Below are 57490 nucleotides of genomic sequence, written 5' to 3' on the forward strand. Positions count from 1 at the left end.
TCAAACAAAGAGATAGAGCCCCATCCCGATTCCATCGGGATGGAACAGGCTCTAGTCGTCCTCAAACATCGCGCTTGGCGGAAAGTCTGTGCGGCTGTAGTCGACGACGATGAATTTGCCGCCCTGGTAGCGCTCGACCACCGGATTGTCCGTCACCTTGCCGCGTACACGCTCGGCCTGGTCGTCGGAACTGTCGAGCGGCGTCCAGCCAAGCTTCAGCCTGGCATCGTGCCGCCAGAAGCCGCGGCTGTTGTTGGACTGGCCCCAGATGACGGAGCAATCGACACGCTCCGCTTCGGCGCAACGTTCGATCAGGCGGATAAAGTCATCGTGCGATATCCATGTCGACAGGATTCGCTCGTCCGGCACCTCGGGCAACACCGAGCCGATGCGGATCAGCACGCTTTCCACCGCATGCTTGTCGAAGTAGAGCCGCGCCAGCATCTCGCCATAGGCTTTCGACAGGCCGTAATAGCCGTCGGGCCTGAGCAGGCAGTCCTGGTCGAGAATCTGCGTCCGCTCATAAAGCCCGACCGCGTGCACGGACGAAGGAAAAACCACCCGCGCCTTCTCTCTGCGTGCCGCCTCATAGATGTGGAAGGCGCCGCGGAAATTGGGGCCGAGCACCGTCTCGAAGGATTGCTCGGTGGAGATGCCGCCGAAATGCAGGATCAGGCCGCAACCCTCCGCCAGATCGTTCACCGCCTGCCGGTCCTCGAGATCGGCGATGGTGAAGCTTGCGTTTGGCGACAGCGGGATAGGCAACGGCACGACATCGGTGAGCCGCAAGGTCCAGCCCAGTGCCGCCAGCCTGGCTGAGAGCAGGCGCCCGATCGTGCCGGAGGCGCCGGTCAACAGCACCGGTTTGTCGGTCAGCATCACATCCTGTCCTTTCACCGAAACCGCCGATATGTTCGCGCGGAGCTGGCAAGGCGAATGAAGATTGGTGGCCGCGAACAAGCTGCAAATGTTATCATATCACCGTATAAATAATGGGTTGCCAAGGACAGCGGTTCGTTTATTGCTTGACGGTGATGAAACGTTCCTTTGGCCTTCCCCCGCAGATCAGCCGCACGGCGCAGGTTGCCGACTGGTTTGCGCGCGAAATACGCGCCGGCCATATGACGAGCGGCGAAAAACTGCCGACCGAGCAGGAACTGATCGCACAATTCGGTGTCAGCCGCACGGTGATCCGCGAGGCGATGGCTTCTCTTCGATCGGAGGGCCTTGTCGTCAGCCGCCAGGGCTCCGGCGTGTTCGTCGCCGATCATGAGGCTAACACCACGTTTCGCATCGTCTCCGACGAGCTTCGCTCGCTGACCGAAGTCCAGAACGTGCTGCAGCTTCGGCTTGCGGTGGAGCAGGAAGCCGCCGGCATCGCCGCCGAGAAGCGCAGCGACGACGACCTTGCCCGCATGCGCGATTGTCTTGACGCCATCGATGCGTCGATCGCGGCGGGCGAGAGCGCCATCGAACCTGACTTTGCCTTCCACCGGGCGATCGCCTCGGCCACCGGCAATCCCTATTTCGAACGCTTCATGCATTTTCTTGGACCGGTCCTCATTCCGCGCCAGTTAATGCGCCCGCGCGACGAAACGCCGGAGCAGCGGCGGCACTATCTGGAGCAGGTCCAGATGGAGCACCGCCGCATCTATCAGGCCATCGAGCGGCAGAATGTCGAGGCCGCCCGTTTCACCTTGCGCGAGCATCTGGAGGCTGGCCGCGAACGGTATCGCCGCATGGTCGATGGTCACGCCAGATCGTAGTGCGCCATCAACTCCGGTCTTCGATCCGCTCCCGCAAGTCATTCCGACCTACGCCAGCTCCGCGACCGGCATCTTGCAGGACTGCATGAGATCAGCGAGCTGCCTCTCTTCGTCCGCTGTCAGGTCGAGAAGCGGCGATCTCACCGGGCCGCAATCTATTCCCGCGATGCGTGCGCCGGCCTTGACGATCGATACGGCATAGCCGGCGCGACGGTTGCGGATGGCGAGATAGGGCAGGAAGAACGATCGGATGAGATTGCCGACTTCCGCAGTCTCGCCTGCACGCAAGGCGTTGAAGAACCGCAGCGCGATCTCGGGCGCGAAATTGTAGATCGCCGAGGAATAGGTCGTCATGCCGATCGCCGCGGCGGCGCTGGCATGGACCTCGGCTGTCGGCATGCCGCCGATGAAGATCAGGCGGTCATCCATGCGGTAGCGCAACGCGGTGAGAAGCTCGATGTCGCCGACGCCGTCCTTGAGGCCGATGAGGTTCGGGCAATCCTGTGCCAGGCGCTCGAGCGTCTCGGGCGTCAGTATGGCATTGTCCCTGTTATAGGCGATCACGCCGATGCCGACCGAACGGCAGATGGCCGTCAGGTGACGGCGCAAGCCTTCCTGCTCCGACTTGACCAGATAGGGCGGCAGCACCAGCAGCCCGTCGGCGCCGTTGGCCTCGGCGGCCTTGGCGAACTCCACCGCCATATGCGTGCCGTAACCGACACCGGCGAGCAGCGGCATGGTATCGGGCACTTCGTCCGAAGCCGCTCGCACGACGCGCTTGTATTCCTCCAGCGTCAGCGAAAAGAATTCGCCGGTGCCGCCGGCGGCAAAAAGCCCGCTCGCTCCGGCAGCGCCCTGGCTGGCGACATGGGCGCGATAGCCGGCTTCGTTGAAGCCGCCCTCATCATCGAAAAAGGTCAGCGGAAAGGACAGCAGCCCGCGGCCAAGGGATCTGGTCAGCTCGGTGGGTGAGAACGTCAAAACGAATACTCCGTGTATGGGCTTGGCGGATTGGCTCGCCCGGCAATGATTTCGATCGTGGTGTTTGGTAGCGGCAGGGTCATACGAGGCTCGACCGGACTTCGGCCGCGGCAGCGTCGATCGCCTTGCGGCCAAGGCCCGACTTGACGATGCGGATCAGTTCCTCTTCGCTGGTGTCGGCCGTCGACGCGTCCAGCGCGACCTCGCCCGAATGCAGGAAGTTGATGCGGTCGCAGACTTCAAAAATCTGGTTGTAATTGTGGACGATCAGGATCACCGAGACCTGACGCTGCTGGCGCAGGTTCTGGATCAGGCCCAGCACATGCGCGCTCTCGCGCACGCCGAGTGCCGCCAGCGGCTCGTCGAGCACCAGGATCTTCGGCGATGAGTAAATCGAGCGGGCGACGGCGATGCACTGGCGCTGCCCGCCCGACAGGAGGTCGACCGTGCTGTTGACGCTGGGAATCGTGATGCCGAGCGTATCGAGATAGAGCTGGGCCTGTTCGCGCATCTTCCTGTTGTCGAGCAGGTTCAGGCCCAGGAAGCGTTTGTGGTACTCGCGGCCGAGAAACATGTTGTGGAAGACGCTGAGGTCGCCGATCAGCGCCAGGTCCTGGTAGACGGTCTCGATGCCTTGGACGCGGGCATCGCGCGGCGAGGCGAAACGAACCTCCCTGCCTTGCGAGACGATTGTCCCGGTGTCGGGCTGGTGGAAGCCGGACAGGATCTTGATCAGCGTCGACTTGCCGGCGCCATTGTCGCCGACCAGGGCCAGAACCTCGCCCTGGCGCAGCTGGATCGAGACGTCGACGAGCGCGGTGACGGCGCCGAAACTCTTGGAGATGTTGGACATCTCCAGCACGACAGGGGCGTCCTTGCTGAGCGGTGGAATAGCTTGCGTGTTCATAGGCGCCTCCTTGTGCGCAGCCGGTCGACCTGGATGCTGAGGATCATGGCCGCGATAATGGCGGCGCCCAGATAAATGTCGGAGACGGTGGCCTGGGCGCCGATCATGACCAGGCCGTTGTTGAGCGAGGCGACGACGAAGGCGCCGATCAGCGCGCCGATGACGGTGCCGGAGCCGCCCAGCAGCGAGGTGCCGCCGATGACCGCGGCCGCGATTGCTTGCAAGGTGAGGAACGGGCTGCCAGCCTGCGGGTCGGCCGAGGTGAACTGGGCCGTGTTGATGATGCCGGCAAAGGCAGCGAAGCCGCCGGCGATCATGAAATTGTAGATCTTCATGCGGTCGGTGCGCACGCCGATCTCGCGCGCGCCGATGATGTTACTTCCAGTTGCGATGGTGTGCAGGCCGAAAGTGGTGCGGGAAAGCACCAGCGCCAGCACCAGCACCAGCACGACCGCCCACAGGAAGGGCGTGAAAGCCGACACGCCGTGCAACGACAGGAGCCCGTCCGATGGCTGGTAGAGGCTCTGGCCGAAGATGGCGTTGAAGGGTTGCTCAACCGGCGCCACGATCGGCTGGCTGTTGTAGATCGAGACGACGATGCCTTGCAGGAAGAACAGCATGCCGACCGTGGTGATCAGCGACGGCACGCGGAAACGCACCGTGATGATGCCGTTGATGGCGCCGACCAGCACGCCGATCAGAACGCCGATGACGGCGCCGACGGCCAGCGGCACGCCCCAGGTGACCGACAGCAGCGCCATGACATAGGGCGCGATCGAGAAGATGGCACTCAGCGACAGGTCGATCTCGCCGGTGATCATCAGCATGACCTCGGCGGCGGCAATGAGGCCAAGCCGGCCGGTGTCGCGCAGCACGACGCTCATGAATTGCGGCGACAGGAAGCCGCCATCGCTGCCGAGCTGGAAATAGATCACCAGAACGATGGCGACGACGGCGATGCTGGCCTCGCGATAGCGGGACAAAAGGATGAGCAGCCTTTCCGTCATCGTATGCGGAACCTTGACCCCAACGGCGCTCTTCCCGGCTTTTAAGGGTTCGATTGGCGGCACTCTTGTCTTCCTGATTTCGAATTCTGGGCGGAAAGGCGGATCGGCAAAAACCGCGACGACTGCCTGGCTGACAGCCTGCGGTGCCCTCGCTACGTCATCGGAAGAGGACGCGGCGAGGGCAGGAGTTCGCTTGGCTGAACAGCGTCAGGTCGGCTCGACGTCGCTGCGACCCTCGAAGCGGGACTTGCCGACATAGGCGTCGACATTGTCCTTGGTCACATAGGCCTGGCTGGTATCGCTGTTGGCCGGACCGACGAGACCGCCCGACAGCTTGTAGAGATACATCTGCTGGACCGGCAGGAAGCCCTGCAGATAGGCCTGCTGGTCGGTGGTGAAGTTGACGTCGCCCGACTTGATGAAGTCCAGCGTCTGCGGGAAGAGGTCGAAGCCGGCAACCGCTCCGCCGGCCTTCACCAGCCCGTATTTGTTGGACACGAAACCGCAGGCATAGGTGTCGGAACCGCCGGTGCCGAACATGCCCTTCACGTCCTTGTGGCTGAGATAGTAGCTCTCGACGCGCGAGATTTCCGTTGCCGGATCGGGCCCGGTGTTGACGACATCGTAGGTGACGCCGCTGCCGCTGTCCTTGATCGCCTGGATGTAGCCGTCGAGGCGCGGCTGCGTGTTGAGCGAGCCCGGCACGCCGATCGACAGCATGACATGGCCGCCCTTGGGGATCAGCTTCAACCACTTCAGCGCCGAGTTGTAGCCGGACTGATAGAGCGGCTGGCCGACATAGGAGAGCCGCTTGTTTGGGCTGCCGACCGGCACGTCGGCGTTGAAGGCGACGACCGGGATACCGGCCTGCGCAGCCATGTCGGTGGCGGCGTCGAAGGCCGTCGGATCCACCAGGCAGACCGCGATGCCGTCCGACTTCTGCGCAATCGCGGTCTGCATGGCGCTGACCATTTCCGAGACGACGTTCTTCTGCGACCCCGTCCACTGGTAGCTGCAGCCGAAGGCGGCGCAGGCGTCCTGGATGCCATAGATCGTCGGCGTGAAGAACTGGTCCAGCGTCACGTGGCAGACGAGGTGGAACTTGTAGGGCTTCTTTGGCAGGCCGGTCGATGAATCCGCCGCTTTCGCGGCACTGATGCCTCCGGCAAGACCTGCACCTGCCAGGCCGCTGGCAAGGCCGGCAGCACCCAGTCCGAGCTTTCCGGCCAGTGCGAAAGCACTGCGCCGGCTGATGGCGGCATTCACCATCTCCATCTGATTTTTCGTTTCGTCGTCCACTTGGTTCCTCCCTCTTCGTTTCGCGGGTTCGCGGGCTTGCCCATATTTGTCATCTGGTTACATTGTTATATGACAACTTTTGTGTCAATGCTTTTTCGATACCGGTTTCACGGCGGGCCTTTTTTGCGGTTCGAGTGGCGCGGAAGTCGGCCGCATGGCCGGCACGATGAACGACAGGATCACAGGAAGAGAAAATGGCTGAAATCGAATTCAGGGCTGTCAGCAAGAACGGCCTGAAGGTGACGACGATCGGGCTCGGCGGCACCGGGCTCGGCAACATGTACCGCGCCGTCGACACGGACGCCGCGGTAAACACGGTGCAGGCTGCCTATGACAATGGCATCCGCTATTTCGATACGGCACCCGTCTATGGCTTTGGCGTCAGCGAGACCCGGCTCGGGATGGCAGTCAAGTCGCTGCCGCGCGCCGACATCGTGATCTCGTCGAAGATCGGCTACGACCTCGTTCCGATCCCGCCTGAGGAGCTGAAGCCGGCGCTGTGGGACCAGCCCGGTTCGTTTCGTGCCGAGTTCGACTATTCACGCGATGCGGTGATGCGCTCGCTCGAAGGAACGCTGAAGCGCCTCGACACCGACTATGTCGACATGGTCTCGATCCATGATCCGGACGAGGCCATTCATTTCGGCCCCGGTGAGGATCCCTATGCCAGAAGCCGCTTCAGGGAAGCCATGGACGGCGCCTATCCGGCGCTCGACGATTTGCGCTCGCAAGGCGTCATCAAGGCGGTCGGCGTCGGCATAAACCAATGGCAGATGCTGTCCGACTTTGTGGTGGCGGGAGAGTTCGACTATTTCCTGCTCGCCGGCCGCTATACGTTGCTCGAGCAGGAGCCGCTGGCGACCTTGCTGCCGCTGTGCGAGCAGCGTGGAACCAGGATCATCATCGGCGGCCCCTACAATTCCGGCATCCTGGCAACGGGCGCCGTCAGGGGCGCGACATTCAACACCAGGCCGGCGCCGGAGCCGGTGCTTGAGCGCGTGCGCCGCATCGAGGCGGTCTGCGCCCGCTATCAGGTATCGCTGCCGGCGGCAGCGCTGCAGTTTCCTTTGGGCCATCCCTTGGTGTCGAGCGTCATCCCCGGCGCGCGGTCCGTCGAAGAGCTGAAGCAGAATCTGGGTTACCTGCGGGAGGATATTCCCCCGGGTCTGTGGGCCGATCTCAAACATGAGGGGCTCATCGAATCCCGTGCCCCCCTTCCTGGAGCGAGGCAAGCAACCACCGCGAGGCAGCCATGATCGACGGCTTCGCTGTTCAGCACTATGAGCATCTCAGCCAACGTTCCTTCGAGGATTCGTTGCTGCCGTCGAGGCTGAACTCGGCGGTATTGCAAGCGGCGCGATCCCGCGAGGGGTCGCCGCGGCGACGCGCCACGCCGACTTCGAGACCCGGAATATGAGGGTCGAGCGGATCGACCGTTCCTCGCGGCCCGCCCATATGCCAGAGGCCACCGCCGCGTTGATCGCCGAGCGCATCATGGCACTGCGGCGGCAACGTTGGACCGGCAAGCACATCGCCCATCAGGTCGGCGTCTCGCCCGCCACCGTTAGCCGCGTTCTCAAGCGTGCCGGACTGTCGCGACTTAGGGATATCGAACCGGCCGAGCCGATCCGACGCTACGAACGCGAGCATCCCGGCGAGATGATCCATATCGACATCAAGAAGCTCGGTCGTTTCGAGCGCATCGGTCATCGCATTACCGGCAAGCGCACCGGCAATGCCAACTCGCGAGGCAGCAGTTGGGAGTTCGTCCATGTCTGCATCGACGACGCCTCCCGCATCGCCTTCTCGCAGATCCTGCCCGACGAGAAAAAACAAAGCGCCATCGCCTTCCTCAAGGCGGTGGTCGCCTACTACGCCAGCCTCGGCGTCGCGATAGCGCGCGTCATGACCGACAATGGCTCTTGCTACAGATCGAAGGCCTTCGCCAAGACCTGCCGCGATCTCGGCCTCAAGCATGTCAGGACAAGGCCTTACACGCCGAAGACCAATGGCAAGGCCGAGCGCTTCATCCAGACGGCGCTGCGCGAATGGGCCTATGCCATCGCCTATGGCTGCACAGATACATTGGGATCGCCCACACGGCAGCCTAAAGTCCAAACCACTCATCACTCGCCTCGATCTAACCCTGGACAACCTGTTGAGGCTCCACAGCTAGTGCACCATAATTTTCGTTGTCCGATGGAATAAGCGCGCTTCCTGGATGTCCACATGGATGGAAATCACTCCATGCATGGAAGGACATATCGAATGAAACATGCTTCTGTTTTCCTCGCATTCGCGGGGCTCTGTTGCCTTTTTGCAGCCGGCCCGGCGTTCGCGCATGCCCATCTCAAGAGCGCCAACCCCGCCGACAAGGCGATCGTATCGACCTCCCCGATGGTGCTGACGCTTGACTTTACAGAGGGACTGAACCTCGCCTTTTCCGGTGCCAATCTGCAGGACGCTTCAGGTTCGCTGGTCCAGCAGGGCAAGGCGCAGCTGTCGAACGGAGACGAAACCCTCACCATTCCTCTGCAATCGGCGCTCAGGCCGGGCGACTATACGGTAAAATGGCGTGTTCTTTCGGTCGACGGTCACAAGAGCGACGGCAGCTACAGCTTCACGGTCGAGCCTTGATCGATCCGCAAGGGCTTTGGATTTTGGGTCGTGCCGTTATCGACACCGCCCTCATGGTGCTCTGGGGGTGTTGCGGTTTCTTTTCTGCCGCTACGCCGCCATCCCTCTGCGCCCTCCTGGTGCGGCGCTTTTCAGGGGTCTCCGCAATTTGCACAATGATGGCGGCGGCAGGCGTCCTGGCGGTCCTTCCGGCGCAGATCGCTATCGTGACCGATGATTGGCGCGCGACCATTGATCCGCAAACGCTCTGGTCGTTTCTCACGCTGACGACCGGTGGACGAGCATGGGATATACTCGCCGCAGGTTCGTTACTGCTTGGGCTGGCCCGCTGGCTCATGCCACGTTGCCTTGCTCTTGCGGCGGTTTTTGCCGCCTGCTCCCTGGCGAGCCTTTCCCTGACAGGGCATGCAGCAATGACGACCGGCCTTGAGCGCACTCTTCATGCCTGCATCGACATCGTCCATGTTCTTTCTGCCGGAGCATGGCTTGGCGGTCTTGTCGGTTTTGTATTTGTTATGCGGGCGGCACGTGATGTTGCCTATCGTCCTCAAGCGGTGGTCGCGTTGTCCCGCTTCTCTACGCTGGGCCACGTTGCCGTCGCACTGGCGATCTTGAGCGGCGTGGCCAACAGCTTGCTCATCCTCGGTCATTTGCCGACAGACTGGCGGTCGCCTTATCAGGCAAAGCTCCTCATCAAGATCGGGCTTGTCGCGATCATGTCGCTCGCGGCCATCGTCAATCGCTATGTTTTCGTTCCCCTCTTGCGGAGAAAGCGCCGGGAGGCAGAAACCGCGTTGTTCGCTGGCGCTGCCTTCGAGCTCTTGCTTGGCGCGGTCGTCATCGCGCTCGTTGCCGCCTTCGGAACCATGGATCCGTCTTGATCCGCGTGCATCAGGGTTCAAAAACGGTAATCACGGACCTGTTACCGAATAGATTGCCCATCACAGGGCGCGCGTCGCAACAGCCTATCTGATCGTGCGACAGGCGCGTTAGCGCCGACTGAGAGGGAAGCTTTCGCAAAGGGCTGCATGGATTCTAGTTGACGGCATCCAAGGCCGCCAATGTTGCTTCATCTTAATACTGCAGGCGACTCGACCCGGTTCGGCATCGCCAAGAAAAATTTCAGTTCGCCCGGAATAATCCGCTGTCTGCGGTGTCTACCCTTCTGAACTCTTCGAGAGAGACCAGGAGATAACGATGACCGCCTTATTTCGCAGTACCTGGATTCTGGCAACCACATCGCTGCTCACCGTCGTCTCGGTGTCGGCCTTTGCCCAGGATGTGCCAGCCCACCAGACCGTATCCGGCATGACGGACGAAGCACCGTTTCTGCAGGAAAACGACGCAGCCATGGTGAAAATGATGAACGACATGGCGGTCAAGCCGACAGGCGATGTCAATCGCGATTTCGTCGAGATGATGCTCCCGCATCACCAGGGAGCGATCGACATGGCCGTCGCCTACCTGCGCTACGGCAATAACGAGCAACTCAAGCGGATCGCGCAAGAAATCATCGTCGATCAGCAACAGGAAATCGCGGCGATGCGCATGGCGCTTGGCGATCCGCTTCCCGCCTCCGACGCGGTGCCGACGCAGGTCGCTCCCAACGACGCGAAGACAACACACAGCCCTCATGAAGAGACGTCATCGAAGGCCCCGGCCATGCAGATGATGATGATGATGAAGCCCGCCAACTGAAAAGGACCGAGACATGAGAACCAACCTGAAGATCTTTGCTCTTCTGGCAAGCACCATGATTGCCCCCGTGGCAGCTTTTGCCGGCCAGGCGCCCGGCCTCGCCTCCGACCCGGACATTCCGATCAGCCACAAGGACCGCGTCTATGCGGCCGAGCAGTTCTCCAACACGGTGTCGGTTTCCGACCCGGTCGACAACAAACTCCTCGGCGTCATCAAGCTCGGCGATCCACAGCCCGGCAACCTGAGCCCCCTCTACAAGGGCCAGGTCCTCGTCCACGGCATGGGTTTCTCTCCGGATCACAAGACGCTCGCGATCGTGTCGATCGGCTCCAATTCGGTTACTTTCATCGATACGGCAACCAATGCCGTGAAGCACACGACCTATGTCGGCCGATCCCCGCATGAGGCCTTCTTTACGCCCGACGGCAAGGAAGTCTGGGTGACGGTCCGCGGCGAAGACTATATCTCCGTGATCGACGCGGCCACTTTCGAAGAAAAGACCCGGATCAAGGTCGCTCCTGGCCCCGGCATGCAGATTTTCTCGCCGGACGGTAAATACGGCTATATCTGCTCTTCCTTCAATCCGGATGTCGCCGTCGTCACCGTCGCGGACCATCAGATCGTCGGCCATGTGAAACAGGAAAGCCCATTCTGCCCGAACATTGCCGCCTCCGCTGACGGCAAGCAGGTTTGGTTCACGCTGAAGGATGTCGGCAAGACGCAGGTCTTCAATGCCGAGGCCCCCTTTGACCTCATCAAGACGATTGATACGGGACCGATCACCAACCACGTCAATCTCGTCGTCAACAAGAACGGCAGTTTTGCCTACGCGACCGTGGGTGGCCTGAACGAAGTGAAGGTGTATCGCACGGATAATTTCGAGCAGGTCGCGACCATCCCGGTCGGCAACCTGCCACACGGTATCTGGCCGTCTGGCGATGGCACGCGAGTGTATGTTGGCCTCGAGAATGCCGACCAGTTCGCCGTCATCGATACGCTGACCAACAAGGTTATCGCCAACATCCCCATCGGCCAGGCGCCGCAGGCGGTCGCCTACGTTCCGAACGCGGTTCCCGAAGGCGATGGGATGCAGAACCTCGTGCCGCTCGGCGGGGCGGGAGACGCCGCTCACCTGAAGCTTGCGGCCAAGGGTGACAAGGACAAGAAGCCGTCGACGAGCGTCACGCTCTTCAATCAGGGGCTGACGCAGGTTCTGCAGGCTGCCGTCGCTGGCCTCGTTCCGAAGATGCCTTACGTGCTTGCGCTTTCCGACAAGTCCGATGGCACCGGTCAGCTCCAGGGCCTGGCAGCATTCATGACCAATCCCGCCGGTTCGGCTATTGTTAACGCGGTCGGTCCGATCCGACAGATCGTCGAAGCCAAGCACAAGGACGAAAAGCGCTATCTCGTCGTTGCCACCACCTCTGCCGATGGCAAGCCCGGTAAGATTGTTCAGGTTCAGGCAGAGTAAGTGAAAATGGCCCGCCTCGGTCGAGGCGGGCCAACCCACGGGAAGCAGATGTGCGATGGATGATCTTCTTTTCCAGGTCGAACCGATGATCCCGGCATTGCGACGCTATGCCCGCGGTTTCGTTCGCGACGCGGTCGCCGCTGACGATCTCGTGCAGGACTGCCTTGAACGCGTGATCTCTCATTGGCACCGGCGTCGAAATGATGACGCCCGCACCTGGGTCTTCGCGATCCTGCATAATCTTGCAGTCAGCCGGCTGCGGCAGGCGGCCCGGCGCGGTCAGCATGTTGCGATAGAAGAGATTGCAGACGATCTCATGGCGCATCCGCCGACACAGGAGGACGACCTTGCAAGAGCGGACGTCGTCTCGGCGATCCAACAACTGCCGGAGGAACCGCGTAGCGTGCTGCTGCTGGTAGCTGTCGAAGACCTCAGCTACGCCCAGGTCGCCGAAGTACTGGCGATCCCTATCGGAACCGTGATGTCGCGACTGTCGCGCGCCCGCGAGCGCCTGCGGCAGATCTTGGAAAGTCCCGCCAGGGGCGCTAGACCGGGCTCGCATCTGCGGAGAGTGAAATGACGGATAGGCCAATCACCGAGGACGATCTCCACGCCTATGTCGACGGCCGGCTTGACGCTGCCCGAAGCGAGGAGGTCTCTGCGTATCTCGGCAAGCACCCGGATGTCGCCAATCGTTTTGCTTCCTATTCCGTCCAGCGCACTCTTTTGCAGGGCGCCTTTGATCCCGTCGCTGGCGAGCCAGTGCCATCAAGGCTCAATCTTAACCACATCATTGCCACCAGACGGCAAAACAGGGTCTCCAACTGGCGGTTTTTGGCAGCAGCAGTCGTGCTTCTGTTCGCTGGCGGATCCGGCGGCTGGTACATGCACGATATGATGGTTCCTCCTACCGAAGGTGTGGTCGCCCTCGCCCGGGAAGCCTCTGACAGTTTCGCCACCTATGCGGGAGACAGGACCAGGCCGGTGGAGCTCCGGGCCGACAATATGGTCGAACTGGTTGGCTGGGCGACTGAACGAATTGGGCGAAAGCCTGTCCTGCCGGACCTGTCGAAGTCCGGCTATCGGCTGATGGGCGGTCGCGTCGTTTCCACACCTCATGGGGCCGGCCTGATGTTGATGTATGACAATGACCACGGCACGCGCCTTGTCATGTTGACAAGACCAATGACCGTGGACCAGACGCGGACGATGACGCCCCATTCCCAAGGCAAGGTTGACGGCTGGGCTTGGGCGTCGAACGGTATGGGTTACAGTCTTGTGGGGTCATTGCCCTCTGAAGCGCTGCACCCACTCGCTGACGATATTCGCAGGCAGGTACAGGGCGAGGCCTAATCGTCCATTGTCCTGAACCGCCCGGTTGCACGGGCCAGACGCTGAACCTTGGGGGCAGGGGGCCGAGGTTGATGCCGGCAAGCGAGCCGATGTGCCGACCGACATGGCCGCGAAGTTGAAGGCGCTGGAGGGGAGAACCGGGAGCGTGTAGGCGTCCCCGATATAAGTCTAATGACCCGGGCTTTCGGGGATACCGATGCAAATGCTCGGGTTGACGGCGCCGGGCACACCAAGTGTACTTTTGCTAGCGTCCCCTATTACGGCCCGAAAATGACGTTAAATCGTTTTCGCGCGGTCGGACCCCGCGCGTCGGCACAGGAGAGGGCGGAGATTCCAATGTGTCATCTTTCATTTCATGTGAGTCCATGTCCTGCGGCAGCGAAGTAGTTTCTGCATTCTGCTGGAGATTGCAGATACCGCCAACGGCCTGCCACAGGGCGTCGATGGTCCTGATGCCAAGCCCACCAGTTCCTTCGGCGCCTCCGACATCTGGCCTTGGGTGGGAATGGAACTTTCTGCCGATCGGCGGGCTTTCGGATAGGTCTGTGATTGGGGATAGGTTATTGATGAACCCAATGTGAAGTACCCTGCAGCGGAGGTATGCGGGTTTGAGGCTGGGGCGGACGTCGGGACCTCAATTGTGCGTTTCTGCCTTGGAGGAACGAAGTGGAGAATTTGATGCGGAATACGATGCTTGGCTTCGCGGCACTCGCGCTCGCCGCGTGCCAATCGGCTCCTGAAGCGCCGCAACCCGCTCTCGAACCTGCGTCGAATCCTGCTGCCATTCCTCCCCAGCCTGCCTTGGATCCTGCCGCTGTTTCCCCCGGCTCGGCAGTCTTGGATCAATCCGTGACGATCACTCCACCTGCAAAGAGCGTTCCAACAAAGTACGCCGCTTTTTCGGGCATATGGACCGGACGATTGGAGGGCACATATGAAGGTAAGCTGGCTGTTCAATCTGTTTCGTCGACCGGAAAGGTGACTGTCACCTATGCGTGGGGAACCCTGGGCGACAACAATCCCGGAGAGGCCGCCGGTGCTGGAACTATTGTGGGGACTACGTTGAAGCTTGGGCGCCTCCCCAATGGCGCGGACGTCAGCTTTAAGATGCTGCCCGACGGAACCCTTGCCGGAACCTATACGCTTGCCGGCCAGAGCTACGCGGGCGCGTTCGTCAGGCAATGATCAAAGAAGCATCTGATTGGTGGCGCTCACTTGCACTTGGCTTCGGTCCGGAGGGTTTCACTTTCCCGCCAGCTGGATGCGCCATCTCGCAACCCTCGCACTTGGCCGCGACGGTTGACACGTCTCGTGACTATCGCGGCGTCACGTCGAAGCAATATCGGAACGAGTGATCGCACCCGCGGCGATCGGCTGCATCAGGTCGCCGATGCAATCGATCGTCGTCTGCCGGCACCTTACTTTTTCAATCGTCGCACAGCCCTGCCGTCGGTGCACCTACTGCTTCACCGAGGTGGAAGTGCCCCAGGTATCCGACAGCACATAGCCCTGGGGGTACGGATCGGTCGGATCGAGATAGTAGCTGTGCTCGCCTGTGATCCAGGCCCGGCCGGTGATCTCCGGAACGATCGCCTTGCGACCGCCGATCTCCGTCAGCTCCACGATCCTGCCGGTGAAGCGGGAGCCGATGATCGATTCATGGATCAACACGTCGCCCATCCCCATCAAGCCGCGGGCCTGCAACACGGCCATGCGGGCCGACGTGCCGGTTCCAGTGGGGCTGCGGTCGGAGCGGCCCGGCGAGACGATGCAGGTGTTGCGGGTGACGTTGCCCGGGCCCTGGAACGGCATGGCGAACTGCACGATCGACACGCCGCGCACCTGGTCGAATTCGGGATGGACGACATCGAGCTGTTCGCGCGCGGCCCGCCGGACCTTCTCACCCGCCACCGCCAGTTCGCGTGCCTCGTCCGGGGCGACCGAAAAGCCGAGCGCCTTGGCATCGACGATCGCATAGAACATGCCGCCATAGGCGATATCGACCGTAAGCGCGCCGAGCCCTTCGACCTCGATCTTGGCGTCCAGGCGATCGACAAAGGCGGGCGCGTTGCGGAAGGTGATCGACAGGCATTTGCCTTCGCGGCATTCGGCGCGCACCTCGATGACGCCACCCGGCATATCGAGCTTGAAGCGTGTCTCGGGCTCCTGCATCGGCACCATACCGGTCTCGAGCAGCACGGTGGCGACGCAGATCGTGTTCGAGCCGGACATCGGAGGATATTCCGTCGGCTCCATGATGATGGCGCCCGCGACACAATCCTCGCGCGTCGATGGAACCAGCAGATTGACGTGGCGCGCAACGCTGCCGCGCGGCTCGCAGATCAGCATCCGCCTTATATGGTCGTGATCACGTTCCATCGTGATCATCTTGTCCATCATCGTGCGGCCCGCCGGCGGCAGCACGCCGCCGACGATGACGTCGCCGACTTCACCTTCGGCATGACAGCCGACGACACGAATGGAGGTTTTCGTACGCATTATTTTTCCTTGTTGAGTGCAATGCCTTCGCGGTGAAACGGGCAGCGAGTCCCGAAGTTCAGGCCCAGATGTCCCCGACGGTGAAACCTTCAGGGAAAGGATCATCGTTGTCCAACGCGATCGTGTTAAGCCCAAAAATCCACTGGTCCCTGAGAGCGTAGGAAGCCGCGCCGGAAATGTCGGCTTCTGGTGCGAAGCAGACATCGATGTGGCCGATTTCAAGCTTACGGTGGTGGCGGAACCAAACGAGACAATTGGTGCCGACGCGTTTCCAGCGCCGGTCTGGTTAGGTCCAGCCTAAGCCGAACGACTGAAAATCATAATTTGTGCAGCGCACCCAGCGTGCTTTGCTCCCCCGTCGGCTGGAAGAATAACAAAAACAACGTCAGGCGACAGGCTTCGGCGATGCGTCCGGAGCGGGTTTCGTTCGGGCTGGGACAACGCCCGATCTCAGAAAAAAACAGGGGAACGTAATGACGACAATGATCTCGAAGTTTCGCCGGGCCGCGCTTGCGGCCGGGATTGCCCTGAGCGCCCTCTCAGTGAGCCTCCACGCCGAAGCTGGCAGCTTGAAACTGGGCATGACGACCTGGGTAGGATACGGGCCGCTCTTCCTTGCCCGTGACATGGGCTACTTCAAGGAAGGGGGTCTCGATGTCTCGCTCGAAGTCATCGAGGAAGCATCGATGTATATGGCAGCTGTTGCCGCCGGCGAGCTCGACGGCAGCGCCTCGACCATCGACGAGATCATGAAGTATCGTTCGAAGGATGTTTGCTTCAAGTCGGTCTATGCGCTGGATGACAGCCATGGCGGCGACGGCGTGCTCGCGCCCAGCGGGATCAAGAGCGTCGCGGATCTCAAGGGAATGGAAGTCGGGCTGAATGAAGGCTCTGTGTCTCAGTTCTGGTTCAACATCCTTCTCAAGCAGGCCGGCCTCACTCAGGCCGATGTGAAGATCACCAACATGACGGCGGACGATGCCGCCGCCGCCTTCATGGCCGACCGCATTCCTGTTGCCGTGACCTGGGAACCGCATCTGACGCTGGCCAAGAAGGAAAACAAGGGGCAGGTGCTGATCGACTCCTCGAAGACGCCCGGCTTGATCGTCGACGTGGTGGCGCTGAACTGCGACTACATCACGAAGAACCCTGGGGATGTCGAGGCGCTGGTCAAGGGTCTCTACAAGGCCAATGAATTCATCAAGGAAAATCCTGAGAAGGCTTATGAGGTGATGGCCAAGGGTGTCGGCGGCTGGCTGAAGGATCCGAAGGACTTCGCCTCCTCCGCCGCTGGCGTGAACTTCTACGGCAAGCAGCGCAATGCCGAATTTTTCGCCGGAGGCGAGGGCGGCGAAGCCGGCAAGCTGATCAAGCTGGGCGGCGATATCTGGGGCGGCTTCGGCAAGCTCAAGATGGACATCAAGTACGACGACCTCGTCGATACGTCCTTCCTCGCGAAGTAACATGGCCTCGCGAAGTAACTTGGCCTTGCGAAATAACTTGGCCTTGCAAAGTGATTTGGCTGAACCGGAGGCGAGCCTCGCGCCTCCGGTCCAAACGGCCCAAAAGGGTTCTCCCGTGACACTAGCACCGAACACGAGCTCTCTGGTCAGCAATGGCGTGACCGCGAGAGTGGAAAAAGGTCAGACCGGTCCATCCGCCCTCAAACTCATCGCCACACCGTTTCGGGCTGTGCCGCGCTCTCTCTCCATCACGCTGGGCTTCATGGTCTGGATCGCGGTCATCGGCGGCTGGTTCGCGTTGACCTATTCCGGAGCGGTCAAGGAAATGTTCCTGCCCCGCCCCGAATCCGTCTTGTCCACCACCATCAGGATGGCCGCCGACGGGTCGCTGTGGGAGCACGTTTTCGCCAGCGTCCAGGTGGTGCTGATCGGCTTCGTCATTTCGAGCGTTGTCGCGGTGCCGCTCGGATTGACGATGGGCACCTACCGCATCGTCCAGGCCGCACTCGAACCGTTGGTCAATTTCATACGCTATCTGCCGGTGACGTCCTTCGTGCCGCTTTTCATCCTGTGGATCGGAATCGGCATCGAGCAGCGCGTCGCCGTCATCGTCTTCGGCGTCTTCTTCCAGCAGCTCGTCATGATCGCCGACAGCGCCCGCAGCGTCCCGCGCGACCTCGTCAACGCGGCCTATACGCTCGGCACGAAACGAGGCGACACGGTCTTCCACATCGTCTTCCCGGCCACGCTTCCGAACGTGCTGGATGTGCTGCGCGTCACCATGGGCTGGGCCTGGACCTATCTCGTCGTGGCCGAACTCGTCGCCGCCCGCAGCGGACTTGGCTACATCTCGCTCAAAGCCATGCGTGGCTTCCAGGTCGACGTGATCTTCATGGCCATCGCCATGATCGGCATCCTTGGTCTTTGCACCGACCAATTGTTCCGGGGCATTCGCCGCCTCGTCGCTCCCTGGGCCAATTGAGGAACGCACACACATGGACGCCCTGAATCTTGCGACGAAACCCCTGAACCTTACAACGAAACCAAAAAGTTCCGACATCGGCATCGACAATGTGGTCCTGCGCTATGGCAAGGGAGACAATGCCGTGCTGGCGCTGGATGGCATTTCGTTTCACGTCGTGCCCAACGAGTTCTGCGTCATCGTCGGCCCATCCGGCTGCGGCAAGTCGAGCCTGCTTTATCTTGTCGCCGGTCTCGAGGAGCGCACCGGCGGCACGATCGTCGTCGGCGGCAAGCCGGTTACCGAGCCGGGCCCGGATCGCGGCATGGTGTTTCAGGCCTACACGCTGTTTCCCTGGCTTACCGTGGCGCAGAATGTCGAATACGGCCCGAAGCGGAAGGGCATCCCGCCGGCCGAGCGCCGGGCCATCGTCGAGCATTTTCTCCATGAGGTCGGCCTGGCAAAGTTCGCCAACCATTACCCGTCGCAGCTGTCGGGCGGCATGAAGCAGCGCGTGGCGATTGCCCGTGCGCTCGCCAATGATCCGGAAGTGCTGCTGATGGATGAACCCTTTGGAGCGCTCGACAGCCAGACCCGTCATTCGATGCAGAAGCTTCTGCTGAGGATATGGGATCATTCCAAGAAGACGGTCCTGTTCGTTACCCACGACATCGATGAGGCAATCCTGCTGGCCGACAGGGTGTTCGTCATGTCGGGCCGCCCTGGCCAGATCAAGAAGGAAATCCGCGTCGGCTTCACGCGTCCGCGCAGCATGGATCTGGTCATGGAGCCGAACTTCATCGCCATGAAGCGGGAGATCCTCGAGCTCTTGAAGAACGACGAAGACGAAGAGCACTAGATGACATCAGCGGTCTTCGGGGTGGATCACGAAACAGGCATGGCATGAGCACCGAGACCGTGGAATTTGATTACATCGTCATTGGCGCGGGCTCGGCCGGTTGTGTCCTGGCCAACAGGCTGAGCGCGAATCCTGCTAACCGCGTCTGCCTGATCGAGGCGGGCGGTAGCGACGACCGCACCCGGGTGCGCGTGCCGGCTGGCATCCTCTCGCTCTACGGCAATCCGAATTTTGACTATGGCTACAAGGGCGTGCCGCAGCCACTGCTCAACAATCGCCGCATCCCGGTCAACCGGGGCAAGGTTCTTGGCGGGTCGAGTTCGATCAACTCGATGGTCTATATTCGCGGCGCCGCGCAGGACTACGATGAATGGGCAGCGCTTGGCTGCGCTGGCTGGTCCTATGCCGATGTCCTGCCGGTCTTCAAGAAATTGGAGCGCAACTGTCTGTCACAGAATCCCGCCTATCACGGGTTCGACGGCGAACTGCTGGTCGACAATCCGCGCGATCCCAACGTCGTATCCAAACTGTGGGTAGAGGCGGGCAGGGGCGTAGGCCTGCCCGAAAACCGCGACTTCAATGCCGATGGCCAGTTCGGCCTCGGCATCTACAACGTCACCCAGAACAGAGGCGAGCGCTTCTCGGCCTACACCGCCTTTGTCCGGCCGGTTCTCGGCCGCCCGAACCTGCAGGTTCTGTCAGGCATCGAGGTTCTCGATCTTGCGATTGAACGCGGGCGCGTCACCGGCGTCAACGTCATCAGGGACGGGGTAACCCAACGGTTGGAATGCCGAGCGGAGGTGGTCCTGAGTGCTGGTGCAATCGGATCGCCGCGCCTTCTGCTTGCTTCCGGCATAGGCCCGGCCGAGGAATTGAAAGCAGCGGGGATTGAACCGGTCGCGAGCCTGCCGGGCGTCGGCAAGAACTTGCGCGACCATGTCGACGGCATGATCACGGTGCGATCGAACAGCCGCAAGACGCTCGGCCTTTCGCTCGCCAATCTTCCGGCGATGCTGGCAGCGCCCTTCCAGTATTTCGCCCGGCGCAAGGGCATGCTGACGACCAACTATGTCGAGGCCGGCGGTTTTGCCAGGACGAAGTATGCCGGGAGCGTACCCGACATTCAGTTCCATTTCGTGCCGGGCTATCGCAGCCATCGCGGCCGGCTCGTCGAATATGGCCACGGCTATGCCGTGCACACCTGTGTGTTGAGACCCGGGAGCGTGGGCGAAATCACGCTTCAGCGCGACGGCACCCGCCGCAACATGCTCATAGACCATCGCTTCTTCAGCGACGAGCAGGATGCACTGACCCTTGTCGAGGGCATAAAGGTCGCGCGTTCGATCCTGGCTTCGCCGGTTTTTGCCGGCATCCGGGGACCGGAAATTCTGCCTGGGCCCAACGTGAACACCGACGACGAGATCCTCGCCTATCTGCGTGCCGAGGCGCTGACCGTCTATCATCCCGTTGGCACGGCCAAGATGGGCAACGATGCCATGGCCGTGGTTGATCCTGCCAGCCTCAAGGTGCGCGGCTTCGACAATCTGCGCGTCGCTGATGCCTCCATCATGCCGACATTGATCGGTGGCAACACCAACGCGCCATCCATGATGATTGGCGAAAAAGCGGCTACGGCGATGTTGGCGTAGCCGTCTGCGGGCGAGCCACTTCAGCGAGCGCTTGCATTATAGGGGGCGCGAAGCGTTACCTGCCTGCGCCCCATCGAGTTGACGCCAACGGAGACCTCCGCGGCTCTGCCAATCTCCGCTGCATGGTGTGCGAGTATTCTCAGTGCCTCGGACGCGTCTTCCTCGGTCAATTTGCTTTTTGCGCCGCGCAGCATCCTCGCGCGACATCCGGCTTGCCGCCGGACTGCGCACGGTTTCCGCCACATCGTTCCATCGCCGCATCGAACGGGACACCCAGCCGGCATTCCTGCTGGAGAATCCGGCCGCTCGCAGCAAGTTCAACAGCTTCCTGCAGAAACAGCTCAATGTTTCACCCGAAGAGGCTGATCGCATGCTGGAGCATTGCGCCAACTCGTTCGTAGGCATCTTCACGACCTTTGATCGGCGTTTCCGCCGCACCTTTCCGAAGGCCGATATCGAGGCTCTTCTTGTCGAGATCAATGAAGGTACGGATGAGCCGGAGCGTCGTGTTGCCTAGACTCTTCTTGCCGCCTGTGGCCGCCTACTGGCGCCCAAGGGCGGCGACATGCCGCGTTATTCAGCCTCGCAGCTCCCCGGGTGCTGCACCTGCGGCAATTGCATTCGTCTCAACGGCGTCGTCCCCGTTTCGGTATGCGTCCCGGCATTTAGGGACAAGCTAACCATTGCCACATGAAATCGTAATTTTCGCTATCCTGTCCTTCCAGTAGACCAGCCTGATCTCCGTCGCATCCGCGGAAACTCTCGGGGAGAGAGCCAGAAAGGGCCGCTGAAATGTCAGTCGAAAAAGTAGACACGCTCGTTGTCGGTGGCGGCCAGGCCGGCTTGGCGATGAGCGAGCATCTCAGCAAGTGCGGCGTGCCTCATCTCGTCCTCGAGCGGCATCGTATCGCCGAGCGCTGGCGCTCCGAAAGATGGGACTCGCTGGTTGCCAATGGTCCTGCCTGGCATGATCGTTTTCCGGGCATGGCGTTTCCGGATTGCGGTCCCGACGCCTTTGTCGCCAAGGAGAAGGTCGCGGATTATTTTGTCGCCTACGCCAACATGATCGCTGCTCCCATCCGCTGCGGCGTGGAGGTCAGGAAGGTGCAAAGGCTTGTCGGCCGTCCCGGTTTCCAGGTCGAGACATCGGATGGCGTGATCGAGGCCAGGAGCGTGGTCGCCGCCACCGGAGCTTTCCAGCATCCCGTCATCCCGCCCGTGGTTCCCACGGACGCAGGGCCGGTGCAGATCCATTCCAGCGCCTATCGCAATCCCGGACAGTTGCCCCAAGGTGCGGTGCTGGTGGTCGGTTCGGGGTCCTCGGGAGTGCAGATCGCGGACGAACTCCAACGTGCCGGACGGCGCGTCTACCTCTCGGTCGGACCTCACGATCGCCCGCCGCGCGCCTATCGCGGGCGTGACTTCTGCTGGTGGCTGGGGGTGCTGGGCAAATGGGACGCCCAGGCCCCCGCGCCAGGCACGGAACATGTCACCATCGCGGTGAGCGGTGCGCGTGGTGGCGAGACGATCGATTTCCGGCGTCTTGCGGCGCAAGGGATAACGCTGGTTGGCCGGACGGAATCGTACAAGGACGGGGTCATGATCTTCGCACCCGATCTGGCCACGAATATCGCGCGCGGTGATGCGAACTACATGTCGGTGCTGGACGAGGCGGACGCCTATGTCGCCCGCAACGGGCTCGACCTTGCCGAAGAGCCCGGAGCCCGCAAGATCGGGCCGGACCCGCAATGCGTGACTGATCCCATCCTCGAGTTGAACCTGGCCGAGGCGGGAATAGGTTCGATCATCTGGGCAACGGGATTTACCGTCGATTACAGCTGGCTCGGCGTTGATGTGTTCGACGAAAAGGGCAAGCCGAAGCATCAGCGCGGTGTGTCGACCGAGCCCGGAATCTATTTCCTCGGTCTGCCGTGGCAATCGCGCAGGGGGTCGAGCTTCATCTGGGGCGTCTGGCACGACGCCCAGCATGTGGCGGACCATATTTCCACGCAGCGCAAATACCTGGCCTACCATGCGGCTGCAAGGCGCGAGACCCAGGCGGCATAGCCAACGGCAACCGAAACGGATGTCCTGACATCGAGCCCGATCTGACGGAGACCAAGATGGCGCATACAAGAATTCGCAAGTTCAACACCAAGGACACCTATCCCGAGCAGAAACTCGACAACGATCTGTGCCAGGCGGTCGTGACGCGGGGCGGCAGAACCGTCTATCTGCGTGGCCAGTGTCCGCAGGACCTCGACACGGCCAGGAACATCGACAGCCATGATCCGGCCGAGCAGACGCACAAGGTCATGCAGAACATCCGCCAGCTGATCGAGGAGTGCGGCGGCACCATGCAGCATCTGGTCAAGGTGGTGGTCTACATCACCGACGTGCGCCATCGCGAAGCGGTCTACCGCACCATGGGCGAGTACATCAAAGGCGTGCATCCCGTTTCCACCGGCCTTGTCGTGCAGGCCCTGGCGCGGCCGGACTGGCTGGTCGAGATCGACGGCACCGCCGTCATCCCGGATGATCACACCTCGATCATCCCGGACTGATAGCCATGACCTTTTCCATTGTCGCGCGCTGCAGCCGCACCGGAATGTTCGGGGTCGCGGTGTCATCCTCGTCGCCTGCGGTGGCGGCGCGCTGCGCCTATGCGCAGGCAGGCGCCGGCGCCGTTGCCAGCCAGAACGTCACCGATCCGACGCTTGGGCTGCGAGGCCTCGAACTGCTGGCGCGCGGCGCTTCGGCCGCCGAGGCAATCGCTATACTGAAGCGCACCGGCGCCCATCCCGAATACCGGCAGGTGCTGGCTGTCGATGCCGCTGGCACGACCGCGATCCATTCGGGCCCCAGGGCGCTTGGCATCTGGGCGGAAGCACGCGCGGACAATGTCGCTTGCGGCGGCAACATGCTAGCCCATGACGGGGTGCCGCAAGCCATGGTCGCTGCCTTTCTGGCGTCGGAAGGGCATCTGGGCGACCGCCTCATCGCGACCATGCGCGCTGCGCTGAAAGCGGGTGGCGAGGCAGGCCCGGTCCATTCGGCCGGGATGAAGCTGGTGCGCGAGGTTGCGTGGCCGGTCGCCGACCTGCGCTGCGACTGGACCGACGATTGCCCGATCGAGCAGCTGGCGAGCCTGTGGGAAATCTACAAGCCGCAGCTCGATGCCTATGTGACCCGCGCGATAAATCCATCCGATGCGCCGAGCTACGGCGTGCCGGGCGACGAATAATCGGGACACGGCCAGGGGTCACCAGCGATGAGCGAACTCAGCCACAAGGACTGGATCGGCAAGGCGTCCGCCATCCGTTTTCGCGACAAGGCGTTCATTGACGGCAAGCCGGTTGCGGCGCGGTCGGGCCGAACCTTCGCCTGCGTCAACCCGGCAACCGGGGAAACGCTGGCCGAGGTGGCGTCCTGCGGCGGAGAAGACATCGATCTGGCTGTTGCCGCGGCACGGCGCAGCTTCGACGCCGGCGTCTGGTCACGCACCAGCCCGGCGCACCGCAAGGAGGTGTTGCTGCGGCTGGCGCGGTTGCTGCGCGAAAACCTGCATGAACTGGCCCTGCTTGAGACACTCGACATGGGCAAACTCGTCAGGGATGCGGCCTCGGTCGACGTCCCCGGCTCGGCGGCGATCTTCCAATGGTATGGCGAAGCCATCGACAAGATCTATGGCGAAGTGGCACCGACCGGCGAAGGCGATCTGGTGCTGGTGCGGCGCGAGCCGCTTGGCGTGGTCGGTGCGGTAGTGCCGTGGAATTTCCCGCTCGACATGGCGACCTGGAAGTGCGCGCCGGCGCTGGCGGCGGGCAATTCGGTCGTGCTGAAACCCGCCGAGCAGTCGCCCTTGTCAGCCCTGCGGCTGGCGGAACTGGCGATGGAAGCAGGCCTGCCGGCTGGCGTGCTCAATGTGGTGCCAGGCCTTGGCGAAACCGCCGGCCAGGCGCTTGGCCGCCACATGGACGTGGATTGCCTTGCCTTTACCGGTTCGACCGCCGTCGGCAAGATGTTTTTGCAATATTCCGGTCAGTCGAACATGAAGCAGGTCTGGCTGGAGACCGGCGGCAAGAGCCCCAACCTTGTCTTTGCTGACTGCGGTGATCTCGATGCCGCAGCCGACATGGCAGCCTTCGGCATCTTCTTCAACCAGGGCGAAATCTGCTCCGCCAATTCACGCCTGCTGGTACAACGCGGCGTCAAGGATGCGCTCGTGGACAAACTGGTGCGGCGTGCGGCGGCCACCCAACCCGGCGATCCGCTCGATCCGGCTTCGAAAATGGGTGCCATGGTCGATGCCCGCCATGCGGCCAATGTCATGCGGTTTGTCGAGGCTGGCAAGAAAACCGCGCGCCTGGTCGCGGGCGGCGATCTGGTCACCGTCAATGGGCGCGGCAGCTTTGTCCAGCCCACCATCTTCGACGATGTCGCGCCCGCCGACCCGATCGCCCGGGACGAGATCTTCGGGCCGGTGCTTTCGGTCATCGCCTTCGACGCCGAGGAGGAGGCTATCCGTATTGCCAATGACAGCCCATACGGGCTGGCCGCATCGTTGTGGACCGACAGCCTGTCGCGCGCGCACCGCATCGCCGGCCGGCTCCATGCCGGCACGGTTTCCGTCAACACGGTCGACGCGCTGAGCCCGATGACACCGTTTGGCGGCGTCAAGCAATCCGGCTTCGGCCGCGACCTGTCGCTGCATGCGCTCGACAAATATACCGCGCTGAAAACGACATGGATCAAATACTGATGGGCGCCGAGGCTTGATCGCAGCCCCCAAACCGGCAACATAGCCAGCCATGCCGCTACGCTTCACGCTCAGACAGCTGGAATATTTCGTTGCCGTTGGCGAGGCTGGCTCCATCGCCAAGGCGGCCGAACAGGTCAATGTGTCGCCGCCGTCGATTTCGGCCTCCATCGCCCAGCTGGAAACGGAGTTCGGCGTCCAGCTTTTTGTCCGCAAGCATTCGCACGGCCTCTCGCTCACGGCTGGCGGCCGCGTCTTTCTGAAGGAAGCCGCCCGGCTGCTAAACGATGCCGATGCCTTGCACGATATCGCCGGCGACTTTGCGGAAAAGGTTCGCGGCCCGCTGGCGGTAGGATGCCTGCTGACGTTCGCGCAGATCGTCCTGCCGGCCCTTCGCATGCGGTTCGAGCGCGCTTATCCGGACGTGCGTGTGCGTCAGTTCGAGCGCAATCAGGGGCAATTGCTCGAGATGCTGCAGCGCGGCGAAATCGACCTTGCCCTGACATACGATCTCGAACTGTCGCAGGACATGACCTTCGAGCCGCTGATGCTGGTGCCGGCCTATGTCATGCTGCCGGCCGGGCATCGCTTTGCGGGAAAGGCGTCGATCACGACGGAGGAACTGGCCGACGAGCCGATGGTGTTGCTCGACCTGCCGTATAGCCGCGAATATTTCCTCTCGGCGTTCCATCAGCGGGGAATCCGGCCCAACATTGCCGAGCGCACTGGCGACATTGCGGTCATGCGCTCGATGGTGGCCAACGGCTTCGGCTACGGCATCGCCAATATGCGCCCGCTCAACACGCTGGCGCCGGATGGCAAGCCGCTTGTGTTTGTGCCACTGGACGGCGACCTGCGGCCGCTGACGATGGGCGTCGCCTTGCCCAACTCCGAACATCGCACGCAGACCGTCCAGGCGTTCATCGACCAATGCCGGCATTTCGTGGTCGAGCAGGGCGTGTTCGGCGCCGAGCGGGCAATCGGCTAAAAGCCTGCTTTCAGTAGAGGCTGGTGGTCGGCTAGCCGCCGCAACAGGTTTTCCAGCATGTCGTCGCAGCGGCGCATCTGCTCGACGCCGACGAATTCGTCCGGCTTGTGCCCTTGCGCCATCGACCCTGGGCCACATACGACCGTCGGCGTGCCGAGATCGCGGCTGAACAGGCCGCCTTCGGTACCGAAGGCGACCTTGATGGTATTGTTGGCGCCGGTCAGCGATTTGACGAAAGCGACGGCTTGCGAATTGGCCGGGGTGTCAAGGCCGGGATAGGTGTTGGTGATGTCGATGTCGATCGCCGCCTCGGGCGCCATGGCCGAGGCTTCGCCGGCAATGTGCGCGGCCTCCTTGCGCAGGCCGTCAAGGATCTCGTGAGGATTGTCGGCCGCGACATTGCGGATCTCGAAGTCGACCTGGCAGAGGTTCGGCACGATGTTCAGCGCCACGCCGGCGTTGATCTTGCCGACATGGACGGTCGTGTAGGGAATGTCGTAGTCGCCGTCGCGGGCGCCGTCACGCGCCAGCCGGTCCTGCTCCCGGCGCAGGACGGCGACGAAGTCGCAGCCGAGGTGGATGGCATTGAGCGCCAGCGGGGCCAGCGCCGAATGGCCTTCGCGTCCCTTGCAGATGGCGCGCGCGGCAAGCTTGCCCTTGTGCCCGGTCGCCACTTGCATGTCGGTCGGCTCGCCGACTATGCACAGCAACGGCCGCTTCGGAGCTGCCCGCAACATGTCGACCAGGCTGCGCACGCCGATGCAGCCGATCTCCTCGTCATACGACAGTGCCAGCTGCAGTGGCGTCCGCAGCGTCATTTTCGCGGCCTTGAGGCACGCGCCGAGCGCGCAGGCGACGAAGCCCTTCATGTCGGCCGCGCCGCGCCCGTAAAGCCTGCCATCGCGCTCGGTCATCTCGAAGGCCGGCAGCGTCCAGGCCTGGCCGTCGATGGGAACGACGTCAGTGTGGCCGGACAGCATGATGCCGGACGTGTCGGCCGGTCCGATGGTGGCAAACAAATTGGCCTTGTGGCCATCGTCGCTATGGATGATCTGGCAAGCAATGCCATGCGCGTCAAGCAGGTCCGCCACGTAGCCGATGAGGTCGAGGTTCGAGTCGCGGCTCACCGTCGGGAACGCGAGCAGCTTTTCAAGGATGCGGATGCTGTCCATGCGTCTTGGTCTCGTTGGCCGTGCGCGCTATCTAGCATCGCGTGGCCACGGGCTTGAAGTCGCATTTGGCTCAGCCGGGAGTCACCGGATGCTAACCCAGGCAGGGGCGCTTAGGCGCGTCCTAATCGGCACAGAAGAAATCTGTAGTTTTCCAGCGCGTGCCGCAACTTATGAGTAGGTTCACGGCATCTACCCACTGGGCAGACCGGCCTGCGCCATGATCACGCGTGCCGCGCTGCGACTCTGGCAGGAAGAAGACACCATGCGCGATCCCCGCTACGACATCCTGTTCGAGCCCGTGAAGATCGGTCCGGTGACAGCCAAGAACCGCTTCTATCAGGTTCCGCATTGCAATGGTGGCGGCTACCGCGATCCGTCCGCCGCGGCCGAGATGCGCCGCATCAAGTCGGAAGGCGGATGGGGCGTCATCTTCACCGAGCAGACCGAGATGCACCATACCTCGGAGATCACCCCCTTCATCGAGCTCAGGCTCTGGGACGACGCCGATATCCCGGCGCTGGCCAGGATGGCCAGTGCCATGCACCAGCATGGCGCGCTGGCCGGCATCCAACTGGCCTATTCAGGCATCAACGGCCCGAACCTCTACACCAAGGAAGTGCCGCGCGGACCGTCTGCCTTGCCCATCCGGACCTTCACCAACGATCCGGTCCAGGCGCGCGCCATGGACAAGCAGGATATCCGCGACTTGCGCCGTTGGCATCGCAATGCCTTCAAACGTGCCCGGCAGGCGGGCTTCGATCTGGTGTGTCTCTACGGTGCGCACGGCTTCGGCATCATTCAGCACTTCCTGTCCACCGCCACCAACCAGCGTAGCGACGAGTATGGCGGCTCGTTGGAAAACCGCTCGAGGCTGATGCGTGAGCTGATCGAAGAGGGTCGCGATGCCATTGGTGACACTTGCGGCCTGACGCTGCGGCTGTCTCTGGACGAGATGATCGGCGAGCTCGGCTTCGCCAATTCCGAAGTGCGCGACATGATCGAGATGCATGCCGACCTGCCCGACCTCTGGGATCTGGCCCACGGTGCCTGGGAGGACTGCTCCGGGCCGTCGCGGTTCAAGGAGGAGGCTGCGCAGGAGAGCCTGGTGTCAGGCATCAAGAAGCTGACGTCGAAGCCGGTCGTTGGCGTCGGGCGCTTCACCTCGCCGGATGTGATGGTGAAGATGATCAAATCCGGGACGCTGGATTTCATCGGCTGCGCGCGCCCGTCGATCGCCGATCCCTTCCTGCCGAAGAAGGTGGAAGAGGGGCGGATCGAGGACATTCGCGAGTGCATCGGCTGCAACATCTGCATCACCGGCGACATGACCATGTCGATCTCGCGCTGCACGCAGAACCCGACCTTCATGGAGGAGTGGCGCAAGGGCTGGCATCCCGAACGGATGCAGGCCAAGGGCGACAGCGACAGCGTGCTGGTCGTCGGCGCCGGTCCTGCCGGCCTGGAGGCCGCCCGCGCGCTCGGCCTGCGCGGCTACCAGGTGGCCATCGCCGAAGCTGGTACCGAACTCGGCGGCCGCGTCGCGCGCGAGTGCCGCTTGCCCGGTCTCTCCGCCTGGGGTCGCGTGCGCGACTATCGCCAGTATCAGCTCAGCCAGATGTCCAATGTCGACGTCTATTTCGAAAGCCGATTGTCCGCCGAGGACATACTCGCCTTCGGCTTTCAGAACGTTGCCATCGCCACCGGCTCGACATGGCGCCGCGACGGCGTGGCGCGCGCGCATGTCGTGCCGATCCCGGTGGACCCTGCGATGCCGGTCTACACACCGGACGACCTGATGGGAGGCAACGTGCCGACCGGCAATGTCGTGCTGTTCGACGACGACCACTACTACATGGGTGGCGTTCTGGCCGAGCTCATGGCGCGCCAGGGCGCGAGGGTGACGCTTGTGACGCCTTCCGCCTATGTGTCCGACTGGACCCGCAACACGCTGGAGCAGGGCGCCATCCATCGCCGGCTGGCCGAGCTCGGCGTCGAGATCGTGCTGAACCGGGTCGTGACGCGCATTGCGTCGGGAGGTGTTGCCACGGCCTGCGCTTACACGGGCGCCCGGCACGACATCGTCGCGGATGCAGTGGTGCTGGTGACATCGCGCCAACAGGACGATGGCGTCTGGCACGAATTGAAGACGCGACGGGACGAGTGGGCCGACAGCGGCATTCGCTCGATCAAGGTCATCGGCGATGCCGAGGCGCCGGGCCCGATTGCCTGGGCGACCTACGCCGGCCATCGCTTCGCGCGCGAGATGGACGAACACGATATCGGCGACGCGCTGCCGTTCCGGCGAGAAGTGACGGCTCTGGCCGCGGAATAGAGGACGGGATCATGACGCCTTTCGTTCTTTCCGCCGCGCAGGAAGATCATTGGTGATTGAGGAACGCACGAAGACATCGGCGTGGTCACGCTGAAGGGTGGCTCGTGCTTCGGCTCCCGCAAACTGAGCTATTCATGCGCGTGTTTGGCATCAGCGCTTGCGCGGATCCTGATCATCCGATGGGCATACGCGAACCAAACCGGCAACGTGCTTGGAGTTGACGAGACCGAGCCGCGAGTTGCCTATCGCGCTACTTGACCGGTTTGTCGTCCGGGTGGCCGAGTTCGCAGAACCAGCCGCCGAGATATTTCACCGATGGCTTTGTCGGATCGGGAACAGGTGTTTTCGCTTCGACGGCAGCACGGAATGGCTCGGCGCTGTCTTGCGCGATGAACCCCAGATGGTTTGCGCCGCTGTTGTCGACCATCTTCAGCTTGTTGTCGGAAATGCCGAACGAAATCGTGTGGCCGACGCGTGGCGCGGTCAGCGAGGCCTCGACGAGGCGGACGCAGTCGGCAAAGGAAAGGTATGACCACAGCATGCGGCGGTCGGCCGGCTCCGGGAAGGACGAGAAGATGCGCAGGCACGCCGTCTCGATGCCGAACTTGTCCCAGTAGAGCCGGCTCAGGCTCTCGACGAAATTCTTCGACACCCCGTATAGGCTGTCGGGGCGCACCGGGGCGTCCACACCGATATGCGCCTCGACCTCATGATAGCCGATAGCGTGCACCGAGGAGGCATAGATGACACGCTTCACACCGTGTTTCCGGGCGCCTTCGTAGATGTGGTAGGAGCCGCGGATACTGGAATCCAGGATCGTCTGCCATGCACATTCGAGCGGCGCACCGCCGAAATGCACGATCGCGTCGCAGTCCTTGGTGGCAGCAATTGTCGCCTCCATGTCTGCGAGGTCGAACACCGCTTCTTCCTCGTGCGGAGCAAGATCGCCGAACGGTTCGCGACCGGCCAGGCGGATCGTTCTGGCCAGCGGCACCAGCCCCTTTCGCAGTTCCGAGCCGAGCCGGCCGGCGGCACCAGTGATCAGGATACGTTCGTAATGCGGCATCATCTACTCCACTTGCGCGACGGCGGCATTGATCCGCGAGATCGCTTCGGTCAGCACCTGTTCGCCGGTAGCGGTCGAGATACGGAAATAGGGTGAAAGTCCATAGGCAGTGCCCGGTACGGACGCCACGCGGCCTTCGTTGAGAAGATAAGTCGCCACCGCCGTATCGTCCTCCAGCACGACGCCTTTGGGTGTCTTGCGGCCGATCAGGCTGGCGCAGCCAATATAGGCGTAGAAGGCGCCTTCTGGCGGTGAGAGCGTGAGGCCGTTGATCCGCCTGATGCCGTCGACGACCAGATTGCGGCGTGCCTCAAAGGCCTGCCGGAAGCGCGCCACCTCGTCCTGAGGGCCGTTGAGCGCGGCCACGGTCGCCGCTTGCGCGATCGAGCAGACGGAGGTGCAGGACTGACTCTGAATGGTCGCCATCGCTTTGGTGAGCGGCGCCGGCCCGGCCGCGTAGCCGACGCGCCAGCCGGTCATCGCGTAGGACTTCGAGACACCGTTGACGATCAGGCTGCGATCCTTCAACTCCGGACAGGCCTTGCCGAACGAAACGAACTCGCGTCCGTCGAACAGGATGTGCTCATAGATCTCGTCGGAGAGGACAAGCACATGAGGATGCCTCGCCAGGACGGCTCCAAGCGCTCGCAGATCCGTTTGCGGGTATATGGCGCCGGAGGGATTGCCCGGCATATTCAGGAAAAGCCATTTCGTCCTTGGCGTGATGGCCTTTTCCAGCAGCTCCGGCGTCAGCCGGAATCCTGACGTCTCCGGGCATTCCACGACGACGGGCGTGCCGCCGAGCAGCTTCACCATCTCCGGATAGGAGACGAAATAGGGCGCCGGCAGGATGGCCTCGTCACCGCTCTCCAGCGTTGCCATTAGCGCGTTGAAGATGATCTGCTTGGCGCCGTTGGCTACGACGATGTCGTCCGCCGTGTAGTCCAGTCCGTTTTCGCGCCGGAATTTGCCGGCCACCGCTTCCCGCACCTCGGGTGTGCCGGCAGCACCTGTGTAGAGCGTCTGGCCGGCCTTCGCCGCGAAATGGGCTGCATCGATGATGTGGCCAGGTGTGGGGAAATCCGGCTCGCCGAGGCCGAGATCAATCACGTCCACGCCCTTGGCTCGCAGCGCCTTGGCCGCCTGCGAAGCCGCCATCGAAGCCGAAGGCTTCACCACCGACAGGCGCGAGGAAACGTAGCTCATTTGTTGTTCTCCGCAACGTATCCCTTGGACCGGTCATTCGCTCGCGCCTCGGCGCTGCGTTTGGACGGATCGCCATAGCCGCCGCCGCCTGGCAATTCCAGTATCAACCGACGGCCGGCTGGAACGTGCTGCCATCCCTTGGGTCGCATCTGAGTGCCATCGTCCAGGTTGACCACGCCGGCGACTCCAGGCCCGCCGCCATTGCGTCCGTGGGCAGGGTGATTGACGCGATCGAACATCGCCGAGAAGTCGAACTCATGGCCTTCGATCGCGGCGATCTCGATCACCTGACCCAGGCCGCCGCGGAATTCGCCGTCGCCGCCGGAATTGGGGCGCAACTCCTTGCGCCAGATGACGATCGGACCCGTATGCTCCGTCGCCTCGATCGGCATTGTGTGGACGCCGGAGGGGAAGGCCGTCGCCGACAGTCCGTCAAGTCCAGGGCGCGCGCCCATACCGCCGGAGTTGAACATCAGCACTTCAGCGCGACGGCCCGAACCGCCGGAGACTGGCCGCACCGAGATATGGATATTCCACAGCGCGCCGGCGCCTTCTGCAAGGATCTTCCCCGGCAACGCCTTGGAGATCGCTCCCAGCACAAGATCGGGAACCATGTGCCCGAAGATGTGCCGCAACGCCACGGGCGCCGGCCGCACGGCATTCAGAATGTTGACCGGCGATGACACCGTGAAGAAGGCCAGCGAGGCGGCATTGTTCGGAATGTCGGGCGCCACCACGCATTTCAGCGCGTAACAGGCATAGGCCTTGCTGTAGATGATCGGGCAATTGATGCCCCACCGGCTCATCGGATCGGTGCCGGTGAAATCAACCTCGACGCCGTCCTCGCGAACCGTGACGGCTGCCACAAGCTTCACCGGCTTGTCGTAGCCGTCGGTCACGAGTTCATTGGACCAGCTTCCCTTCGGCAGCGCCTTGATGCGTTCGGCCATGGCGTCGCGGGTTCGCGAGAAGATGAAGTCGCCGAGCCCGTCCAGCGACGTGAGGCCGATCTCCTTCATCATGTCGACCAGGCGGCGATGACCGACTTCATTGCACGCGGCAAGCGAGTAGAAGTCGCCGACGACCTGGTTCGGCTCGCGGACATTGGCGCGCAGGATCCTGACGAGGTCGAGATTGACCTTGCCCTTTTCCGCGAACTTCATGATCGGAAGCTGGATGCCCTCCTCGTAGACCGATTTGCCGTCGGCGCCAAAGCCACGCCCGCCGACATCGACTACATGCGCCGTGCAGGCGAAGAACGCCACCAGTTCGCCATTCAGGAACGACGGCGACACCATGGTTATGTCGTGCAGGTGGCCGGTGCCCTGCCAGGGATCGTTGGTGACATAGGTGTCGGCCTCGAACATATTGTCACGTGGGATTTCGTTCATGAAATGCAGCACTGCCTCGGCCATGGTGTTCACATGGCCGGGCGTGCCGGTCACCGCCTGTGCCAGCATCTGGCCGCGCGGGTCGAACACGCCCGCCGACAGGTCGCCGGATTCGCGTACGGAGGTCGAGAAGGCCGTGCGCAGCAGGGTGAGCGCCTGCTCCTCGACCACCGAGATCAACCGGTTCCACATCACCTGCATGCGGATCTCACCAATGTCGCTCATGCCTGGCAGCCTTTGCGGATCAGAAGGATTGCACCGTCGCTCTGGACAACGGCGTCGAAGCTCGTGGTGACGACAGTGGAGGTCTCGCGTTCGACGATGACCGCTGGGCCCGCCACGCGATCGCCGGCGCAGAGCAGTTCTCGTTCGACGATGCCATAGGTCCGCGGCTCGCCGCTGGCCGGATCGAATACCGCCCTGGTCATGGCTGGCTCATTCGTGCGGTGGCCCGTCGTGAGATCGTGCCGGGCGGCGGTGGTGCGAACATCCGTGGCCTTGACCGACCAGGTGACGATCTCGACCTCCAGCCCGTCGAGCCCTTCTATGGCGCGACCGAAGAAGCGCTGGTAATTTGCCTCGAACAGATCCTTGAGCCTGGTGGCGGCATCATCGCCGAACGGCTCGTCCGGCAGCGGCACCGGGATTTCCCAGCCCTGACCGGCGTAGCGCATGAAGGCGGTGATTTCGCAGACGATCGCGCCGGCGGCTCCGGTCCGCACGAAGCCTTCAGCGGAAGCCTTGAGGCCGCCAAGCAAGGCGTTGACCTCGGCAGGCTTGAATTGCGAAAGCTGCGTGAGCCTGGACGCCAGAGCTTCGTAGCCAAACGGTGCCTTGAGGAAGCCGATCGCCGATCCGACGCCCGCGCCCTTGGGAATGATGCACCGGTCGATGCCGAGTTTTTCGCAAAGCCTTGCCGCGTGAAGGGGTGCAGCGCCACCAAAGGCGATCATCAAATTGTCGGAGATGTTCTTGCCGTTCTCGACGGCATGGACGCGCGCGGCATTGGCCATATTCTCGTCCACCACCTCGCAGATGCCGAACGCCGTCGACATGGCGTCGAGCGACAGGCGCTCGCCCACGTCGCGCATGAGGGCCAATTCGGATGCGGACGTGTCGAGCCGGATCGCGCCGCCCGCGAAATTGTCGGGGTCGAGCTTGCCAAGCACCAAATCGGCGTCGGTGATAGCCGGGCGCTTGCCGCCGCGGCCGTAGCAGGCCGGACCTGGCTCCGATCCCGCGCTCTCGGGCCCGGTCTGGATGCGGCCCATGGCGTCAACCCAGGCGATGGAACCGCCACCGGCGCCGATCTCGATCATCTCGATCACCGGGATCGAGATCGGCATGCCGGAGCCCTTGCAGAAACGATAGGTGCGCGCCACTTCGAATGTTCTGGCGGTGCGGGGCGCATAGTCCTCGATCAGACAGATCTTGGCCGTGGTGCCCCCCATGTCATAGGAGACGACCTTCTCCAGGCCGAAGCGCCTGGCGATGTCGGCTGCGAAGATGGCGCCGCCCGCCGGGCCGGACTCGACCAGCCGCACGGGGAATTCCGAAGCGGTTTCCACCGAGATCAGGCCGCCGCCCGAATGGATCATGAAAACCGGGCACTCGGCGCCCATTTCCTTCAGGCGTATCTGGAGGCGGGCGAGATAGTCTGCCATCTGCGGCCGCACATAGGCGTTGGCGCAGACCGTGTTGAAGCGCTCGAACTCACGCATCTGCGGCGATACTTCAGCGCTGATCGAAATCGGGATGCTCAGCTTCCGGGCGAGAATTTCGCGAGCCCGGAGCTCATGAGCCGGGTTGGCGTAGGAGTGGATGAAGCCGATCGCCACCGAGCCGAAGCCGCCAGCCGCAATCCGTCCGGCGATATCTTCCAGGAAGGCTTCGTCAAGCGGCTGCAGTTCCTGGCCCTGGGCACCGATCCGGCCCTTGACCGTAAAGCGGTCCTCGCGCGGGATCAACGGCGGCGGCAGCTGAAGGTTCAGGTCATACTGCTCGAAGCGGTTCTCCGTGCGCATCTCGATCACGTCGCGGAAACCTTCGGTGGTGACCAGTGCGGTCTTCGCGCCACGGCGCTCGATAAGAGCGTTCGTCGCCAGCGTGGTGCCGTGGATCACGATGTCGAGGTCCGACAGCGAAATACCGGCGTCGCGCGACACGATCTCAATGCCATCGAGGATGGCCTGCTCGGGCGCGGCATAGTTGGTCAGGATCTTGGTCGAGAAAATCGTGCCACGCACATCGAGCGCAATGTCGGTGAAGGTGCCGCCGATATCCGCACCGAGGCGGATGTCATTTGCCGTACTGGTCATGCATTGGCCTTCTGCGAAGCGAGCGCTGCGTCGCGCATTTGGGAAAGGGTCTGACGCGGCGTAAGGGCCTCCGGGGAAATATCCAGCTCCAGGACCGCGCCGGTCGCGGACGCCAGCGCCCTGCCGAAGGCGCCGGCGAAATCCCCGGTCGCGCCGACCCGCTCGGCGTGGAAACCATAGGCACGCGCCAAAGTCACGAAGTCGGGGTTCTCAAGCGAGGTCCCAGAAACGCGAGCCGGATAGTTGCGCTCCTGATGGGCGCGGATGGTGCCGTAGATACCGTTGTTCAGGATGAGGACGATCGGCTGCGCGCCGGCCTGCATCGCCGTCCCCAGTTCCTGGCAGTTCATCTGGAAATCGCCATCGCCGGCAAAGCAGACCACCGTACGGCCGGGAAACGCGACCTTGGCCGCGATTGCCGCCGGCAGGCCATAGCCCATGGCGCCGGATTGCGGCGCCAGAAGCCGTGCCTTCGGCCCGAACTTGAAGAACTTGTTCGGCCAGACGGTGAAATTGCCGGCGCCGTTGGTCAGGATCACATCATCGGGCAGCGCCTCGCGCAGCCAGCGGCTGACCTCGACCATGTCGACCGGGCCCGGCTGGGCCGGCGCCTCGAACGCGCCCTCATAGCTTTGGCGCGCCTGCGACCGCCACGCGGCCCAGTCGCCCTTGACCGGCGAGAGCGCCTTGGCGAAGGCGTTCGGCCCGGCATGGATGCCAAGCGACGGCACATAGACCTTGCCGATCTCGCGATCCGAACCGTGGACATGGATCAGCTTCTGCTTCGGCTCGGGCACGGACAGCAGCGTGTAGCCATCCGTGGTCATTTCGCCAAAGCGCACATTGATCGCCAGGATCACGTCGGCGTCGCGGATCAGCTTCTTGACATGCGGGACCATGCCGACACCCGCCTCGCCGACGAAGACCGGCGAGCCATTGTCGAACTGATCCTGGAAGCGGAACGCTGCGATCACCGGAATGTCGGACGCCTCGGCGAAAGCCTGCAGCGCTGCGCGCCCGCCAGCAGACCAGTTGGCGCCGCCGATCAGGATGACTGGCCTGCTGGAGGCGGCCAGCATGGACCGGGCCTCGGCCAGCGCATCGGCATCGGCCGCGGCCTCGAACACCCTGGTAGGTCCCCTGAGTGCCGCGACATCGGTCAGCGTCGTCAGCATGTCCTCGGGCAGCGCGATCACCACTGGGCCGGGCCGCCCGGTGAGCGCCGTGGTCCAGGCCCGGGCGACGATTTCCGGAAGGCGCTCGACATCGTCGACCTCCACTGCCCATTTCGCCATCGTGCCGAACACGGCGCGGTGGTCGATTTCCTGAAACGCTTCACGGCCGCGCATGTCGGTGCCGACCTGGCCGACGAAGACGATCATCGGCGAACTGTCCTGCATCGCCGTGTGCACCCCGATGGACGCATTGGCAACGCCCGGTCCGCGCGTCACGAAGCAAATGCCCGGCGAGCCCGTCAGCTTGCCGTAGGCGGAGGCCATGAACGCCGCGCCGCCCTCATTGCGGCAAAGCACGTAATCCAGCTTTCCATGAGTGTCGTGCAGCGCGTCCAGCACGGCCAGGTAGCTTTCGCCCGGCACACCGAAACTCTTGGTCGCGCCGAGCGCGATCAGGCACTCGACAAGAAGATGGCCGCCATTGCGGATCATGCTTCGACATCCTCACTCTGGCGGCAAGCGGACCGAGCCTGCCTTTCGGTTTTATACGTGCACGCTGGCGGATCGGGACGAAATCAAGAAATGCAATCTATTCGAAAGTTTTTCTTTACTGAGCAGCGCGCACCACGACATCGGGATTCATCGTGCCCAGAGGATCGAACGCGCCCTTCAGCCGTGTCATGAGCTCTCGCTCCACCGAGCCGCGATGGCGGTCGGCCATGGCGAGCTTGGCCCGCCCAAGCCCATGCTCGGCTGCAAAGCTGCCGCCCATTTCCGTGGCAAGAGATGACAGCGCCTCGGCGAGCTGCTCGGCCTTGCCGTCGAAATCGGCACGACCTTCCGGCGGAGACAGGTTGTAATGGATGTTTCCGTCGCCGAGGTGCCCGAACGGGTTTATCCGCACGCCGGGGAGAATGTCGCCGCAGATCTTCGCGCCTTCCTCGACGAAACGGGCGATTGCACCGGGAGGCACGGAGATGTCGTGCTTCAGCTGTTCGCCTTCCAGCCTCTGCCCTTCCGGTTGCTCCTCCCGAAGCCGCCAGAATTGTGCCCGATGCGCACCCGTCGCTGCCAGCGCGCCGTCGGAGACCAGGCCCTGTTCCATGCCCCATTCCAGCGCCGATGCCAGGACCTCGTCCAGGGGAACACGTGACGACCCCGATGCCAGCTCGACCAGCAGATAGACGCCGCCCCGTGTATCCAGCTGATAGGCGAGATCGGGCAGGTGCATGAGTGCCAATTGCAGGCCGAAATCGCAGAAGAATTCGAGGCTGGCCAGAAGCTCCCCCGCCTCGCCGCGCAAGAAGGCGCCGAACGAAACGGCGGCGGCAAAGTCGGGCAAGACCAGAAGAGCGCTCGCCTGTTGCCGAGGCGTCGGGTACAGCCGCAGGATCGCGCGCGTGACGATGCCGAGCGTTCCTTCCGCGCCACAGAACAGCTTGCGCAACTGGTAGCCGGCATTGTCCTTCTGCACCGCGCGCAATCCGTCCCAAACCACGCCATCTGGAGTCACAACCTCCAGCCCCAGGACGAGATCCTGCATCATCCCGTAGCGGAAAGCCTGGCTGCCGCCGGCATTGGTGCCGATCAAGCCGCCGATCCTGGCGCTGCCTTCCGCGCCGAGATGCATCGGGAACATCAAACCGTGCGGCACCAGCGCCTCGTGCAGCGCTGCAAGTATGACGCCCGCCTCGACAACGATCGACCCGCTGTCCCGATCCGGGTTGCCGATCGCTGTCATGCGAGAAAGCAAAACGATCACCGCATTCGGCTGCTGGGCGACGGCGGCACCGCAAAGCCCGGTGTTTCCGCCTTGCGGCACCACTGCCAGTCCTGCCTCACGACACACCCTTACGACACTGGCCACTTCGGACGTGTCGGCGGGCCTGGCGACGCCCAGAGGCGCGACGCCGTAGCGATTGAGCCAATCGCGCTGGTAAGGCTCGGCATCGCTGCCCGAGAGCCAACCTTTCGGCCCGAGAATCTCGTGCAACGCGGTAGCAGGATCAGTCATGAAGGTACCTGAGGACGTGCGGCGTGACGCGTTCGGATCATTGCTTCCAGTCAATGATCCAGCACCTGCGACAGGAACTGTCGGGTGCGCTCGTTCCGGGAAGAGGTGAAGAACTCGTCCGGAGGCGCCTCTTCGAGGATTTCGCCTCCATCCATGAAAATCACCCGATCGGCGACCCGGCGCGCAAAACCCATCTCATGCGTGACGCAGATCATCGTCATTCCCTCGGAGGCGAGCGTAACCATCACGTCCAGCACTTCGGAGACCATTTCCGGATCGAGCGCCGAGGTCGGCTCGTCGAACAGCATGATCTGCGGCTGCATGCAAAGAGCACGCGCAATAGCGACCCGCTGCTGCTGCCCGCCGGACAACTGGCCGGGATATTTCATGGCCTGCTCGGGAATGCGCACCTTTTCCAGATAGCGCCGGGCGGTTGCCTCGGCTTGCGCTCGCGGCTGCTTGCGCACGATCATCGGGGAAAGCATGCAGTTCTCCAGCACCGTCATGTGCGGAAACAGGTTGAAGTGCTGGAACACCATCCCGACTTCGCGCCTGATCTCGTCGATGTTGCCGACATCGTCGTTGAGCTCGGTGCCGAGCACCGCGATCCGGCCCCCATTGTGCTGCTCGAGGCGATTGATGCAACGGACCATGGTGGATTTGCCGGAGCCGGAGGGCCCGCAGACAACGATCCTCTCTCCCCGCTCCACGGAAAGGTTTATCCTCCGCAGCGCGTGGAACGTGCCGTAATATTTGTCGAGGTTTTCGATGTGGACCGCCGGCCCACCGGATTCGGTCGAATTCCGTGACATCACCTGCACGCCTCCTTACCGTTCGCTGATCGACATGCGGCGCTCGAGAAAGGCGCCGTAGCGGGACAGGCTGAAAACAAAGATGAAGTAGATGAAGGCGATGAAGGCGTAGACTTCGACATAGGCGAAGCGCCATTCGCCGGTTCCATAGGCGGCATTGCCGGAAGCCAGGATCTCGAAGAATCCGACGATGACGACCAGCGAGGTCTCCTTGAACGAGATCACGAACTGGTTGATCGTGGCCGGCATCGCGTTGCGCATGGCCTGAGGCAGAAGGATTCGGCCGATGCGTTGCCAATAGCGCATGCCAAGCGCCATGGCAGCCTCCTCCTGTCCTGTCGCAACGCCCTGCATGCCGCCCCTCACGATCTCCGCCTGATAGGCGGAGAAGAACAGAGCGGAGCCGAGGATCACGCGGTAAAGCTTGTCGCCCTGCAGCCACTGCGGCAGCGCGAAAGGCAGAACCACGGCAAAGGTGAAGAGGATAGATATCAGCGGAAGCGAACGGACCCCGTCGATGATGAGGCCGGTGGTACGGGAAATCCAGGGCAACTCCGACCGGCGCAGCAAAGCCAGGCAGATCGCCAGCGGGAAGCCGACCAGGCAGGTGGTCACGAAGATGAAGAGCGTCAATGCCAGCCCGCCCCACGCTTCCTCGCCGACATGGGCAAGACCAAACACGCCGCCTTTCATCAACACGTAGAAAAGCGTCGTTCCGGCTCCCCATACCAGCGCAATCCGGCGGCCCGTCCAGAATGCCGGGATACAGCTCAGCACGGTCATGACCACCACGGCCACGCAGGCCAGGGCCGAGCGCCATTGTTCTTCATAGGGATAGAGGCCGAAGAAGATGATCCGCCATCTGGCAGCAATGACCGACCAGCAGGCGCCCGCTGCCGCCTGGCAGGCTTCCGGTCCGCCGCTGGTCGTGAAGACAGCTGAGACAATCGCCCAATTCAGGAGCTTCCAGGCCAGGAAGACCATGATCGTCAGGCAAGCCAGCGACAACACTGCCTGAAGCGGCGTCGCAAAGAAGCGTCGCCTCAGATCCTCGAGCCTGCCGGGAGCGGGTGGAGCGACAACGACCATCTCCATCTCTCAGCCCCTCAGTTGATTGCCCTTGAGGGCGATTGCTTTGTTGATGCGGTTGAAGGCGGCGGCGAGGCTGAGATTGATGGCGAGGAAGCCTGCCATCAGGATGCCGATCGCTTCGAGTGTCTGGCCGGAATGGTTGATCGTCAGCGCCACGATCATGAAGAAGTCCGTGAAGCCCACCGCGATGCCCATTGTGGTCGCCTTCATCAGCCAGACATACTGGTTGGCAAGGATCGGCAGCATGGCGCGGAGCGCCAGTGGGAGTCGCACCAGCGTGAAGACCCGCCAAGGGCTCAAGCCCAGGGAGAGTGCTGCCTCGACCTGGCCCTTGCTGACAGATTTGAAGCCTCCGCGTACGATCTCCGCGATGTAGGAGCCGCCGTAGATCGCGATGGCGATCGCGAGTGTGGCAAACTCCGGTGGAATGCGCAGGCCGCCTCTCAGGTTGAGGCCTTGCAGGGCAGGGAAGTCCAGCAGCGGCAAATCCGGCAAACGTCCGATCGCCAGAATGATGGCCGCGCAGGCCAGCGCCGCTGCCGCGGCGGCCAACTGGATGGCGCGCCGCTGGCCGATTGGTTTGCCAAGGCGCGACGTCCGGCCCAGCCAGGCCGGCACCACGATGGCCGCAATCACAGCCACTGTGGCTGCGGCAAACGCCGCACCGCCGACATTGGGGAATGGGATGTAGAGCCCCCGGCTGGTGAGCAGAAAGCCCCAGGCTTCGTGCGCGCTGCGCGGCGTCGGCAGGTGCGTGATGATCGCGTACCAGAAGAAGACCTGGAGGATCAGCGGGATGTTTCGGAAGATGTCGACATAGGTGCGGCCGAGCAGCCGCGCCAAGTCGTTCGAGGACGTCCGCGCCAGACCGACGATCGTTCCCACGATCGTCGCCAGTATCAGGCCGACGCTGCCCAGAAACAGCGTGTTGATGATACCGATGAGGAAGTACCACCAATAGGGATCATTGGCCGTGGCCGGCAGGAGCGAGAAATTCACATCCCAACCCGTCGACTTGAACAGAAAGTCGAACCCGGAGGTGATCCCTTGCTCAGCCAGGTTCCGGCGAGCGATCACGACGCCAGCTAGCACAAGGGCTGCGAGCGATCCGACATAGAGGACCTGCAACAGCGCGTTGCGGACCTTTTGATTTCTCAGCAGGCTGACCATCCAAGGATCTTCCCGAATTGTCGTCGGCCCCGCCCGGCTGGCAGCCGGGCGGGGCTTGAAGCGGATGCGTCAAGAAAGGATCAGTCGATCACCAGCGGGAACAGGACGCCGCCATTGTTCCACAAATTGGTCAGTTCGCGGTCCATCTTGTAGGGCGAGCCCTTGCCGAGGTCGCGATCAAAGATTTCGCCGTAGTTGCCGACGTTCTTGATCACTTTGTAGGCCCAGTCGTCATCGAGACCGAGACCTTTGCCCATGCCTGGCGTGACGCCGAGGAACTTGGCGACTTGCGGCGAAGTCGGCTTGGCCTTGATCTCGTCGACGTTCTTGGACGTGATGCCTTCCTGCTCGGCGAAGATCAGGGTGCTGAGCGTCCAGTTGGCGATGTCGACCCAATTGTCGTCGCCTTGCCGCATAATCATGACTTCAGGCTCGACGGCGAGCACGTCGGGCAGGATGACATGGTCGTCGACCTTGCTCTTGGCGATGCGCGCAATGGCGAGCGTCGGGCCCCACTGCGCGTAGAGATCGCAGCGTCCCGAGAAATAGGCCTGCTCGAGCTCCTCGGTCTTTTCAATGAGCACGGGCTCAAGCTTGATGCCAAGCTTGGCCGTATAGGCGGCGACCTGCTGCTCCTGCGACGTGCCGGCGGGAATGCAGATCGTGCCGCCCGCGGCATCCTTGAGCGACTTGAGATTGAGCTCCTTGTGCGCCATCACCTTGGTCGTTCCGAGGTAGTAGGACGTGGAGAATTGCAGCCCGAGCTCGGTGTCTCGGCTGAGCGTGCCACCCGATGCCTTGATGATGATGTCGACATCGCCCGACTGCAGGGACGGCCAGCGCTGCGCCCAGCTGATCGGAACGACCTTCAGCTTTGCCGGGTCGCCGAACACGGCCGTGGCCACCGCCCGGCAGAGGTCGATGTCCATACCCTTCCAGTTGCCCTTGTCGTCGACTTCGGCGAAGCCGAGATAGGATCCGTCATGGCCGGTGCAATTGAGCACGCCGCGCGCCTTGACGGTTTCCAGTGTTTTGCCGCCGGCGGCTTCTGCCGGCGCCGCAAGATGCACGAGGCCAAGGGCCATGGCTGCGGCCCCCCATTTCATCATTTTCATGTTCCGTCTCCACTGTTGAGGTTGTTTGGTTTCTTGTTGTTGGAGGTCCGAAAGCTTCTTACGGACCTCGGTCTCGAAGCCGCTCCTAGTCGGAAAGCGGGGTCGGTTTTGGCACGGAGGAAATCTTCAGATCGCTGCCCCAGTCCTGCTGAGCGAGCCATCGATGAAGGGCGGCAACCGCCTTCACACGCAGGTGCCCACGCGGCACGATCAGGTAGAACCCAGGGACTTCCTCCGGCCTCATATCGGCAAGGGCGTCGCGGCCAACTGGCGCGACCAGCGCGCCCGACCTCAGATCTTCCTCGGCGTCGATGACGGAGACGAGCCCGACGCCGATGCCTTGCAAGGTTGCACGGCGCATGGTTGCCGCATCGTCGAAACTGATGCTTCGGTTGCTATCCGTCTGCTCGACGGCAAGATGCCGCAAAATGTCTGGCCAGAGGCGCTTCGACTTGACGGTGTCCAGCAGCGTGAACAGCGTCAGGTCCTGCGCCGATTTGATCTTCTCGCCGATGGCCGGAGTGCAGCAGATGACCTTCGGATCCGGCACCAGCAGCGTGGTCTCGTAGTCCGGCCAACTGCCGTAACCCCACTGGACGGTCATATCGATGTCATCGCGTCCGAAATCGGGCAGGTCGACCATCGTCGTCAGGCGCAGATCCGCACCCGGCAATATCTCCCGGAATAGCGATAGCCGGGGCAGCAGATAGTGGGTCGCGAAGTAGGGGCTCGCATTCAGGTTGATGCGGTCCCGGTAGTTCGACTTGGTGACGCGACGAACGCCTTCGGAAAACTCGTCGAACCCGGCTTTGACATAGTGCGAGAGAAGGATGGCAGACTCGGTCAATTCGACCGACCGACCCTTGCGCTCGAACAGCGTCACTTGAAGCGTGTCTTCCAGAAGCTTGATCTGCTGGCCGACGGCCTGCGGTGTAACCAGCAATTCATCTGCCGCCTGCCGAAAGCTCTTGTGCTGCGCGACGGCGTGGAAGACGCGAAGCGCATTCAGCGACGGAAGGCGCAGCTTGCCGGTCATCGTAAATTCCGCTCCTTCTCGCTTGAAGCTCCGTTGATCATGCACTGCCGTATTTCAGCCGCCATCGGCGCAAACAACTCAGGCGTATATGTAACCACCTGAAACAATTACGTTTTCACCGGTCATATAAGTGTTCTTGGGGCCACCTGTCATAAGCACCCACTCAGCAATCTCGGTCGGTTCCGCACCACGGCCGAGCGGACTCGCCTTGGCCAGTTCCTCCAGGAAGCCGAGCGCTTTTGCCTTCTCCGTTGCCATGCCGGCCGGCGCCACCGAGTTCACCAGGATCCCGTCCTTGGCGACGTGGTGGGCAAAGGATCGGGTGAGGCTGACGACGGCGGCCTTGGTTGCCGCGTAGTGGGCGTTCTGCGGATGCGCCTTGAAAGCGTCGACCGAGGTCAGGTTGACGATCCGGCCGCGGACATGGCTCTTTGGTTCCTGCGACTGCATATGACGAACCGCCGCCACCATCATGTGATAGGTGCCCTTGATGTTGATGCCGTTGGATGCGTCCCAATCGGCGTCGCTGATTTCCAGAAGCGGACGGCGAGGGTAGATCGCAGCGCAATTGATCAGCGTGTCGACGCGCCCGAGCTTGGAAACGATTGCGTCGAAGGCCGTGTGGCATTGCGGGCCGACCTGGATGTCGCAGGCGGCGGTCGCGGTCGGCAGGCCCTTGGCCTTCGCCGGCGCGAGCACCGTTTCGGCTGCTTCCTGATTGATGTCGATGATACCGATCTTCGCCGCCCCAGCCTCCACGGCCATTTGGGCCAGAAGGGCGCCGAGGCCGGCGCCGCCACCGACGATCAGAACCGAAAGATCCTTCATTCCAGTTTTCCTTACTTGGTGCCGCTCGGCGAGGTTGGCCAGGTTGGCATGATGTCGAAACGGGTAACGTCGGCCCATGCGGGGAGTGCGAGCACCGCGACGACCATCCTGGCCACGTCATCGGGCTGCACCACTTTGCTGGCGTACATGGCGGCGCGCGCCTTGGCGTCGAGGATGTCCTGGTAGAGTTGCGTCTCGACACGGCCGGCGACGATCTCGGTGACGCGTATGCCTGACGGGGAGAGGTCGGCGCGCAGCGCGGCGGCAAAGCCTGATATCGCCGCCTTGGTGGCCGAATAGACGGCAATGTTGGAATATGCGGCGTGGCCCGCGGTGGAGCCGGTGAACAAGATGTGGCCAGACTGCCGCTCACGCATCTGCGGCACGATGAGGCGGGTGAGCAGGATCGCCGCGCTGAGGTTCACCTCCAGCGTGGTGTCGATGTCGGCGATCTTCATGTCGGCGAAATTTCCGAGGGGCGGCATGATCCCGGCATTGTTGATCAGCACGTCGATGGTGAGATCTGCCAGAACCGATTCCAGCGCCTCGCGATCGGTGACGTCGACGGCGATCGGCACGATGCCGGGTCGCTCGGCTTGCAACTCCTTGAGCGCGGCCTGGCTGCGCCCGACCGCATAAACGTCGTAGCCGGCATCGCTCAACGCGATCGCCAAGGCCCGCCCTATGCCGCTCGTTGCACCTGTGATGAAGGCTGTCGTCACGTGGGCTTCCCTGATTGCCTGGTTTCAGTTTGCGGCCTGAGCCGATGCCGCGAAACCAAGAAAACCAGCAAAAAGGAAAGATAAACTTTCGAAAGCCCCTTTCAGCCCGCGAAACCTCCTGGGATGCCCGGGCGATCGCGCAAGCCGAAAACCCAAGGAAACGCCGGGAGAGTGACGCCTTCAACCCGCCGGAAACCGAGCGCTGCTGGTCGGTAGAATAAAACAAGGCTTTCGCAATGCATGGCTAATTTGGTCCACGCGCCTGCGCATACGATCGAAGTCGCCAGCCTTACCCGCCTGTCGAAGGAGGCCTTTTCATATCGGTAAAGAGAGAGGCCGCAGCCGCCTTCTGCTCGGCCTCGGTTGCGGCGACGCCAGAAGCCCGAGCCAGCGCGCGCACACGTCCGAGGCTGTTGTGCAGGTGCTTGCGCATGGCCTGGCGAGCAGCGCGACCGTCCTGCCTTTCGATGGCGTCCACGATGGTTTTGTGTTCGTTGTGAATGCGTGCGTAGTAGCTGTCCTTGAGCGCGGGCGTGACCACGTAGCCCAGTTGAAAGCGTGGAACGATCATCGGCCTGAGGTAACTCAGGAAGCCGTGGATGAATTCATTGCGCGCGGCTTTGGCGATCGCCAGGTGGAAATCGTAATCGTAATGGATCTGGACCACAGCGGGATCTGCCTGCTGAGCGTCGACCTGTTCCATCAGGGCGCGGATTGCACTCGCCTCCGCGTCGGTTCGCCGTTCCGCACACAGCCCGGCGGACTCCACTTCGACGCTCAGTCTCAGTTCGAGCAGGGCGATGGTTTCCGGCAGGGTCCTGAGAGCCTCGTCCGGTATTGAGAAGTTGCGCGGCGCCGGCGTTTCGCTGACGAACATGCCGCGCCCCTGCTGCGGCACCACCATGCCTTCGGAGCGCAATCGCGCGACCGCTTCCCGCACCACTGTCCGGCTGACGTCGTATTCGGCGCAAAGCGCAGCTTCCGTCGGCAATTGCGCGCCGGGCAGCAACTGTCCGGACCGTATCTTTTCGGACAGGCTCTCGGCCACGACGGTGGAAAGTGGCTTGCGCTTCGTCATCAATGTCCCCCAGTCCGATGCCAGATGCAGGATGATGCCCGAACCGGCAAGGCCATTCAAACCGCCGCGGTGACGATCAACTCGACCAGCATTCCGGGCTTGGCCATCCGTCCTTCACCGGACGAGCGCGCCGGTGCATGTTCCTTCGGCATCCACACGTCCCAGACCGTGTTGACTTCGTCGAAATCCCTGATGTCGTCCAGCCACATCTGCACGTGAAGGATGCGCGTCTTGTCCGTGCCAGCCTTGGCAAGCAGCGCATCGACCTTGCCGAGCACCTCGCGCATCTGGTCGGCCGCCGACTGGCCCGGTCTCGCAACCTGGCCGGTGAGGTAGACCGTGCCGTTGTGGATGACGCCGTGGTGGATGCGGGTGTCGAAGTCGAAGCGCCTGATATCACTCAATGGATTGTCCTCGTCAGATTCCCGGCGCCTGCCGGATGGGGTTTCCCTGCAAATATTGCGCGTAGGGCGCCTGAACGAGCCAGCCGGCGTCGACGGGCAAGGTGACGCCAGTTATCGACGCGGCACGGTCGGAGCAGAGGAACAGTGCCGCCTCGGCAACGTCGCGCGGCTCGACGAAGCGGCGCAGCGCCGTGGTGGCCTGTATGGCTTCGGGATTGCGCTCGCCCTTGGCTATCCTGGCTTTCAGCCCGTCTGAAAGCGTGTAGCCGGGTGCCACCGCATTGACGCGCACCCCGTGCGGGCCGAGTTCGGCCGCAAGAATCTGGGTAAGAGCCAGAACGGCATGCTTTCCAGGCGTGTAGGCGGGCAGAGACAGCGGCGCGAAGGAGGCGAGAGACCCGACATTCAGGATCGCGCCGCGCCCGGCAGCCGACATCAGCCGGCCGAAGACCTGGCAACCCAGCAGCGTGCCGCGATAATTCACCCGCCACATCCTCTCGTCTTCGTCCAGGTCCTGGTCGAGGACGTGCTTGCCGCTCTGCAGGATGCCGGCGCAGTTGACGACGATGTGAGGCGTGTCGAACGCATCGCTGACGGCCTGGGCCAGCGCTTCCACCGAGCGGGCATCGGCAACATCGGTCTGGACAAACAAGGCGCGCGGTGCGCCCGCCGCCTCGCAGGCGCCAACCGCCGCATTGCCCCGGGCCGCATCCCTGCCTGCGACGACCACATGGTAGCCGTCCTCGGCGAAGCGCAGCGCCATCGCGCGTCCGATACCGGAGGTGCCGCCGATGACGACAACCGTCGAAGTCTCAGCCATGGCTGCGATCCTTTCGCTCGATGTCGAAGAACGCGGACATGGCTTCGACCTGGAAATCCATCATCGGGCGGCCTGGCTGAACGCGACAGCCGATCTCCTTCGCCGCCTTGAGCAGCGCGGTCTCGGCGGGTTCCATGATGATGTCGACCACCGTCATATCCGGTGTCAGCTTGCGCACGTCCATGGGCAGCGGATCGGTGGCTTTCAGCCCGGACGGCGTTGCGTTGATCGCCATGTCCATGCCGGACGGATCAGGCTGGCCGACCGCGATACGGCAGTTCGGAAACGCCTTGCCGACCAGCGCGGCAAGTTTTGCAGCGCGATCGTGATCGATGTCGGCAAGGCGGATCTCGGCTGCGCCTTCCTCGGCCAGGCAGTAGGTCAGCGATGCACCGGCGCCACCGGCGCCGACCTGGAGGATGCGGCGGCCGGCAATCTGGTGCCCGCCCGCCCTCAGCCCATCGATAAAGCCGACGCCATCGAAATTGTCGGCGTACCAGCTTCCATCGGGCAGCCTGCGCACGGAATTGGCGCTCTGCACCCGCGCAGCGCGGTCATGGGCGGCGGAGCATTTGTGGTAGACCGCGACCTTGTACGGCACCGAGATGATCACGCCGCGGATGTTCTCGGCCGCGGTGATTCCGGCCCAGAAGGTTTCGAAATCCTCCGGACGGCAGCTCAACGGCACCATGAGGCTATCGAGGCCCTTCTGCTCGAAGATCTCGTTGAATATGCCGGGGCTCTTGGCATGGCTCACTGGATGGGCCAGCATGACGAAGATTTCGGCCTTGCCGGTTCCGCGCATCGGGTTACTCCTTTTCTTTTGACAGTTCATGGTCGCTGAGGATCTCCGGCGCCTGGACGAGGGACGAATGGTCGGCCTCCGCGCCACCTGTTCGAGCCGGACAGGCATTCATCGGCTGCTGCGCCAATTCGGCAGCGACACGCCGAGGGTGAGGGCGATTTCCAGGGCCAGGTTGAGATCCTTCCGATGGCGGGCCATCGGCGTTCCCACCACGCCCAGCCCAATGAACCCAATCTCCATTCTCAAACTCCCGTACGAAGGTTGGTGCGCATTGCATCTTGCCGCGAATTATTGCCATATGATATAGGACATCATACAAATTTCAACACACTTTCGCTCATGGGAGCCGACCGCAAATGCAAGAGCGCCTCAACACGCTGAAGGCCGCCGTGACAGCTGGCCGGGCTCACATCGGCATCTGGTGCTCGCTGGCTTCCGCTCTCACCACCGAGGTCGTGGCCGGCTCTGGGGCAGGCTGGCTGCTGATAGACGGCGAGCACAGTCCCAACCATCTGCGCAGCATCATGGCGCAACTGCAGGTCATGGGCGGCTTCGACAGCGAGGCGGTCGTGAGGCTACCCTCTGACGATCCTAACCTGATCAAGCAGGCGATGGACATCGGAGCACGCAGCCTGATGATCCCCAATGTGCGTACGGCGGATCAGGCCCGCAGCGTCGTTGCCGCGATGACCTATGCTCCGGCCGGTGTCCGTGGGTTCTCGGTGGCCCACCGCGCCAACGCCTTCGGCCGGATTGCCGGCTATCACACAAAAGCGCGCGAGCAGCAGCTGCTGGCCGTCCAGATCGAATGCGAAATGGGGGTGGCGAACGCCGCCGAGATCGCAGCGGTGGACGGCGTCGACGTTCTCTTTGTCGGACCCGGCGACCTTTCCACCAATATGGGTGCGATGGGCAATCCCGGTGCCGCGCAGGTTCAAGAAGCGATCGCCTCGGTGCGCAAGGCAGCTGCCGCGGCAGGCAAGGGCAGCGGGATCCTGGCGCCTGCAAAGACCGATGCCGACCGCTATCTTGCCGACGGCTTCACCATGGTTGCCGTCGGTTCCGACCTCGGCCTGCTGGCCCGGGGCTCGGATGCCCTGATCGCTTCATTCAACCAGTAGACCGGAGACAGACCGTGGCAATTCCTCCTTACAAGGCGCCTTCGCGCACCGCCTATGACATCGTCATCGTCGGCGGCGCGGCCGTCGGTTCGTCGACGGCCTACTGGCTGAGCCAGGCGCTGGGCAACGGCGCCTCGATCCTCGTGGTCGAGCGGGACTCGAGCTATACCTTCTCTTCGACGGCGCTCTCCACAAGCGCCATCCGCCAGCAATATTCCAATCCGATCAATGTGAAGATCAGCCAGTTCGGAATCGATATCATCCGTGGTTTTCCGGAGCGGATGGCGTCCTTCTACAAGGATGAACCGGCGCCCGATCTCGGCTTCAAGGAATATGGCTATCTCTACTGTTGCTCACCCGAGGGCGTGGGGGCCGCGCGCGAACGCGTCGACCTGCAGCGCAGCCTTGGCGCTCACACCGTCTTCCTCGAGCCGGGGCCTCTGAAGGAGCGTTTCCCCTGGCTCAATGTTGATGATTTGGGTGGCGGCTCCTGGGGCTCGCGCGAAGAGGGCTGGTTCGATTCCATGGGGCTGATGAATGGTTTCCGCCGGGCTGCCCGCACCAGCGGCGTCGAGTATATCGACAATGCCGTGACGGGGCTGGATATCGCCGATGGCCGGGTCATCTCGGCCCGCCTCGCGACCGGCCAGACGATCGCCTGCGGAACATTGGTCAACGCCGCGGGCCCGCGCGCGCAACAGGTCGCCGCGATGGCTGGCCTGTCCATTCCGGTCGCGCCCTACAAGCGCTACAGCTTCGTCTTCGCCAGCGCCAATCCGATTCCTGGCCGGATGCCCAACGTCATCGACCTTTCCGGTACATTCGTGCGTCCGGAAGGCGAACTTTTTCTCACCGGCAACACGCCACAAGGCGATGGGCCTGCCGACTACGACGACTTCGAAATGCACTATGAAGAGTTCGACGAATACATCTGGCCGGCGCTCTGGCACCGCATTCCGTCCTTCGATGCACTCAAGGTTCAGACGAGTTGGACTGGCCACTACGAGTACAACATGCTCGACCACAACGGCATCGTCGGCTTCCACCCCGAGGTAACCAATTTCATGTTTGCCAACGGCTTCTCGGGGCACGGCCTGCAGCAGTCGCCGGCAGTCGGTCGAGCGGTCTCGGAGCTGATTGTTCACGGCGCCTTCCAGACGCTTGATCTTTCACCATTCTGCTACGAGCGCATACCGCGCAATGAGCCGTTTCTTGAAGAGGCGGTAATCTAGGTCTGCAGAGAAGGCAGCCGATCCGCAGCAGCCCTGAAGCTCTCTTCAGTCATGGCGAGGTCGATGCGTGAATCGGTGGCTTGGTGGTCTCGTCGCATCCCGCGAGCAAGAATGGATTCCTGATTCCCGAACGACGGCTACTTGCAGACAAGGCGCATGATGGTGTCGATATTGAACTGCAGCCTTGTATCGAGAGCTTCCCGCGACATCAGATCGCGCTCGTAGATGATGGCGCCCGTAAAGCGATTGGTGAAGTAGTAGTAGCCGATGGCGGCGATCGTGATGTTCAGCTGGACTGGATCGATGCCGTCCCGGAACAAGCCCTGCTTTGCGCCGCGCTCCAGAAGCGTGTCGACCATCGTGACCAGACGCCGGCTGATGTCCTGAACGACCTTGGACTTCTTGAGATGGCGCGCCTTGTGCAGGTTCTCGCTGTTCACCATGGTAAGGAATTCGGGATTGTCGAGATAATATTTCCAGGTGAAGCGCACCAGCTTTTCCAGTGCATCCTTGGGGTCGAGATGATCGAGTTCCAGCTTTTGCTCGGCTGTTCGAATGTCGACATAGGCGTCTTCGAGCACGCGCTGGAACAGGCTCTCCTTGCTGTCGAAATAATGGTAGATCATGCGTTTGTTGGCTTTTGCGCGCGCGGCTATATCGTCCACTCTGGCGCCGCCCAAACCCTTCTTGGCGAATTCCTGCTTGGCAGCCGCGAGTATCCGCTTCTGGGTTGCCTCCGCATCGCGAATTCTTGGCTTCCTTGTCTTCGCCGCCACCATCTTTTTTCCTAACTGGTCCGTTTCGAATCCGACGTTTGACGATCGATATGGCGCACTAACTGGATTGTGACCAGAGCGACCAGCGAATTGTCAAAAGGCACTCCGCGGCGGCCAGGAGCCGGCCGGCAGCATTGGTCTGGTTCAAGGCGAACATCGGCGATCTGCAGCATCTTTCGAAGGCTTCCGGTTCCCGCCTGCCTCTGAAGTCAAAGGCCAGTTCAACTAACCCAATAGTTACATAGAGGCACCCCGCAGCGCAATCGGGCGTGTCGCCAATGTCCCGAGGCAAGGCCGCCATCGCGGCCGGAGTCCTGTTGACAAGCCAGTTCTAAAAAAGTAACTAGATAGTGCGTAAAGGTTCAGCTGGGTGCGCGTCTTGGGAGGGCGCTCGCTCGAATTCGGATCAGCAGGGAGAGAGCAAATGTCGTTCATCAAGAAATTCATCGAGCAGGAAACCATCAATCGCCGCAACCTGCTTCTCGCATCGGCCTATGGGCTTGGCGGCGCTGCGGCGCTACGCACTCTGGGTGCGACGCCGGCGCGCGCGACTACCGCAAATCCGACGATCGCCTGGAGTTACCGCGACCGCACGAACCCCTACTGGAACTACATCGTGTCGGGCGGCGAGGCCTTTGTCGAAAGCCTCGGCAAGCCGAAGGACGCGCTCGTCAATCTCATCAACGAGGGGTCGAGCGAGAAGTCGCTCGCCGACGTGAAGGCGCTTCTGGGCAAGGAGGGCAGCAACCTCGCTCTTGCCATCGATGCGAACGACGCGCCGAACTGCCGTCCGGTCGTCGAGGCGGTCGCCGCCGCCGGCGCCTATGTGTCCACCATCTGGAACAAGACAGACGACCTGCACCCATGGGATTTCGGTGACAACTACGTGTCGCATATGACCTGGTCGGACGAGGGGCCTGCCGAGAAGACTGCCCGCATCCTTTTCGATGCCATGGGCGGCAAGGGTGGCGTGGTTCATCTCGGCGGCATCGCGTCAAACAATCCGGCGATCGAGCGCCTCAACGGCTTGAAGAACGCGCTGAAGGACTATCCCAATGTGGAGCTGCTGGACGCCCAGCCCGCCGACTGGGACACGCAGAAGGCAAACCAGATCATGGCGAGCTTCCTCACCCGCTATGGCGACAACATCAAGGGCGTGCATTGCGCGAACGACACCATCGCCTATGGCGTCATTGAGGCGCTGCGTGCCGAAGGCATCGAGGGCATGCCGATCGTTTCCTATGACGGCAACCAGCAGGCTGTCGAGCTCGTGGGCAAGGGCGAGATTCTGGCAACCGTCTTCACCAATCCGCATTGGGGCGGCGGCATCACGGCTGCACTTGCCTACTATGCGGCGACGGGCGCGTTCAAGCCTTCGGCCGAACCCAAGGAGCATCGCGAATTCTACGGCCCGACCGTTCTCATCACGCCAAAGGATGCCGCGGAGTTCAAGGCGAAATACCTCGACAGCACGCCGAAATACGACTGGAAGGACTTCTGGGGTCCGGGCAACGGTCAGATCAAGTACAAATAATCGGCCTGCCGGCGGACGCGCACCGGCAGCGGTGTGCGTTCCGATCCGGCAGTCCGCGATATGCTTGCGACGGCGACCCGCTTCGCCGTCCCTTGCCTGTGGGAGAAGAGCGTGGACAATTTCTTGACCAGAGACAATTTGCAGAAATGGGCCCCGCTTCTGGTGCTTCTCGCGCTTGTCCTGTTTTTCTCGATCGCCAATCCGAATTTCCTTTCCATGCGCAACTTCGCGCGCATTTCCATTCTGTCGACCCCATCACTGATGATCGGCGTCGGTGTGACTTTCATCATCCTCATGGGATCGATCGACCTCTCCATGGAAGGGGCCGTGGCAGTCTGCGCTGTCCTGTTCGCCACCATGTTCACGGCATTGGGCGGCAGCCTGGCAGGATGGGGATGGCTGGCGATCGTTGGCGCGCTGTTCGTTGGAGCTCTGTTCGGTCTGATCAATGGGCTGGTGCATGTCGGGCTGAAAATACCGTCCTTCATGGCGAGCCTGTCGATGGGCTTCGTCGGCATAGGCCTGTCGCTGCTGATCACGGGCGGCGACAGAATCCGCGTCGAGGACCCGATCTTCCGCTCGCTGCTTACCTATCGGCTGGGTGGCCTTCCATTGATGGTCTATGTGGCGCTGGCGGCGCTGCTCATTGCTGGCTTTATTCAGGGGCGGACGAAGATCGGGCGCAATTTCTATGCCGTCGGCGGCGGTGAGGATCTCGCCCATGCATCCGGCCTGAACGTCGCCAGGGTGCGCGTCATCGGCTTCGCCATTGCCGGGGTTTTCTACGCACTCGGCGCAATGCTGGCGGTGGCGCAGATCGGCATTGCCGAGACGGTTACCGGACGCAACCTGATGTTCGTCTCCATCACGTCCGTGGTCGTCGGCGGCACCGCGCTTTGGGGAGGCGCCGGAGGCGTGTGGAACACACTCGTCGGCGTCCTGATCGTCAATGTCATCGGCAACGGCATGGTGGTCATGGGATTGCCGAGCTACGTCCAGGACGGCGTACTCGGCCTGCTGGTCATCATCGCGGTCTATCTGTCGACCGACCGTCGCTCCTTGTCTTTCGTGAAGTGACGCGCCAATGTTCGAGCTTCAGAAAGTCGAGAAGAAATTCCCCGGCGTGCACGCGCTGAAAGGCATCGACTTCACCATCAAGCGCGGCGAGATCGTCGGTCTTGTCGGCGAGAACGGTGCCGGCAAGTCGACGCTGATGAAAGTCATCTACGGCGCCTATCAGCATGATGGCGGGCAGGTGCTCGTGGATGGACGGGCAGTGCGCTTCCACAACCCGCGCCAGGCCATGGATATGGGCGTCGGCATGGTGTTCCAGGAACAGTCGCTGATCCCGAACCTGACCGTCATGGAAAACATCTTCCTCGGATTCGAGCAGCAGTTCGTGCGCCTGGGTGTCGTCAACTGGAAGAAGATGGCGACGGCAGCGCGTCAGCAGCTCGACAAGGTCAAGCTTTCGATCGATCCGGCAACGGTCACCTCGAAATTGTCCTTCGCACAGCGCCAGCTGGTGGAACTCGCCAACGTGCTGACATTGGAAGAGCGCGTGCAGGGCGATCTCGTCATCCTGCTCGATGAGCCGACATCGGTGTTGGCCAAGGAGGAAATCGAACTTCTGTTCAGCCTCGTCAGGGACCTGCGCAACCGCGCCTCCTTCATCTTCGTCTCGCATCGGCTGGACGAGGTCATCGAGCTATCCGACCGCATCTATGTGATGAAGGACGGCGCCGTGGTCGACGTCGTCGATGGCAAGGATGCTGACGTCGCGTCGATCCAGCACAAGATGGTGGGGCGCAACATCAGCAAGGAATATTACCGCGAGGAGAAGCAGAAGCCCTTCGATTCCGCAAAGGCACTGCTCGAAGTCGATGGGATCAGTCTTGCCGGCCGCTACAAGGACATTTCGCTCAAGCTGCATGCCGGGGAGGTTCTCTGTCTGGTCGGTGTCGAGGGTTCGGGGCGCGAAGCGATCTTGCGCACCATCTTCGGCCTGCAGAAGCCGCATCTCGGCCAGGTCACCCTCAGGGGTCGGCGGGTCGAGACCTTCAGCGCCGCGCACGGGGTCGAGTGCGGCGTGGGCTACGTGCCGCGCGAGCGCAAGATCGAGGGCATGGTCGGTGGCATGACCGTCTACGAGAACATCACGCTGTCGCAGATGCGCAACTATTCGAATGCAGGCGTATTGGAGATTGCCAGGGAAAGGGAGCTTGCCCGCGACTGGATCAAGCGGCTTTCGATCAAGGCATCTTCTGAGAACGTCGATTGCGCCAACCTCTCTGGTGGCAACCAGCAGAAGGTGGTGCTCGCCAAGTGGCGTAGCGGCGGTTCCGACATCATCCTTCTCGACCATCCGACGCGCGGCCTGGACATCGGCGCCAAGGAGGATGTCTACGATATGGTGCGCGACATGTGCGGTGCCGGCGTCGGCATCATCCTGGTCGCCGATACGCTCGAGGAGGCAATCGGCCTCAGCCACACCATTGCCGTCATCAGGGATGGGGAGATCCGCAAATGGTACGACTGCCCGCCCGGCGGCAAGCCGTCTCTCTACGATCTCATCCACTACATGACATGACCCAGGAGCGCGCAATGTCATTTGGTCGCCTCAAGCGACACTTTCCGTGGATCACGCTGGTGGTTCTGGTGCTCATCGTCGGTATCATCCACCCGAGTTTCCTGCGGCCGCAAAACCTGATCGAGCTCGCCGGAGACATCGTGCCGCTGTTCATCATGGCGCTTGGCATGACGCTCGTTATCTATATCGGCGGCATCGATCTTTCCGCCCAGTCGGTGGCGAACATGACGACCGTGCTCGCGACCATATCGCTGCCAATGTTCGGCGTGTTCAGCGGTGTGCTCGTCATCCTGGCAGGGTTGGCGTTCGGCGCCCTTTCCGGCTTCGTGACGACACGGCTCAAAGTGCCGTCTTTCATCGCCACGCTCGCGGTGGGGGGCCTGGCGCTGTCCGTCGGGCAATATGCTTCCAGCCAGCGCGCGCTCTACATGGATGCTGGCGAACGCGACCGCGCCTTCGGCTGGATGGTCGGCAGCGGATGGAGTGGCGTGCCGCATGAACTGATCCTGGCCCTGGCCCTGGTCGTGCTTGCCTGGTTCCTGCAGAACCGCACCACGACAGGACGCGCTCTGAAGGCGATCGGCGCTGGCGAGCCTGCCGCCGTCGCTTCCGGCCTCAAGGTCGAGCGCTACAAGATCCTGGCTTTTGCCTTCTCCGGCATGCTCGCCGCGATTGCCGGGCTGCTCTTCTCCGTCAAGCTTTCTGGCGGTTCGCCGACCCTTGCCGAAGGCTTTTTGTTGCCGGCGATCGTCGCCGTCTTGGTCGGCGGCACCCCGCTGACCGGCGGCGTCGGCGGCGTGCTGAACACCCTGGTCGGTGTGCTGATCGTGGCGGTGGTACGCGCCAGCATGCTGTATTTCGGCGTGCCGGCGACGAGCCAGCAGATCGTCTTCGGCATCGTGCTGATTGCCGCGATCGCGCTGACGATCGACCGTTCCAAAATGCGCATCGTGAAGTAGGACCGGCCATGGAAACGATGACGGCGGCGGTCCTGGTCGCGCCGCGACGCTTCGAGATCAGGGAACTGCCTGTCCCGGTTTGCGGATCCGATGATGTCCTCATCAAGGTCGATCGCTGCGGGATCTGCGGCACCGACATCCACATGTTCAATGGCCATTATGCCACTGAGCGGCTGCCCATCGTCCCTGGCCATGAATTCACCGGCACGATCAGCCGGATGGGCGACAGGGCGGGCCCATTCGTCCTCGGCCAGCGGGTGGTGGCCGACATCAATATCGGCTGCGGCGGTTGTTACTACTGCCGCAGGAACGAGGTGCTCAACTGCGCCGAGGTTCGCCAGGTCGGCATCTCGCGCGACGGTGCATTCGCGCAATATGTCTCGATTCCTGGTCGTCTGGTCATTCCGGCGCCTGACGATGCCGCG

The 57490-nt window shown here is 62.5% G+C and carries 53 protein-coding genes and 1 pseudogene (1 of these 54 cut by a window edge); 28 read left to right on the forward strand and 26 right to left on the reverse strand.

From position 1 onward, the window contains the following. Positions 1-51: 51 nt before the first annotated feature. Positions 52-879 (reverse strand): NAD(P)-dependent oxidoreductase, encoded by an 828-nt coding sequence (locus NR193_RS22450; protein ID WP_256752941.1) that lies wholly within the window; start codon positions 877-879, stop codon positions 52-54. A gap of 155 nt (positions 880-1034) precedes the next feature. On the opposite strand from NR193_RS22450, the gene NR193_RS22455 reads away from it, so the two are divergent. Then, the gene (locus NR193_RS22455; protein ID WP_256752942.1) at positions 1035-1766 is read left to right on the forward strand and encodes a FadR/GntR family transcriptional regulator; all 732 of its coding nucleotides are present in this window, start codon (positions 1035-1037) and stop codon (positions 1764-1766) included. A gap of 48 nt (positions 1767-1814) precedes the next feature. On the opposite strand, the gene kdgD is transcribed toward NR193_RS22455, so the two are convergent. The 4 genes from kdgD to NR193_RS22475 all read right to left on the reverse strand — a co-directional run bounded on the left by kdgD (position 1815) and on the right by NR193_RS22475 (position 5960). After that, a complete protein-coding gene (kdgD, locus tag NR193_RS22460) occupies positions 1815-2747 on the reverse strand; it encodes a 5-dehydro-4-deoxyglucarate dehydratase (RefSeq protein WP_256752943.1) in 933 nt (310 codons plus the stop codon). Positions 2748-2826: 79 nt separating this feature from the next. Further along, complete coding sequence (locus NR193_RS22465) at positions 2827-3654, reverse strand: ATP-binding cassette domain-containing protein (RefSeq protein WP_256752944.1); 828 nt, start codon at positions 3652-3654, stop codon at positions 2827-2829. Continuing rightward, on the reverse strand, positions 3651-4661 hold the full coding sequence (locus tag NR193_RS22470; protein WP_256752945.1) for an ABC transporter permease: 1011 nt from the start codon (positions 4659-4661) through the stop codon (positions 3651-3653). The genes NR193_RS22465 and NR193_RS22470 overlap by 4 nt, the downstream gene beginning before the upstream one ends. A 207-nt stretch (positions 4662-4868) precedes the next feature. Then, positions 4869-5960 carry a sugar ABC transporter substrate-binding protein gene (locus NR193_RS22475; protein ID WP_256752946.1) on the reverse strand — a complete coding sequence of 364 codons (1092 nt, stop codon included), beginning with the start codon at positions 5958-5960 and terminating at the stop codon, positions 4869-4871. A 194-nt stretch (positions 5961-6154) separates the two neighbouring features. On the opposite strand from NR193_RS22475, the gene NR193_RS22480 reads away from it, so the two are divergent. The 9 genes and pseudogenes from NR193_RS22480 (at position 6155) to NR193_RS22520 (ending at position 14304) form a co-directional block, all read left to right on the forward strand. Continuing rightward, on the forward strand, positions 6155-7216 hold the full coding sequence (locus tag NR193_RS22480) for an aldo/keto reductase (RefSeq protein WP_256752947.1): 1062 nt from the start codon (positions 6155-6157) through the stop codon (positions 7214-7216). Between the two features lie 88 nt (positions 7217-7304). Next, a pseudogene (locus NR193_RS22485) lies at positions 7305-8136 on the forward strand (IS481 family transposase). 92 nt (positions 8137-8228) lie between these two features. Beyond that, positions 8229-8597, forward strand: coding sequence for a copper homeostasis periplasmic binding protein CopC (copC, locus tag NR193_RS22490; RefSeq protein WP_256752948.1), 369 nt, complete (start codon positions 8229-8231; stop codon positions 8595-8597). Then, positions 8594-9478, forward strand: a complete 885-nt coding sequence (gene copD / locus NR193_RS22495) for a copper homeostasis membrane protein CopD (RefSeq protein WP_256752949.1) — start codon at positions 8594-8596, stop codon at positions 9476-9478. Before copC ends, copD begins: the two co-directional genes overlap by 4 nt. A gap of 316 nt (positions 9479-9794) precedes the next feature. Beyond that, the gene (locus tag NR193_RS22500) at positions 9795-10295 is read left to right on the forward strand and encodes a DUF305 domain-containing protein (RefSeq protein ID WP_256752950.1); all 501 of its coding nucleotides are present in this window, start codon (positions 9795-9797) and stop codon (positions 10293-10295) included. A 13-nt stretch (positions 10296-10308) separates the two neighbouring features. Then, complete coding sequence (locus tag NR193_RS22505) at positions 10309-11766, forward strand: YncE family protein (protein ID WP_256752951.1); 1458 nt, start codon at positions 10309-10311, stop codon at positions 11764-11766. 55 nt (positions 11767-11821) lie between these two features. Then, positions 11822-12346, forward strand: a complete 525-nt coding sequence (locus tag NR193_RS22510; RefSeq protein WP_256752952.1) for a sigma-70 family RNA polymerase sigma factor — start codon at positions 11822-11824, stop codon at positions 12344-12346. Further along, a complete protein-coding gene (locus NR193_RS22515) occupies positions 12343-13119 on the forward strand; it encodes an anti-sigma factor (protein WP_256752953.1) in 777 nt (258 codons plus the stop codon). The genes NR193_RS22510 and NR193_RS22515 overlap by 4 nt, the downstream gene beginning before the upstream one ends. 678 nt (positions 13120-13797) lie before the next feature. Further along, complete coding sequence (locus tag NR193_RS22520) at positions 13798-14304, forward strand: hypothetical protein (protein ID WP_256752954.1); 507 nt, start codon at positions 13798-13800, stop codon at positions 14302-14304. Between the two features lie 273 nt (positions 14305-14577). Here the strand turns inward: NR193_RS22520 and NR193_RS22525 are convergent, their stop codons facing one another. Next, positions 14578-15618 carry a proline racemase family protein gene (locus NR193_RS22525; protein WP_256752955.1) on the reverse strand — a complete coding sequence of 347 codons (1041 nt, stop codon included), beginning with the start codon at positions 15616-15618 and terminating at the stop codon, positions 14578-14580. A gap of 482 nt (positions 15619-16100) precedes the next feature. Between NR193_RS22525 and NR193_RS22530 the strand changes: the two genes are divergently transcribed. The 10 genes from NR193_RS22530 to NR193_RS22575 all read left to right on the forward strand — a co-directional run bounded on the left by NR193_RS22530 (position 16101) and on the right by NR193_RS22575 (position 26297). Further along, positions 16101-17081 (forward strand): ABC transporter substrate-binding protein, encoded by a 981-nt coding sequence (locus tag NR193_RS22530; RefSeq protein WP_256753074.1) that lies wholly within the window; start codon positions 16101-16103, stop codon positions 17079-17081. A 115-nt stretch (positions 17082-17196) separates the two neighbouring features. Next, complete coding sequence (locus NR193_RS22535; protein WP_256752956.1) at positions 17197-18063, forward strand: ABC transporter permease; 867 nt, start codon at positions 17197-17199, stop codon at positions 18061-18063. Positions 18064-18076: 13 nt separating this feature from the next. Beyond that, positions 18077-18901, forward strand: coding sequence for an ABC transporter ATP-binding protein (locus NR193_RS22540; RefSeq protein WP_256752957.1), 825 nt, complete (start codon positions 18077-18079; stop codon positions 18899-18901). A 44-nt stretch (positions 18902-18945) separates the two neighbouring features. After that, a complete protein-coding gene (locus tag NR193_RS22545) occupies positions 18946-20550 on the forward strand; it encodes a GMC family oxidoreductase (protein WP_256752958.1) in 1605 nt (534 codons plus the stop codon). Between the two features lie 178 nt (positions 20551-20728). Beyond that, positions 20729-21067 (forward strand): hypothetical protein, encoded by a 339-nt coding sequence (locus NR193_RS22550; protein WP_256752959.1) that lies wholly within the window; start codon positions 20729-20731, stop codon positions 21065-21067. A 275-nt stretch (positions 21068-21342) separates the two neighbouring features. Continuing rightward, positions 21343-22617: an NAD(P)/FAD-dependent oxidoreductase gene (locus NR193_RS22555; RefSeq protein ID WP_256752960.1), complete on the forward strand. Its 1275-nt coding sequence runs from the start codon at positions 21343-21345 to the stop codon at positions 22615-22617. A gap of 56 nt (positions 22618-22673) precedes the next feature. Then, the gene (locus tag NR193_RS22560) at positions 22674-23114 is read left to right on the forward strand and encodes a RidA family protein (RefSeq protein ID WP_256752961.1); all 441 of its coding nucleotides are present in this window, start codon (positions 22674-22676) and stop codon (positions 23112-23114) included. Between the two features lie 5 nt (positions 23115-23119). After that, positions 23120-23794, forward strand: coding sequence for a DUF1028 domain-containing protein (locus NR193_RS22565; protein ID WP_256752962.1), 675 nt, complete (start codon positions 23120-23122; stop codon positions 23792-23794). A gap of 27 nt (positions 23795-23821) precedes the next feature. Beyond that, positions 23822-25312 (forward strand): aldehyde dehydrogenase, encoded by a 1491-nt coding sequence (locus tag NR193_RS22570; protein ID WP_256752963.1) that lies wholly within the window; start codon positions 23822-23824, stop codon positions 25310-25312. Between the two features lie 49 nt (positions 25313-25361). Continuing rightward, positions 25362-26297, forward strand: a complete 936-nt coding sequence (locus tag NR193_RS22575; RefSeq protein WP_256752964.1) for a LysR family transcriptional regulator — start codon at positions 25362-25364, stop codon at positions 26295-26297. Here NR193_RS22575 and argE read toward each other — a convergent pair. Beyond that, complete coding sequence (gene argE / locus NR193_RS22580) at positions 26294-27469, reverse strand: acetylornithine deacetylase (RefSeq protein ID WP_256752965.1); 1176 nt, start codon at positions 27467-27469, stop codon at positions 26294-26296. The two genes, NR193_RS22575 and argE, sit on opposite strands and share 4 nt — an antisense overlap. Positions 27470-27731: 262 nt before the next feature. Here argE and NR193_RS22585 point away from each other — a divergent pair, with 262 nt between their 5' ends. Then, entirely contained in the window at positions 27732-29801 is a 2070-nt protein-coding gene (locus tag NR193_RS22585) for an NAD(P)-binding protein (RefSeq protein ID WP_256753075.1), read from the forward strand. 250 nt (positions 29802-30051) lie between these two features. On the opposite strand, the gene NR193_RS22590 is transcribed toward NR193_RS22585, so the two are convergent. The 18 genes from NR193_RS22590 to NR193_RS22675 form a co-directional block, all read right to left on the reverse strand. Beyond that, positions 30052-30867, reverse strand: coding sequence for an NAD(P)-dependent oxidoreductase (locus NR193_RS22590; protein WP_256752966.1), 816 nt, complete (start codon positions 30865-30867; stop codon positions 30052-30054). 3 nt (positions 30868-30870) lie between these two features. Beyond that, a complete protein-coding gene (locus NR193_RS22595) occupies positions 30871-32073 on the reverse strand; it encodes a pyridoxal phosphate-dependent aminotransferase (protein ID WP_256752967.1) in 1203 nt (400 codons plus the stop codon). Further along, the gene (locus tag NR193_RS22600; protein WP_256752968.1) at positions 32070-33689 is read right to left on the reverse strand and encodes a hydantoinase B/oxoprolinase family protein; all 1620 of its coding nucleotides are present in this window, start codon (positions 33687-33689) and stop codon (positions 32070-32072) included. The genes NR193_RS22595 and NR193_RS22600 overlap by 4 nt, the downstream gene beginning before the upstream one ends. Further along, a complete protein-coding gene (locus tag NR193_RS22605) occupies positions 33686-35782 on the reverse strand; it encodes a hydantoinase/oxoprolinase family protein (RefSeq protein WP_256752969.1) in 2097 nt (698 codons plus the stop codon). The genes NR193_RS22600 and NR193_RS22605 overlap by 4 nt, the downstream gene beginning before the upstream one ends. Further along, positions 35779-37449 (reverse strand): thiamine pyrophosphate-dependent enzyme, encoded by a 1671-nt coding sequence (locus NR193_RS22610; protein WP_256752970.1) that lies wholly within the window; start codon positions 37447-37449, stop codon positions 35779-35781. The genes NR193_RS22605 and NR193_RS22610 overlap by 4 nt, the downstream gene beginning before the upstream one ends. Positions 37450-37564: 115 nt before the next feature. Further along, the gene (locus NR193_RS22615; protein ID WP_256752971.1) at positions 37565-38971 is read right to left on the reverse strand and encodes an FAD-binding oxidoreductase; all 1407 of its coding nucleotides are present in this window, start codon (positions 38969-38971) and stop codon (positions 37565-37567) included. Between the two features lie 50 nt (positions 38972-39021). Next, on the reverse strand, positions 39022-39783 hold the full coding sequence (locus NR193_RS22620; protein WP_256752972.1) for an amino acid ABC transporter ATP-binding protein: 762 nt from the start codon (positions 39781-39783) through the stop codon (positions 39022-39024). A gap of 15 nt (positions 39784-39798) precedes the next feature. Further along, entirely contained in the window at positions 39799-40878 is a 1080-nt protein-coding gene (locus NR193_RS22625) for an amino acid ABC transporter permease (RefSeq protein ID WP_256752973.1), read from the reverse strand. 3 nt (positions 40879-40881) lie between these two features. Next, positions 40882-42045, reverse strand: a complete 1164-nt coding sequence (locus NR193_RS22630; RefSeq protein ID WP_256752974.1) for an ABC transporter permease subunit — start codon at positions 42043-42045, stop codon at positions 40882-40884. A gap of 80 nt (positions 42046-42125) precedes the next feature. Beyond that, entirely contained in the window at positions 42126-43160 is a 1035-nt protein-coding gene (locus NR193_RS22635) for an amino acid ABC transporter substrate-binding protein (protein ID WP_256752975.1), read from the reverse strand. An 85-nt stretch (positions 43161-43245) separates the two neighbouring features. After that, positions 43246-44196: a LysR substrate-binding domain-containing protein gene (locus NR193_RS22640; protein ID WP_256752976.1), complete on the reverse strand. Its 951-nt coding sequence runs from the start codon at positions 44194-44196 to the stop codon at positions 43246-43248. A gap of 78 nt (positions 44197-44274) precedes the next feature. After that, a complete protein-coding gene (locus NR193_RS22645; RefSeq protein WP_256752977.1) occupies positions 44275-45024 on the reverse strand; it encodes an SDR family NAD(P)-dependent oxidoreductase in 750 nt (249 codons plus the stop codon). An 11-nt stretch (positions 45025-45035) separates the two neighbouring features. After that, positions 45036-45746 carry an SDR family oxidoreductase gene (locus NR193_RS22650; RefSeq protein WP_256752978.1) on the reverse strand — a complete coding sequence of 237 codons (711 nt, stop codon included), beginning with the start codon at positions 45744-45746 and terminating at the stop codon, positions 45036-45038. A gap of 289 nt (positions 45747-46035) precedes the next feature. After that, positions 46036-46824, reverse strand: coding sequence for a FadR/GntR family transcriptional regulator (locus tag NR193_RS22655; protein WP_256752979.1), 789 nt, complete (start codon positions 46822-46824; stop codon positions 46036-46038). Between the two features lie 56 nt (positions 46825-46880). Beyond that, positions 46881-47228 carry a RidA family protein gene (locus tag NR193_RS22660; protein WP_256752980.1) on the reverse strand — a complete coding sequence of 116 codons (348 nt, stop codon included), beginning with the start codon at positions 47226-47228 and terminating at the stop codon, positions 46881-46883. A gap of 13 nt (positions 47229-47241) precedes the next feature. Beyond that, a complete protein-coding gene (locus NR193_RS22665) occupies positions 47242-48048 on the reverse strand; it encodes an SDR family NAD(P)-dependent oxidoreductase (protein WP_256752981.1) in 807 nt (268 codons plus the stop codon). Further along, complete coding sequence (locus NR193_RS22670) at positions 48041-48853, reverse strand: shikimate dehydrogenase (protein WP_256752982.1); 813 nt, start codon at positions 48851-48853, stop codon at positions 48041-48043. Before NR193_RS22670 ends, NR193_RS22665 begins: the two co-directional genes overlap by 8 nt. 108 nt (positions 48854-48961) lie before the next feature. Continuing rightward, complete coding sequence (locus NR193_RS22675; RefSeq protein WP_256752983.1) at positions 48962-49093, reverse strand: hypothetical protein; 132 nt, start codon at positions 49091-49093, stop codon at positions 48962-48964. 116 nt (positions 49094-49209) lie between these two features. Here NR193_RS22675 and NR193_RS22680 point away from each other — a divergent pair, with 116 nt between their 5' ends. Both NR193_RS22680 and NR193_RS22685 read left to right on the forward strand, forming a co-directional pair. Continuing rightward, positions 49210-49974, forward strand: a complete 765-nt coding sequence (locus NR193_RS22680; RefSeq protein ID WP_256752984.1) for an HpcH/HpaI aldolase/citrate lyase family protein — start codon at positions 49210-49212, stop codon at positions 49972-49974. A gap of 14 nt (positions 49975-49988) precedes the next feature. Continuing rightward, positions 49989-51206, forward strand: coding sequence for an FAD-dependent oxidoreductase (locus NR193_RS22685; protein WP_256752985.1), 1218 nt, complete (start codon positions 49989-49991; stop codon positions 51204-51206). A gap of 137 nt (positions 51207-51343) precedes the next feature. Here NR193_RS22685 and NR193_RS22690 read toward each other — a convergent pair whose 3' ends face one another. Further along, positions 51344-51985, reverse strand: coding sequence for a TetR/AcrR family transcriptional regulator (locus tag NR193_RS22690; RefSeq protein WP_375162730.1), 642 nt, complete (start codon positions 51983-51985; stop codon positions 51344-51346). Positions 51986-52406: 421 nt separating this feature from the next. Between NR193_RS22690 and NR193_RS22695 the strand changes: the two genes are divergently transcribed. From NR193_RS22695 to NR193_RS22715, 5 genes are all read left to right on the forward strand, one after another. Continuing rightward, positions 52407-53516 (forward strand): sugar ABC transporter substrate-binding protein, encoded by a 1110-nt coding sequence (locus NR193_RS22695; RefSeq protein WP_256752987.1) that lies wholly within the window; start codon positions 52407-52409, stop codon positions 53514-53516. A 123-nt stretch (positions 53517-53639) separates the two neighbouring features. Further along, positions 53640-54593, forward strand: coding sequence for an ABC transporter permease (locus NR193_RS22700; protein WP_256752988.1), 954 nt, complete (start codon positions 53640-53642; stop codon positions 54591-54593). Between the two features lie 7 nt (positions 54594-54600). Beyond that, positions 54601-56106 (forward strand): sugar ABC transporter ATP-binding protein, encoded by a 1506-nt coding sequence (locus NR193_RS22705; protein ID WP_256752989.1) that lies wholly within the window; start codon positions 54601-54603, stop codon positions 56104-56106. A gap of 14 nt (positions 56107-56120) precedes the next feature. Beyond that, positions 56121-57065 carry an ABC transporter permease gene (locus NR193_RS22710; RefSeq protein WP_256752990.1) on the forward strand — a complete coding sequence of 315 codons (945 nt, stop codon included), beginning with the start codon at positions 56121-56123 and terminating at the stop codon, positions 57063-57065. A gap of 8 nt (positions 57066-57073) precedes the next feature. Further along, on the forward strand, positions 57074-57490 hold the 5' end (the start) of the coding sequence (locus tag NR193_RS22715; protein ID WP_256752991.1) for a zinc-binding dehydrogenase. 612 nt of this gene lie beyond the right edge of the window; 417 of the gene's 1029 nt are visible here — the first part of the coding sequence; it begins with the start codon at positions 57074-57076; its stop codon lies off the right edge, out of view.

It is taken from the genome of Mesorhizobium sp. Mes31 (assembly GCF_024519675.1).
In the GTDB taxonomy this organism is placed as follows: domain Bacteria; phylum Pseudomonadota; class Alphaproteobacteria; order Rhizobiales; family Rhizobiaceae; genus Mesorhizobium.

Excerpts from the sequence above, each read along its gene's own strand:
- NR193_RS22450 (WP_256752941.1), bottom strand. The coding sequence starts at position 879 with ATGCTGACCGACAAACCGGTGCTGTTGACCGGCGCCTCCGGCACGATC.
- NR193_RS22455 (WP_256752942.1), top strand. The coding sequence starts at position 1,035 with ATGAAACGTTCCTTTGGCCTTCCCCCGCAGATCAGCCGCACGGCGCAG.
- NR193_RS22465 (WP_256752944.1), bottom strand. The coding sequence starts at position 3,654 with ATGAACACGCAAGCTATTCCACCGCTCAGCAAGGACGCCCCTGTCGTG.
- NR193_RS22470 (WP_256752945.1), bottom strand. The coding sequence starts at position 4,661 with ATGACGGAAAGGCTGCTCATCCTTTTGTCCCGCTATCGCGAGGCCAGC.
- NR193_RS22480 (WP_256752947.1), top strand. The coding sequence starts at position 6,155 with ATGGCTGAAATCGAATTCAGGGCTGTCAGCAAGAACGGCCTGAAGGTG.
- copC (WP_256752948.1), top strand. The coding sequence starts at position 8,229 with ATGAAACATGCTTCTGTTTTCCTCGCATTCGCGGGGCTCTGTTGCCTT.
- NR193_RS22500 (WP_256752950.1), top strand. The coding sequence starts at position 9,795 with ATGACCGCCTTATTTCGCAGTACCTGGATTCTGGCAACCACATCGCTG.
- NR193_RS22505 (WP_256752951.1), top strand. The coding sequence starts at position 10,309 with ATGAGAACCAACCTGAAGATCTTTGCTCTTCTGGCAAGCACCATGATT.
- NR193_RS22510 (WP_256752952.1), top strand. The coding sequence starts at position 11,822 with ATGGATGATCTTCTTTTCCAGGTCGAACCGATGATCCCGGCATTGCGA.
- NR193_RS22515 (WP_256752953.1), top strand. The coding sequence starts at position 12,343 with ATGACGGATAGGCCAATCACCGAGGACGATCTCCACGCCTATGTCGAC.
- NR193_RS22520 (WP_256752954.1), top strand. The coding sequence starts at position 13,798 with ATGCGGAATACGATGCTTGGCTTCGCGGCACTCGCGCTCGCCGCGTGC.
- NR193_RS22525 (WP_256752955.1), bottom strand. The coding sequence starts at position 15,618 with ATGCGTACGAAAACCTCCATTCGTGTCGTCGGCTGTCATGCCGAAGGT.
- NR193_RS22530 (WP_256753074.1), top strand. The coding sequence starts at position 16,101 with ATGATCTCGAAGTTTCGCCGGGCCGCGCTTGCGGCCGGGATTGCCCTG.
- NR193_RS22540 (WP_256752957.1), top strand. The coding sequence starts at position 18,077 with ATGGACGCCCTGAATCTTGCGACGAAACCCCTGAACCTTACAACGAAA.
- NR193_RS22545 (WP_256752958.1), top strand. The coding sequence starts at position 18,946 with ATGAGCACCGAGACCGTGGAATTTGATTACATCGTCATTGGCGCGGGC.
- NR193_RS22555 (WP_256752960.1), top strand. The coding sequence starts at position 21,343 with ATGTCAGTCGAAAAAGTAGACACGCTCGTTGTCGGTGGCGGCCAGGCC.
- NR193_RS22560 (WP_256752961.1), top strand. The coding sequence starts at position 22,674 with ATGGCGCATACAAGAATTCGCAAGTTCAACACCAAGGACACCTATCCC.
- NR193_RS22565 (WP_256752962.1), top strand. The coding sequence starts at position 23,120 with ATGACCTTTTCCATTGTCGCGCGCTGCAGCCGCACCGGAATGTTCGGG.
- NR193_RS22570 (WP_256752963.1), top strand. The coding sequence starts at position 23,822 with ATGAGCGAACTCAGCCACAAGGACTGGATCGGCAAGGCGTCCGCCATC.
- NR193_RS22575 (WP_256752964.1), top strand. The coding sequence starts at position 25,362 with ATGCCGCTACGCTTCACGCTCAGACAGCTGGAATATTTCGTTGCCGTT.
- argE (WP_256752965.1), bottom strand. The coding sequence starts at position 27,469 with ATGGACAGCATCCGCATCCTTGAAAAGCTGCTCGCGTTCCCGACGGTG.
- NR193_RS22585 (WP_256753075.1), top strand. The coding sequence starts at position 27,732 with ATGCGCGATCCCCGCTACGACATCCTGTTCGAGCCCGTGAAGATCGGT.
- NR193_RS22590 (WP_256752966.1), bottom strand. The coding sequence starts at position 30,867 with ATGCCGCATTACGAACGTATCCTGATCACTGGTGCCGCCGGCCGGCTC.
- NR193_RS22595 (WP_256752967.1), bottom strand. The coding sequence starts at position 32,073 with ATGAGCTACGTTTCCTCGCGCCTGTCGGTGGTGAAGCCTTCGGCTTCG.
- NR193_RS22600 (WP_256752968.1), bottom strand. The coding sequence starts at position 33,689 with ATGAGCGACATTGGTGAGATCCGCATGCAGGTGATGTGGAACCGGTTG.
- NR193_RS22605 (WP_256752969.1), bottom strand. The coding sequence starts at position 35,782 with ATGACCAGTACGGCAAATGACATCCGCCTCGGTGCGGATATCGGCGGC.
- NR193_RS22610 (WP_256752970.1), bottom strand. The coding sequence starts at position 37,449 with ATGATCCGCAATGGCGGCCATCTTCTTGTCGAGTGCCTGATCGCGCTC.
- NR193_RS22615 (WP_256752971.1), bottom strand. The coding sequence starts at position 38,971 with ATGACTGATCCTGCTACCGCGTTGCACGAGATTCTCGGGCCGAAAGGT.
- NR193_RS22620 (WP_256752972.1), bottom strand. The coding sequence starts at position 39,783 with ATGTCACGGAATTCGACCGAATCCGGTGGGCCGGCGGTCCACATCGAA.
- NR193_RS22625 (WP_256752973.1), bottom strand. The coding sequence starts at position 40,878 with ATGGAGATGGTCGTTGTCGCTCCACCCGCTCCCGGCAGGCTCGAGGAT.
- NR193_RS22630 (WP_256752974.1), bottom strand. The coding sequence starts at position 42,045 with ATGGTCAGCCTGCTGAGAAATCAAAAGGTCCGCAACGCGCTGTTGCAG.
- NR193_RS22635 (WP_256752975.1), bottom strand. The coding sequence starts at position 43,160 with ATGAAAATGATGAAATGGGGGGCCGCAGCCATGGCCCTTGGCCTCGTG.
- NR193_RS22640 (WP_256752976.1), bottom strand. The coding sequence starts at position 44,196 with ATGACCGGCAAGCTGCGCCTTCCGTCGCTGAATGCGCTTCGCGTCTTC.
- NR193_RS22645 (WP_256752977.1), bottom strand. The coding sequence starts at position 45,024 with ATGAAGGATCTTTCGGTTCTGATCGTCGGTGGCGGCGCCGGCCTCGGC.
- NR193_RS22655 (WP_256752979.1), bottom strand. The coding sequence starts at position 46,824 with ATGACGAAGCGCAAGCCACTTTCCACCGTCGTGGCCGAGAGCCTGTCC.
- NR193_RS22665 (WP_256752981.1), bottom strand. The coding sequence starts at position 48,048 with ATGGCTGAGACTTCGACGGTTGTCGTCATCGGCGGCACCTCCGGTATC.
- NR193_RS22670 (WP_256752982.1), bottom strand. The coding sequence starts at position 48,853 with ATGCGCGGAACCGGCAAGGCCGAAATCTTCGTCATGCTGGCCCATCCA.
- NR193_RS22675 (WP_256752983.1), bottom strand. The coding sequence starts at position 49,093 with ATGGAGATTGGGTTCATTGGGCTGGGCGTGGTGGGAACGCCGATGGCC.
- NR193_RS22680 (WP_256752984.1), top strand. The coding sequence starts at position 49,210 with ATGCAAGAGCGCCTCAACACGCTGAAGGCCGCCGTGACAGCTGGCCGG.
- NR193_RS22690 (WP_375162730.1), bottom strand. The coding sequence starts at position 51,985 with ATGGTGGCGGCGAAGACAAGGAAGCCAAGAATTCGCGATGCGGAGGCA.
- NR193_RS22695 (WP_256752987.1), top strand. The coding sequence starts at position 52,407 with ATGTCGTTCATCAAGAAATTCATCGAGCAGGAAACCATCAATCGCCGC.
- NR193_RS22705 (WP_256752989.1), top strand. The coding sequence starts at position 54,601 with ATGTTCGAGCTTCAGAAAGTCGAGAAGAAATTCCCCGGCGTGCACGCG.
- NR193_RS22710 (WP_256752990.1), top strand. The coding sequence starts at position 56,121 with ATGTCATTTGGTCGCCTCAAGCGACACTTTCCGTGGATCACGCTGGTG.